Annotated in this window: 59 protein-coding genes (1 of these 59 running past the window's edge); 26 read left to right on the top strand and 33 right to left on the bottom strand. The window is 44.7% G+C overall.

Annotated features, from left to right (window positions below; genetic code table 11):
• The 15 genes from ACE1CD_RS19715 to nifB form a co-directional block, all read right to left on the bottom strand.
• Positions 1–181 carry the 5' portion of a HesB/IscA family protein gene (locus ACE1CD_RS19715; RefSeq protein WP_374793794.1) on the bottom strand. 203 nt of this gene lie to the left of the window's left edge, so the window shows 181 of its 384 coding nt (coding positions 1–181); its start codon is at positions 179–181; the stop codon falls past the left edge of the window.
• Between the two features lie 119 nt (positions 182–300).
• Entirely contained in the window at positions 301–1,047 is a 747-nt protein-coding gene (locus tag ACE1CD_RS19710) for a ThiF family adenylyltransferase (protein ID WP_374791722.1), read from the bottom strand.
• Between the two features lie 11 nt (positions 1,048–1,058).
• Positions 1,059–1,376: a nitrogenase-stabilizing/protective protein NifW gene (gene nifW, locus ACE1CD_RS19705; protein ID WP_374826056.1), complete on the bottom strand. Its 318-nt coding sequence runs from the start codon at positions 1,374–1,376 to the stop codon at positions 1,059–1,061.
• Complete coding sequence (locus ACE1CD_RS19700) at positions 1,373–1,588, bottom strand: CCE_0567 family metalloprotein (protein ID WP_374791718.1); 216 nt, start codon at positions 1,586–1,588, stop codon at positions 1,373–1,375. The genes nifW and ACE1CD_RS19700 overlap by 4 nt, the downstream gene beginning before the upstream one ends.
• Before the next feature lie 115 nt (positions 1,589–1,703).
• Positions 1,704–2,165, bottom strand: a complete 462-nt coding sequence (locus ACE1CD_RS19695) for a NifX-associated nitrogen fixation protein (RefSeq protein ID WP_374791716.1) — start codon at positions 2,163–2,165, stop codon at positions 1,704–1,706.
• Between the two features lie 179 nt (positions 2,166–2,344).
• Complete coding sequence (gene nifX / locus ACE1CD_RS19690; protein ID WP_374791714.1) at positions 2,345–2,746, bottom strand: nitrogen fixation protein NifX; 402 nt, start codon at positions 2,744–2,746, stop codon at positions 2,345–2,347.
• Between the two features lie 14 nt (positions 2,747–2,760).
• The gene (gene nifN, locus ACE1CD_RS19685; protein WP_374826055.1) at positions 2,761–4,068 is read right to left on the bottom strand and encodes a nitrogenase iron-molybdenum cofactor biosynthesis protein NifN; all 1,308 of its coding nucleotides are present in this window, start codon (positions 4,066–4,068) and stop codon (positions 2,761–2,763) included.
• A 158-nt stretch (positions 4,069–4,226) separates the two neighbouring features.
• The gene (gene nifE, locus ACE1CD_RS19680) at positions 4,227–5,597 is read right to left on the bottom strand and encodes a nitrogenase iron-molybdenum cofactor biosynthesis protein NifE (RefSeq protein ID WP_374826054.1); all 1,371 of its coding nucleotides are present in this window, start codon (positions 5,595–5,597) and stop codon (positions 4,227–4,229) included.
• Between the two features lie 160 nt (positions 5,598–5,757).
• Complete coding sequence (locus ACE1CD_RS19675) at positions 5,758–6,048, bottom strand: Mo-dependent nitrogenase C-terminal domain-containing protein (RefSeq protein WP_374791708.1); 291 nt, start codon at positions 6,046–6,048, stop codon at positions 5,758–5,760.
• Positions 6,049–6,190: 142 nt separating this feature from the next.
• Positions 6,191–7,729, bottom strand: a complete 1,539-nt coding sequence (gene nifK, locus ACE1CD_RS19670) for a nitrogenase molybdenum-iron protein subunit beta (RefSeq protein ID WP_374791706.1) — start codon at positions 7,727–7,729, stop codon at positions 6,191–6,193.
• 121 nt (positions 7,730–7,850) lie between these two features.
• Complete coding sequence (gene nifD, locus ACE1CD_RS19665) at positions 7,851–9,350, bottom strand: nitrogenase molybdenum-iron protein alpha chain (protein WP_374791704.1); 1,500 nt, start codon at positions 9,348–9,350, stop codon at positions 7,851–7,853.
• 177 nt (positions 9,351–9,527) lie between these two features.
• On the bottom strand, positions 9,528–10,424 hold the full coding sequence (gene nifH / locus ACE1CD_RS19660; RefSeq protein WP_374791702.1) for a nitrogenase iron protein: 897 nt from the start codon (positions 10,422–10,424) through the stop codon (positions 9,528–9,530).
• A gap of 209 nt (positions 10,425–10,633) precedes the next feature.
• Positions 10,634–11,563, bottom strand: coding sequence for a Fe-S cluster assembly protein NifU (gene nifU, locus ACE1CD_RS19655; RefSeq protein WP_374791700.1), 930 nt, complete (start codon positions 11,561–11,563; stop codon positions 10,634–10,636).
• A gap of 112 nt (positions 11,564–11,675) precedes the next feature.
• Positions 11,676–12,881, bottom strand: coding sequence for a cysteine desulfurase NifS (nifS, locus tag ACE1CD_RS19650; RefSeq protein ID WP_374791698.1), 1,206 nt, complete (start codon positions 12,879–12,881; stop codon positions 11,676–11,678).
• Between the two features lie 97 nt (positions 12,882–12,978).
• The gene (nifB, locus tag ACE1CD_RS19645) at positions 12,979–14,457 is read right to left on the bottom strand and encodes a nitrogenase cofactor biosynthesis protein NifB (RefSeq protein WP_374826053.1); all 1,479 of its coding nucleotides are present in this window, start codon (positions 14,455–14,457) and stop codon (positions 12,979–12,981) included.
• A 1,088-nt stretch (positions 14,458–15,545) separates the two neighbouring features.
• Between nifB and cysE the strand changes: the two genes are divergently transcribed.
• The 7 genes from cysE to nifT all read left to right on the top strand — a co-directional run bounded on the left by cysE (position 15,546) and on the right by nifT (position 19,028).
• On the top strand, positions 15,546–16,181 hold the full coding sequence (gene cysE / locus ACE1CD_RS19640) for a serine O-acetyltransferase (RefSeq protein WP_374791724.1): 636 nt from the start codon (positions 15,546–15,548) through the stop codon (positions 16,179–16,181).
• Positions 16,182–16,185: 4 nt separating this feature from the next.
• Positions 16,186–16,431: an Asr1405/Asl0597 family protein gene (locus tag ACE1CD_RS19635; RefSeq protein WP_374791695.1), complete on the top strand. Its 246-nt coding sequence runs from the start codon at positions 16,186–16,188 to the stop codon at positions 16,429–16,431.
• An 88-nt stretch (positions 16,432–16,519) separates the two neighbouring features.
• The gene (locus tag ACE1CD_RS19630; RefSeq protein ID WP_374791693.1) at positions 16,520–17,047 is read left to right on the top strand and encodes a Dps family protein; all 528 of its coding nucleotides are present in this window, start codon (positions 16,520–16,522) and stop codon (positions 17,045–17,047) included.
• Between the two features lie 83 nt (positions 17,048–17,130).
• Positions 17,131–17,268: a hypothetical protein gene (locus ACE1CD_RS19625; RefSeq protein WP_374791691.1), complete on the top strand. Its 138-nt coding sequence runs from the start codon at positions 17,131–17,133 to the stop codon at positions 17,266–17,268.
• Between the two features lie 172 nt (positions 17,269–17,440).
• On the top strand, positions 17,441–18,562 hold the full coding sequence (nifV, locus tag ACE1CD_RS19620) for a homocitrate synthase (RefSeq protein ID WP_374791689.1): 1,122 nt from the start codon (positions 17,441–17,443) through the stop codon (positions 18,560–18,562).
• Positions 18,562–18,819 carry a nitrogen fixation protein NifZ gene (locus tag ACE1CD_RS19615; protein ID WP_374791687.1) on the top strand — a complete coding sequence of 86 codons (258 nt, stop codon included), beginning with the start codon at positions 18,562–18,564 and terminating at the stop codon, positions 18,817–18,819. Before nifV ends, ACE1CD_RS19615 begins: the two co-directional genes overlap by 1 nt.
• 5 nt (positions 18,820–18,824) lie before the next feature.
• Complete coding sequence (gene nifT / locus ACE1CD_RS19610) at positions 18,825–19,028, top strand: putative nitrogen fixation protein NifT (RefSeq protein WP_374791685.1); 204 nt, start codon at positions 18,825–18,827, stop codon at positions 19,026–19,028.
• Positions 19,029–19,209: 181 nt separating this feature from the next.
• On the opposite strand, the gene ACE1CD_RS19605 is transcribed toward nifT, so the two are convergent.
• Positions 19,210–20,619, bottom strand: coding sequence for a Rieske 2Fe-2S domain-containing protein (locus ACE1CD_RS19605; protein WP_374791683.1), 1,410 nt, complete (start codon positions 20,617–20,619; stop codon positions 19,210–19,212).
• A gap of 167 nt (positions 20,620–20,786) precedes the next feature.
• Between ACE1CD_RS19605 and ACE1CD_RS19600 the strand changes: the two genes are divergently transcribed.
• Complete coding sequence (locus ACE1CD_RS19600) at positions 20,787–20,945, top strand: hypothetical protein (protein ID WP_374826052.1); 159 nt, start codon at positions 20,787–20,789, stop codon at positions 20,943–20,945.
• Positions 20,946–20,976: 31 nt separating this feature from the next.
• Entirely contained in the window at positions 20,977–21,504 is a 528-nt protein-coding gene (locus tag ACE1CD_RS19595; protein ID WP_374826051.1) for a hypothetical protein, read from the top strand.
• Positions 21,505–21,571: 67 nt separating this feature from the next.
• On the opposite strand, the gene ACE1CD_RS19590 is transcribed toward ACE1CD_RS19595, so the two are convergent.
• Positions 21,572–21,787, bottom strand: coding sequence for a hypothetical protein (locus ACE1CD_RS19590; RefSeq protein WP_374826050.1), 216 nt, complete (start codon positions 21,785–21,787; stop codon positions 21,572–21,574).
• A 90-nt stretch (positions 21,788–21,877) separates the two neighbouring features.
• Between ACE1CD_RS19590 and ACE1CD_RS19585 the strand changes: the two genes are divergently transcribed.
• From ACE1CD_RS19585 to ACE1CD_RS19575, 3 genes are all read left to right on the top strand, one after another.
• Positions 21,878–24,919, top strand: coding sequence for a poly(A) polymerase (locus tag ACE1CD_RS19585; protein WP_374826049.1), 3,042 nt, complete (start codon positions 21,878–21,880; stop codon positions 24,917–24,919).
• 101 nt (positions 24,920–25,020) lie between these two features.
• Positions 25,021–25,497 carry a GUN4 domain-containing protein gene (locus ACE1CD_RS19580; RefSeq protein WP_374791679.1) on the top strand — a complete coding sequence of 159 codons (477 nt, stop codon included), beginning with the start codon at positions 25,021–25,023 and terminating at the stop codon, positions 25,495–25,497.
• Between the two features lie 28 nt (positions 25,498–25,525).
• Positions 25,526–28,468 (top strand): filamentous hemagglutinin N-terminal domain-containing protein, encoded by a 2,943-nt coding sequence (locus ACE1CD_RS19575; protein ID WP_374826048.1) that lies wholly within the window; start codon positions 25,526–25,528, stop codon positions 28,466–28,468.
• Positions 28,469–28,893: 425 nt separating this feature from the next.
• Here ACE1CD_RS19575 and ACE1CD_RS19570 read toward each other — a convergent pair whose 3' ends face one another.
• The 6 genes from ACE1CD_RS19570 to ACE1CD_RS19545 form a co-directional block, all read right to left on the bottom strand.
• Positions 28,894–30,045: an AAA family ATPase gene (locus tag ACE1CD_RS19570; protein ID WP_374826047.1), complete on the bottom strand. Its 1,152-nt coding sequence runs from the start codon at positions 30,043–30,045 to the stop codon at positions 28,894–28,896.
• Positions 30,042–30,833 (bottom strand): RNA ligase family protein, encoded by a 792-nt coding sequence (locus ACE1CD_RS19565; RefSeq protein ID WP_374826046.1) that lies wholly within the window; start codon positions 30,831–30,833, stop codon positions 30,042–30,044. Before ACE1CD_RS19565 ends, ACE1CD_RS19570 begins: the two co-directional genes overlap by 4 nt.
• 136 nt (positions 30,834–30,969) lie before the next feature.
• Positions 30,970–31,113: a hypothetical protein gene (locus ACE1CD_RS19560; protein ID WP_374826045.1), complete on the bottom strand. Its 144-nt coding sequence runs from the start codon at positions 31,111–31,113 to the stop codon at positions 30,970–30,972.
• Between the two features lie 33 nt (positions 31,114–31,146).
• Positions 31,147–31,419 (bottom strand): cupin domain-containing protein, encoded by a 273-nt coding sequence (locus tag ACE1CD_RS19555; protein ID WP_374791670.1) that lies wholly within the window; start codon positions 31,417–31,419, stop codon positions 31,147–31,149.
• A 10-nt stretch (positions 31,420–31,429) separates the two neighbouring features.
• Entirely contained in the window at positions 31,430–31,786 is a 357-nt protein-coding gene (locus tag ACE1CD_RS19550) for a Mo-dependent nitrogenase C-terminal domain-containing protein (protein ID WP_374791668.1), read from the bottom strand.
• Positions 31,787–32,313: 527 nt separating this feature from the next.
• A complete protein-coding gene (locus ACE1CD_RS19545) occupies positions 32,314–32,928 on the bottom strand; it encodes a class I SAM-dependent methyltransferase (RefSeq protein ID WP_374826044.1) in 615 nt (204 codons plus the stop codon).
• A gap of 329 nt (positions 32,929–33,257) precedes the next feature.
• Here ACE1CD_RS19545 and ACE1CD_RS19540 point away from each other — a divergent pair, with 329 nt between their 5' ends.
• The 3 genes from ACE1CD_RS19540 (at position 33,258) to ACE1CD_RS19530 (ending at position 37,547) form a co-directional block, all read left to right on the top strand.
• Complete coding sequence (locus ACE1CD_RS19540) at positions 33,258–35,099, top strand: ABC transporter ATP-binding protein (RefSeq protein WP_374826043.1); 1,842 nt, start codon at positions 33,258–33,260, stop codon at positions 35,097–35,099.
• Between the two features lie 602 nt (positions 35,100–35,701).
• Positions 35,702–36,520: an NAD(+) diphosphatase gene (gene nudC, locus ACE1CD_RS19535; protein ID WP_374826042.1), complete on the top strand. Its 819-nt coding sequence runs from the start codon at positions 35,702–35,704 to the stop codon at positions 36,518–36,520.
• A gap of 190 nt (positions 36,521–36,710) precedes the next feature.
• Positions 36,711–37,547, top strand: a complete 837-nt coding sequence (locus ACE1CD_RS19530) for a M90 family metallopeptidase (RefSeq protein WP_374826041.1) — start codon at positions 36,711–36,713, stop codon at positions 37,545–37,547.
• A 155-nt stretch (positions 37,548–37,702) separates the two neighbouring features.
• Here ACE1CD_RS19530 and ACE1CD_RS19525 read toward each other — a convergent pair whose 3' ends face one another.
• The 7 genes from ACE1CD_RS19525 to ACE1CD_RS19495 all read right to left on the bottom strand — a co-directional run bounded on the left by ACE1CD_RS19525 (position 37,703) and on the right by ACE1CD_RS19495 (position 46,595).
• Positions 37,703–38,146 carry a COG3650 family protein gene (locus tag ACE1CD_RS19525; RefSeq protein WP_374791658.1) on the bottom strand — a complete coding sequence of 148 codons (444 nt, stop codon included), beginning with the start codon at positions 38,144–38,146 and terminating at the stop codon, positions 37,703–37,705.
• 363 nt (positions 38,147–38,509) lie between these two features.
• On the bottom strand, positions 38,510–40,966 hold the full coding sequence (locus ACE1CD_RS19520; RefSeq protein ID WP_374826040.1) for a VIT domain-containing protein: 2,457 nt from the start codon (positions 40,964–40,966) through the stop codon (positions 38,510–38,512).
• A 137-nt stretch (positions 40,967–41,103) separates the two neighbouring features.
• The gene (locus ACE1CD_RS19515) at positions 41,104–41,655 is read right to left on the bottom strand and encodes a dual specificity protein phosphatase family protein (protein WP_374791653.1); all 552 of its coding nucleotides are present in this window, start codon (positions 41,653–41,655) and stop codon (positions 41,104–41,106) included.
• A gap of 170 nt (positions 41,656–41,825) precedes the next feature.
• The gene (locus ACE1CD_RS19510; protein WP_374791651.1) at positions 41,826–42,656 is read right to left on the bottom strand and encodes a HEAT repeat domain-containing protein; all 831 of its coding nucleotides are present in this window, start codon (positions 42,654–42,656) and stop codon (positions 41,826–41,828) included.
• 154 nt (positions 42,657–42,810) lie between these two features.
• Complete coding sequence (locus ACE1CD_RS19505) at positions 42,811–44,244, bottom strand: cation:proton antiporter (RefSeq protein WP_374791649.1); 1,434 nt, start codon at positions 44,242–44,244, stop codon at positions 42,811–42,813.
• 108 nt (positions 44,245–44,352) lie between these two features.
• Positions 44,353–46,014, bottom strand: coding sequence for a SulP family inorganic anion transporter (locus ACE1CD_RS19500; protein WP_374791647.1), 1,662 nt, complete (start codon positions 46,012–46,014; stop codon positions 44,353–44,355).
• A 344-nt stretch (positions 46,015–46,358) separates the two neighbouring features.
• Complete coding sequence (locus tag ACE1CD_RS19495; protein WP_374791646.1) at positions 46,359–46,595, bottom strand: hypothetical protein; 237 nt, start codon at positions 46,593–46,595, stop codon at positions 46,359–46,361.
• Here ACE1CD_RS19495 and ACE1CD_RS19490 point away from each other — a divergent pair.
• The 3 genes from ACE1CD_RS19490 (at position 46,579) to ACE1CD_RS19480 (ending at position 47,759) form a co-directional block, all read left to right on the top strand.
• Positions 46,579–46,812, top strand: coding sequence for a hypothetical protein (locus ACE1CD_RS19490; protein WP_374791644.1), 234 nt, complete (start codon positions 46,579–46,581; stop codon positions 46,810–46,812). The genes ACE1CD_RS19495 and ACE1CD_RS19490 overlap by 17 nt on opposite strands.
• Positions 46,813–47,284: 472 nt before the next feature.
• The gene (locus ACE1CD_RS19485) at positions 47,285–47,515 is read left to right on the top strand and encodes a hypothetical protein (protein WP_374791642.1); all 231 of its coding nucleotides are present in this window, start codon (positions 47,285–47,287) and stop codon (positions 47,513–47,515) included.
• A 28-nt stretch (positions 47,516–47,543) separates the two neighbouring features.
• Positions 47,544–47,759 carry a hypothetical protein gene (locus tag ACE1CD_RS19480; protein ID WP_374791640.1) on the top strand — a complete coding sequence of 72 codons (216 nt, stop codon included), beginning with the start codon at positions 47,544–47,546 and terminating at the stop codon, positions 47,757–47,759.
• A gap of 47 nt (positions 47,760–47,806) precedes the next feature.
• Here ACE1CD_RS19480 and ACE1CD_RS19475 read toward each other — a convergent pair whose 3' ends face one another.
• Complete coding sequence (locus ACE1CD_RS19475; protein ID WP_374791638.1) at positions 47,807–48,307, bottom strand: hypothetical protein; 501 nt, start codon at positions 48,305–48,307, stop codon at positions 47,807–47,809.
• Between the two features lie 376 nt (positions 48,308–48,683).
• Positions 48,684–49,442 carry a Spy/CpxP family protein refolding chaperone gene (locus ACE1CD_RS19470; RefSeq protein ID WP_374791636.1) on the bottom strand — a complete coding sequence of 253 codons (759 nt, stop codon included), beginning with the start codon at positions 49,440–49,442 and terminating at the stop codon, positions 48,684–48,686.
• A gap of 216 nt (positions 49,443–49,658) precedes the next feature.
• Here ACE1CD_RS19470 and ACE1CD_RS19465 point away from each other — a divergent pair, with 216 nt between their 5' ends.
• Both ACE1CD_RS19465 and ACE1CD_RS19460 read left to right on the top strand, forming a co-directional pair.
• Entirely contained in the window at positions 49,659–50,906 is a 1,248-nt protein-coding gene (locus tag ACE1CD_RS19465) for a sensor histidine kinase (RefSeq protein ID WP_374791634.1), read from the top strand.
• Positions 50,903–51,568: a response regulator gene (locus ACE1CD_RS19460; RefSeq protein WP_374791632.1), complete on the top strand. Its 666-nt coding sequence runs from the start codon at positions 50,903–50,905 to the stop codon at positions 51,566–51,568. Before ACE1CD_RS19465 ends, ACE1CD_RS19460 begins: the two co-directional genes overlap by 4 nt.
• 115 nt (positions 51,569–51,683) lie before the next feature.
• Here the strand turns inward: ACE1CD_RS19460 and ACE1CD_RS19455 are convergent, their stop codons facing one another.
• The gene (locus ACE1CD_RS19455) at positions 51,684–52,316 is read right to left on the bottom strand and encodes a hypothetical protein (protein WP_374826039.1); all 633 of its coding nucleotides are present in this window, start codon (positions 52,314–52,316) and stop codon (positions 51,684–51,686) included.
• An 84-nt stretch (positions 52,317–52,400) separates the two neighbouring features.
• On the opposite strand from ACE1CD_RS19455, the gene ACE1CD_RS19450 reads away from it, so the two are divergent.
• The 6 genes from ACE1CD_RS19450 (at position 52,401) to ACE1CD_RS19425 (ending at position 57,222) form a co-directional block, all read left to right on the top strand.
• Positions 52,401–53,852 (top strand): DHA2 family efflux MFS transporter permease subunit, encoded by a 1,452-nt coding sequence (locus tag ACE1CD_RS19450; RefSeq protein ID WP_374826038.1) that lies wholly within the window; start codon positions 52,401–52,403, stop codon positions 53,850–53,852.
• 238 nt (positions 53,853–54,090) lie between these two features.
• Positions 54,091–55,020 carry a S1C family serine protease gene (locus tag ACE1CD_RS19445; protein ID WP_374826037.1) on the top strand — a complete coding sequence of 310 codons (930 nt, stop codon included), beginning with the start codon at positions 54,091–54,093 and terminating at the stop codon, positions 55,018–55,020.
• A 3-nt stretch (positions 55,021–55,023) separates the two neighbouring features.
• Positions 55,024–55,887, top strand: coding sequence for a S1C family serine protease (locus tag ACE1CD_RS19440; protein ID WP_374791624.1), 864 nt, complete (start codon positions 55,024–55,026; stop codon positions 55,885–55,887).
• Complete coding sequence (locus ACE1CD_RS19435) at positions 55,854–56,501, top strand: LuxR C-terminal-related transcriptional regulator (RefSeq protein WP_374791622.1); 648 nt, start codon at positions 55,854–55,856, stop codon at positions 56,499–56,501. The genes ACE1CD_RS19440 and ACE1CD_RS19435 overlap by 34 nt, the downstream gene beginning before the upstream one ends.
• Before the next feature lie 39 nt (positions 56,502–56,540).
• The gene (locus ACE1CD_RS19430) at positions 56,541–56,672 is read left to right on the top strand and encodes a hypothetical protein (RefSeq protein ID WP_374791620.1); all 132 of its coding nucleotides are present in this window, start codon (positions 56,541–56,543) and stop codon (positions 56,670–56,672) included.
• Between the two features lie 352 nt (positions 56,673–57,024).
• Complete coding sequence (locus tag ACE1CD_RS19425; RefSeq protein WP_374791618.1) at positions 57,025–57,222, top strand: hypothetical protein; 198 nt, start codon at positions 57,025–57,027, stop codon at positions 57,220–57,222.
• Positions 57,223–57,332 lie beyond the last annotated feature (110 nt).

The raw sequence follows: 57,332 nt of genomic DNA, 5'->3' as shown, positions 1-57,332 counted from the left end.
CATCATCTTTTGGGTGACTGGTGATATCCATTTTATATTCGTAACCGCTACAACCACCATCAGCAACTGCAAGGCGCACGCCTTTGCGTACAGGAGCTGTTTCTTGTGCAGCAGTAGCTCTCAAGAAAGTGCGAAGCCGAAATGCTGCTTTTTCAGTCATATTAATCGTCATAGTCGTCATAAAATCCTCCTATTTGGATAATAATTGTAGGTTGGGTTGAGGTAACGAAACCCAACGCTGTGTATCGGGTTGTTGGGTTTCGCAATAGCTCAACCCAACCTACAAAAGTCCCCATTCCCTTATTTGTGAGTTCCACATACGGGACAATGGGAATCTTTATAAGAACGACGTTTCGCGAAATTGAGAGTACCTAAATCCATCGTTAATAATTTAGAGGATAGAGTTTCTCCTACGCCAGTAATTACCTTAATTGCCTCCAGTGCAGTCAGACAAGCTAGCGTTCCCGAAACTGCTCCCAAAACACTAAAAGCGCGTTTATCCCATTCCGGTTTTTCGGGAAACAAACAAGATAAACAAGGAGTTTCGCCAGGGATAATTGTAGTTAGGTAAGCTTCCATTCCATTCATGGCTGCTTCGATCATCGGTTTACCCCAACGCACGCAAGCAGCATTCAACAAATCCCGTTCTTCAAAGTTATGAGCGCAGTCAAGAGCGATATCCGCTTGTAACACTAAAGAATCAACATTTGCTGCCGTAACGTATTCGGGAATCGCCTCTATTTCTACATCGGGATTGATGGAAGAAAGCGTTTCTTTAGCTTTGAAAACTCTGGGTTGACCTACCCAATCATCCGTCATTAAAATCTGACGGTTCATATCATCTAAGCGTAAATTTCCGCCCCTAACTAAAATTAATCGACCAACTCCCGCCACCGCTAAATATAGCGCAGCCGTACCGCCTAATCCCCCTACACCCGTGACTAATACAGTCGCTTGGCGGAGTTTACGTTGTGCTGATTCCCCAAAACCAGGGAGCATCATTTGGCGGTGATAACGTTCTAACTCAGTAGGTGTAAGGTTTAACACTTCTATTCTCCTTAGTCAGACTGAATTTCTGAGAGTAAAACCACATTTTTGGGTTTTTCGTTGAACACTTTGAACAGTTTCTGCTCTACGCCTGTTGAAGTTAAAAATAATTCATAAGACTTTACGAGAGCATCGCGGTACTTATCCAATTTTTCCTGCGGTTCGATATTGGGATAGTTCTCATCAATTTCACTAACGTACTGAGAGAACTTCTTCAAAATGTGCAGGCGATTAACATTCACAATCTGCGGATCGAAAGGAAGTTGAAAAAACTGGAAATATTCCTCAGCATCCACGATCTTTTTAAAGTCAGATAACGTTTGTGTCATTGGGCTGACTCCATTGCTTTTAGCTCTTTTTTCAGGTTGTCTAACTCTTTAAATAGCTCGTAAGTTCTACCAGCTACTTCCATAATGGTCTCGAAATCGGTGGGCAAACCTTCTGCTAAATCGTGAAGTTCCATTTTGAGTTGACCACCTTTGCTGTTGAGGCGCTTAATTTGAGTTTTCATTTCCTCAATGCTTAAGTTTGCTTGCACCATAAATTTGTTACCTCATCGAAAAATTTTAGATTTTGGATTTTGGATTTTAGATTTGTTTCCATTATTGGGTAAGGCATAAATCGTAAATCCAAAATCTCAAACCTAAAGTTGATAATTAAATGTCTGCTACTTCGCGATAGCGTTTAGCTAATTCAACCGCAGAATTAGTAATTTTTTCGCCTTCAGCAGCTAGTTTTTCCAGGGATTCAAAGCCAAAACGTTGGGCATCTCTTAGGGTTTTGGATACGACTAAAAGGCGACCTGAAAATACTAATGCCCAACCGAATCCTTCATGGCTTAAATTAATCACTACCTGACAGAGTAACCCGGTTTGTTGTTCTATGAGAGTAGCGATCGCACGATAAAAAGCCGTGATTCGCAATTGCGTTACCGGATCGACATCCCCTTCTACAGAGATTTTCCGTTTTTGTTCTTTACTAACAATTAATGGTTTGATAATCAATTCATCCGACCAATTGCGATAAACACCAAGGCTATCTTGGGCGCGAATTTGACGAACTATTTCTTGCAAGAAAGGTGTTTGAATTAGGGGCAAGTTAGTTTCTGTTGCAGTCATCGTAATTTTCTCTCGTCTCTTAAGGTCAATTGGTTGAACAAATCTACATTTGTAGGGGCGTAAGGGAGGGTTTAATTGCCTAGCTTGTGGAGCAATGTGATATATCATTAAACCCGCCCCTACTAACCTGTGGAGTGACATGATATATCATTAAACCCGTCCCTACTAACCTGTGGGGTTTATTCCTCTAAGGAATTTTCAAATGAATTTTCCTTTTGTTGGAGTGCTTTACGCAACCAAGGTGGAGGATTACCCTTTAATGTTCGTACTAAATTATTAAGTACATCAGTAATTAAATCCTCCTCAGTTTTTGACTTAATTGGTGTTACCCGCTTGCGAATTAATCTGGCGGCTGCACTTCCTCCGATCGCAGCGACATAAACAATCGTGCAATCAGATACAGCTTCCAGTTTGGGAACGAGTTTATCTTCGTTACCATCTTCTTTCAGGTCGCCACCAAAAGTCAGATTATCTACAAATTCATAACCTTCTGGCGACACTTCGTAAACTGCCATTTGTTTTGCCCAACCGAAATGGGCATCGATATGAATTAAGTCATTGGTAGCAAAAGCAATTTTCATGGCTTCTCTCCTTTTTAGTGTTTGGCTTTCGATTCCTCTTGTTCGAGGAGAAGATTGCCAAGATTAAATAAAAACTCAATAGTACCGCGATAACCAACAGTCGTAAAGTAACCGTTGCCTAAGCGATCGAAGATTGGCATTCCTTGCCTATAAAGAGGAATTCCTAATTTTTTGCTAACTCGTTTACCGTTAGAATTAGCAACTAATAAATCTGCACCGACTGCCAATTTCTCTAAGTCATCTAAGTCTCCAATTATAACCGATTCGAGGGGAAGAAGTTCAAGTACGGGAGATTGAGTTGTAGTTACAGCAGCTTGGATTTGCGCTCCCATTTCCTGTAAAAAAATGCTAGTTGAATACAGCAAATCGGGTTCCAGCGCCAGCGCTACTCGCTTGCGTCCGAAATAGAAATGAGTATCCAACATAGCATCTTGCAACTGGCGACGCTGACGCCGAAACTTTTCGGGAACTGGACACTCACTTAATTGCGATAATTTCATTAAAAATTCATCTACCGCTTGCAATCCAGTGAGTCGCGAAAATACTTGATATTCCGTACCAAATCGCTGTTGTAAAATCTTTGCCGCACCCCGCATACTTTCGCCAAAAGCGAGGGTAAAAGCAGATGCACCCACACGCTTCAAATCTGCTAAACTTGTTCCTCCCGTTGTTGTGGCGCTATACTCTCCATCGGATAAGTGACCGTCAAGAGATTCCGAGAGGTCGGGAACTGCGATCGCATCCAATCCAAAAGCTGTTACGATCTCCTTAATTTCCTCTACATCGCCTGGGGTAAACGCAGAACCTACTAACAGCGTAACTTGATTGGTTTGCTTTTCAGCTGCGATCGGTACTTCTTTGACAATACCTTCTACCGCCGCCGCAAAACCATCTTGCAATGCGCCTTTAAAATCAGGAGTCGAACAAAAAATAACAGGTACATTACTTAAATCTGGGTGACGTTTTTTCAGCGCTCTGAGGATACCTTCCATATCATCCCCTCGCGTTTCCGTTAACCCAGTCGTACAAAGTCCGATAATTTCCGGTTTGGCTTTTTCTAATAACGTTAAAATCGCCATTTCTATATTTTCTTCTCCCCCTAAAATCGTCGTGACTTCTGTCATCGCTGTGGTACTTAAAGGGATAGCTTCTCGGAAGTGACGTACTAGGAGAACTTTGGCAAACGCCGTACAACCTTGGGAACCATGAAACAATGGCATCGTTCCTTTTAAACCTAAGAATGCTAATGCTGCACCCAAAGGTTGAGATTGTTTAATTGGATTGATTGCAACGGATTTTTTGGGTGAGATTACAGTAGCCATTGTTCGATTTTGGATTTTGGATTTTGGATTTTGGATTATTTATTCAATTTTGGATTTTGGATTTAAGATTGTTGGAGTTGGAATTTTCGCAAATGTTAAGGAACTTGCTTTCTACGTAACTACTTCGTCCAACTAATCTAAAATCCAAAATCTAAAATCTAAAATTCCCAAGGTGCTGGTTGACGAACTTGCGACCAAACCGGACTGTACAAAGCTTCATCTAATTCTCTAGCCATTTCTACCATACCTGAATAACCTGAGTAGGGATGATGGCGTTCTTGGTTGATATCAAGGAAAGGAATTTTTGCTTTCAAAGCTGTGTATTGATTGCGTCCTCCCGCAATCAACATATCCGCTTTAGTTTTCTCAATTACTGTGAGGATTTCGGCAGCGTTGCCTTTCTCCAACATCATACCATCTTTACCCAACAATTCTTTAATTTTTGCCTTATCTTCTTCCGTACTTTTCTTCGTACTGGTGGCAACAACTTCCATACCTAAATCTTTGGCAGCGGAAATAATCGACCAACTTTTTACACCGCCAGTATATAACACGACGCGCTTACCTGTTAATCTAGCGCGATAAGGTGCTAAAGCTATGTTTAACTTTTCTGTTTCCTCTGCAATTAATTTTTCCGTGCGTTCTTGCAAGTCGGCATCGCCAATTTTTTGGGCAATGTTTCGCAAGCAGCGATTCATATCATCTACACCGTAGAAAGATTCCTCAATGTAAGGAATCCCGTATTTTTCTTCCATCTTTCTGCCCATGTTGATCAGCGCCTTCGAGCAGATCATCACGTTAAGTTTGGCGCGGTGGGCAGCGCAGACATCATCGTAACGAGCGTCACCAGTAATTTTAGCTAAAACGCGAATGCCTAACTTTTCAAATAAGGGAAGAACGCCCCACAATTCCCCAGCAATATTGTATTCGCCAATCAAATTAATGTCGTATGGTGTGCTATATTCCGGTTCCTTAGTACCGACGACATATTCTAATAAAGCTTCGCCGCCGATGCGGTTGCCGAGGTTTTTACTACCTACAAAGCCTGGGGAATTAACGGGAATAACTGGAGTTCCCGTTTTCTTAGCAGCAGCTTCGCAAACTGCATCTAAATCATCGCCAATTAAAGCTGTAACGCAGGTGGAATAAACGAATACTGCCGCAGGCTTGTAGCGTTCTTCTACTTCTAGAATAGCTTTATAAAGCTTTTTTTCTCCTCCAAAAATAACATCATTTTCACTCAGATCGGTGGTCAATCCAACTTTATAAAGATGGGAACCAGAGGAAAGACTACCGCGACTGCCCCAAGAATTACCAGCACAAGCGATCGGCCCGTGAACTAAATGAGCCACATCTGTAATTGGTACGAGGGCAATGCTTGCACCGTCAAACGCACAACCACCTTGGGCAGCACCGGGTTGAGCTTGTTGTTTGCAAGATTTGTTCTTCTTTTCACCGTCTTTTTTATGATTGTGTTCGCAAGCAGTTTCGGTGAGCAGTTCGGTAATTTTTTTCTGAGTGAGTTTCATCTTTCTAGTCCTTTGTCATTAGTCATTTGGCATTGGTTGTTTGTCCTTTGTCATTGGTCATTTATGATTTATCATTTGTCCTTTGTCATCATCAAAATTTAGTATGTATTTCACATTGAGAGCGATGACTAATGACTTATGACCAATGACTAATGACGGGTTAACAGATGTATTTCTTGACATCTTCACCGCACACATCAGTCAGGTAAGAAAGGGCGCGAAAGCGCAAACCAACAAACTCGTCGTAAAGGGGATTTAATTTGCAAAAAGGGGGAATGTGTAGCGTGCGTCCAAAGAGGGTGAGCTTTCGTTCAAAAGGGCATTGACAGGGAATGATTTGACAGACAAGATGGGCAAATTTGCGATCGTTTATTTCGATTCCATCCACCCATTGACGCAAGGGCCACAGGATATCAAACTTTTTGTTTCTATGAATGGAGGTGCTACTCATGACAGTAATCCAGTCGTGGGGAGTGGGGAGTGGGGGAGTGGGGGAGTGGGGAGTAGGTAGTGGGTAGTGGGTAGTGGGTAATTTCTATTCCCTAACCCCTAACCCCTATTCCCTAACCCCTCTCTTCCCCTAACCCCTTCCATCAGCGAATCAAGTCGTAAGAGATGTCGGTCTTAGCTGGGATAATCGTGTTGCGATCGAGTTCATCCAACAGGGTATTCACGATCCAATTGAGCAGGTTAATTGTACCTTGATAGCCATAAGTAGCATAGCGATGCAAGTGATGGCGATCGAAGATGGGATAACCAATGCGAACCAAGGGAGTGTGAGTATCGCGCCACAGATACTTACCGTAGGAATTACCGATTAACAAATCAACTGGTTCGGTAAACAGTAAAGATCTCAAGTGCCACAAGTCCTTACCGCCCCAAATCGTTGCACCAGCACCAAACGGACTAGAATCTAACAGCGCCCGCAATTCAGATTCAAACACATCATTGCTGTTAGTTACTACAATGTGAACTGGTTCTGCACCAACTTCTAGCAGGAATTGTGTCAAACCGATCACCAAATCTGGGTCGCCATACATCGCAATTTTCTTGCCATGCAACCATGCTTGGGAATCAGTTAAAGCGTCTACTGCGCGACCTCTTTCTTCTTCCAATTCTTTCGGAATTGGTTTACCAGTCAAAGCAGATAGCTTCATCAAAAACTCATCAGTGCCCCGGATACCAACCGGACGAGCAACATAAGTTTTTTGCTTCCAATCCGACTCAATGTAGTCGCGAGTCTTACTCGTCGAATAAGCTTGGAAAGAAATCGTAGCTTCTGCGTTAATCGAATCGCCAGCATCTTCCAGAGTTGTGCCACCATTATACATCCGATATTCTCCATCATTAGGAGAATCCAGATAATCAGAATTATCAGCCAACAAGGTGTAATTTACACCCATCAATTCAGCAAATCGCTTAATTTCACGCAAGTTGCCGATATAAGTTTCAAAACCGGGAATAAAGTTAATCTTACCGTTGGTTGTTTCCTTTTTCTTACCAGCAGTTAAGTTAGTCAAAATCCCCTTCATCATGTTGTCGTAACCAGTAATATGGGAGCCGACAAAGCTAGGAGTGTGAGCGTAAGGAACTGGCAGTTCTTGAGGAATAAAACCTTCGTCCTTCGAGGTTCTAATAAACGCTTGCAAGTCGTCTCCGATTACCTCTGCCATACAGGTAGTGCAGAGAGCGATCATTTTCGGCTTGTAGAGATTGAAAGAGGTAGCTAAACCTTCTTTCATGTTGTTCAAACCGCCGAACACCGCTGCATCTTCCGTCATTGAGGAGGAAACGGCAGAGAAAGGTTCTTTGAAGTGACGGGTAAAGTGCGATCGGAAATACGCTACGCAACCTTGAGAACCGTGAACGAAGGGCAATGTACCTTCAAAACCTACTGCTGCCAGAATTGCGCCGAGAGGTTGGCAAGCTTTCGCTGGGTTAACAGTTAGCGCTTCGCGGGAGAAGTTCTTCTCGCGATACTCCCAAGTCTTAGTCCATTCAGCGACGCGAGTAACTTCTTCTGGGCTATGTCCACCTTCAAACTCTTTTTTGGCTTTGAATAACTCTTGGTACTCATCTTGGTGGAATAACTCGGCGTGATCCTTGATATTATTGATATCGTTCTGAGCCATGACTTTTTTCCTCGATTAGGGATGTAGGGATTAGGGAATGGGGAAAGAGAAAGGGAAATGGGGAATGGGGAATGGGGAATAGGGAATGGGAAATTATCTATTCCCCTTCTTTCCCTAACTTCTAGTTTTTCTTCCAGGGCGCACCGATTAAGCTCCAGGTGGGGCTATTCAGTGCTAGATCCATGTCGCGAGCGAAGATGGCAAATCCGTCATAACCGTGATATGGGCCGGAGTAATCCCAAGAGTGCATTTGACGGAAAGGCAGAGCCATCTTTTGGAAGACGTACTTCTCTTTAATTCCGGAAGCAACTAAATCTGGCTTCAATTCTTTGATGAATTCTTCAAATTCGTAAGCAGAAACGTCATCGTAGATCAGCGTGCCGTTTTCAATGTAGTGAGTTGTACGTTTGTAGTCGTCGTTGTGACCGAATTCATATCCCGTACCGATCAAGCGCATACCTAGATCGTGGAACGCGGGAACGACGTGGCGAGGACGCAAACCACCAACCATCAACGCAACTGTTTTGCCTTCCAAACGCGGGAGATATTTCTCGAGTACTGCCTTAGTTTGTGCTTCGTATTTAGCGATAACTTCTTCGGCTTTTTGTTGAATTGTTTCGTCAAACTTGGAAGCAATTTCGCGCAGGGATTCAGCAATTTTGGTTGGGCCGAAGAAGTTGTATTCTAACCAAGGAATACCATAAGCTTCTTCCATGTGGCGGCTGATATAGTTCATGGAGCGATAGCAGTGAACTAAATTCAGCTTCACGGTTGGGGTCATCATCATTTCATGGAGAGTGCCATCCCCAGACCATTGAGCTACCACGCGCAAGCCAATTTCTTCTAACAGAATGCGGCTCGACCAAGCATCACCACCGATGTTGTAATCTCCGATAATGGCAACATCATAAGGAGTGCCTTCGATACCCAATTCTTTCTTTTTCTTATCTGCTTGGGGGAATACCCAGTCGCGCACGGCGTCGTTAGCAATGTGGTGACCGAGAGATTGAGAAACACCCCGGAATCCTTCGCAGCGAACCGGAACAACGGTTTTGCCAGTTTCCTTTGCCGCTTTCTTGGCAACAGCTTCGATGTCATCCCCAATTAAACCGATCGGACATTCAGATTGAATCGAAATGCCTCGGTTAAGAGGAAACAAATCTTCCAATTCATCAATCAGCTTCGCCAATTTCTTATCACCACCGAACACGATATCGCGTTCTTGGAAGTCGGAGGTGAATTGCATCGTACCAAAGGTATCAATGCCAGTCGTACCAATATAATAGTTGCGTCGTCCAGACCAGGAATAATAACCGCAACCTACAGGGCCGTGACTGATGTGGATCATGTCTTTGATCGGGCCCCAAACCACACCTTTCGATCCGGCGTAGGCGCAACCGCGAGTGGTCATCGAACCTGGAACGGATTTGATATTAGATTTTACGCCGCAGTCGGATTTGCCTTCTTCGTAAACGTTGAGGTGCTTTTCTCTCTTTTTGCGCGATTTGTCAGGATAAGCTTCCAGGACTTCTTTAATTAGTTCTTTAGTTTCGGCTATGGGTCGCTGGGCAGCCGCAGTTACTTCGTTTTCGTTTAAAGTAGCAGATTCGATCGGGGTCATAAGGTTTCTCTCTCGAATTTTAGGGATTAGGGATTAGGGATTGGGAAAGAGGAGAGTAGGGGCAGGGGAGCAGGGGAGCAGGGGAGCAGGGGAGGATTGATTTTTCCCAATTGCCCCCCCCGACCCCCCCAAGTTTGGGGGGAGTAGGGGGTGTATTCCCAATTCCCCATTCCCCATCTAGACGGCAACAGGGGCTTTTGCTTGGTCTTGAGCGATCGCTTTTTGGTATTCTTCTTCGCCGCCCAGGATGCCGAATTCCACCAACAAGTCTTCCAGTTCGTCCATCGAGATTGGAGTTGGAATGGTCAGATTCTTGTTGTCGATGATCTTCTTAGCTAATTGACGGTATTCTTCAGTTTGTTTGTGGTCGGGTGCGTACTCCAGTACGGTCATGCGGCGTAGTTCGGCGTGTTGAACAACGTTGTCGCGAGGTACGAAGTGGATCATTTGGGTGTTCAGACGCTTAGCCAAAGTTTCGATCAGTTCGAGTTCGCGGTCAACTTTACGGCTGTTACAAATCAAACCACCTAAGCGCACGCCACCGGAGTGTGCATACTTCAGAATGCCTCGTGCAATGTTGTTAGCAGCATACATTGCCATCATTTCACCGGAGGTGACGATGTAGATTTCTTGCGCTTTTCCTTCCCGGATCGGCATTGCGAAACCACCGCAAACAACGTCGCCCAATACGTCGTAGGAAACGAAATCTAGGTCTTCGTAAGCACCGTTTTCTTCCAAGAAGTTGATGGCGGTGATGATACCACGTCCGGCGCAACCTACACCGGGTTCTGGGCCACCAGACTCAACGCAACGTACATCGCGATAGCCAGTCAACAATACTTCTTCGAGTTCTAGATCTTCTACTGCGCCGCGTTCTGCTGCTAAGTGCAGAATGGTAGTTTGGGCTTTGCTGTGCAACATCAAGCGGGTAGAGTCAGCTTTCGGGTCGCATCCTACGATCATGATCCGTTGGCCCATTTCTGCCATTGCTGCGATCGTATTTTGAGAGGTGGTAGATTTACCGATACCGCCTTTGCCGTAGAACGCAATCTGTCTAATTTTTTCGTCAGTCATGATGATTCTCTCTGCTTAGTAGGTGAGTGTGTCTTGTTGGTGTTTGGGTGAGTAACGCCAACCTCGCGGAAGAAAGTGCGGGATGTGCGTTTTGGGAGAAGGAGCATCGCAGGAGGCGATCGCCCTTTCGATTCGTAAATAATCATTGTTTTAGGTATGTAGTTGCGCTTTGGCGCTAGATAGAAGAGGTTTTCAACTGAGCAATTTCTCTAAATTGCTTCTACAACTAAGGTGGGTGAAACGCGCTCTTGTAATTTGGCTTCGATCGCATATTTCAGCGTTGCTAAACTGCCAGAACAAGTACCGCAAGCTCCCTTTAATTGCACTTTCACTTTGTCGCCATCGACATCGTAGAGTTCGATATCTCCCCCATCCAGAGCTAGGAAGGGTTTGATTTCGGAATCGATAACTTGTTGAATTAGAGTAATTTTTTGCAGGTTTGTCAGCGGACGAGCAACTTGCACTTGCGTCTCTGTTTTCGTTGCTACTGCTACTGAACTTGCCGTTGAAACGCTGGCTTCTTCAACTTTAGCAGCACTTTGCGCTTTCATTTCTTGCCAAGCATCGGCAATAATATCGTCAATATCTACCAGACAAGTACCGCAACCACCGCCTGCTTTTATATAATTAGTTACTTGCTCGGCAGTGTCAAGTTTATTTTCAATTACTACTCGCTTAATTCGTCCTTCGCTAATACCGTAACACCGACATACTAGCGCACTTTCATCTTCTTCGTGAACAACAATTGGAATTCCTTTATAAGAAGATATCGCTGCTTCCAGTGCTTCTTGTCCCATCACTGAACAGTGCATTTTCTCTTCCGGCAAACCGCCTAGATATTCTGCAATCTGACGATTTGTAATCTTCATTGCTTCTTCAACTGTCATGCCAATAATCATTTCAGTTAAAGCGGAAGAAGAAGCGATCGCACTGGCACAACCGAAAGTTTGAAAGCGAGCATCTAAAATTATATTCGTGCTTTCATCAATTTTCAAGTGCAATCTTAGCGCATCTCCGCAAGCAATACTGCCAATTTCTCCGGTAACGATTTTTAATCCTGGTTCGTCAGTTGCTTCTATTACTCCCTGATGTTTGGGATTGTAGAAGAGATCCATTACTTTTTCTGTATAGTCCCACATGGCAGCCTCTCTCGATTTTGGATTTTGGATTTTGGATTTTGGATTGGGTAGTGGGTAGTAGGTAGTGGATTATTTTCTATTCCCTAATCCCGACGCCCTCGCCCCGACGCCCTTAATTCTTAGCTAGAGCAACGGCTTTTTCTTGTTCTTGCAGCCAAGATTCTTCGTCACTTTGGAACGGTGATAATGCTCGTAAACGTTCTACTATTTGCGGCATTATGGTTAGCACTCGATCGACTTCTTCGTCAGTAGTGTAACGAGAAAGCGAGAAACGAATCGAACCGTGCAACACTGAATAAGGTAAACCCAATGCTCTGAGTACGTGGGAAGGTTCTAGAGAACCAGAAGTACAAGCAGAACCAGAAGAAGCACAGATCCCGTATTGGTCGAGGGAGAGGAGAATTGCTTCACCTTCGATATATTTGAAACCGATATTGGTGGTATTAGGAAGTCTTTGGGTAAGGTGGCCGTTGACTTGGCTGTTGGGGATAGTAGAAAGCAGACCTTTTTCTAAGCGATCGCGTAACTGCTTTTCTTTTTTCACATCTGGCAAATGCGTTAAAGCTAACTCACTTGCTTTACCCAGTGCCACAATTCCGGGTACGTTTTCGGTACCAGCACGCCGTCCTCTTTCTTGATGTCCTCCTACTAATAGGGGACGGAATCGGACGCCTTTTCTCACGTACAATGCCCCAATTCCTTTAGGAGCGTGCAGTTTGTGCCCAGAGAGTGTGAGTAAATCCACTACACTATTTTTCATGTTCAAGGGAATTTTACCCACTGCTTGAACAGCATCTACATGAAATATAGCACCTTTTTCTTTGACAATCTGACCGATTTGTTCGATTGGAAAAATAACGCCTGTTTCATTATTAGCATACATGATTGACACTAAAGCAGTGCCACCTGTCAGCGAAGCTTCCAATTCATCCAGGTCTAATTGACCTTCTTTATTTACGGAAAGATAGGTAACTTTATAGCCTTGGCTTTCCAGCAGTTTGCACTGACTGAGAATAGCGGCGTGTTCGACTTCTGTAGTAACGATATGGTTTTTATTGGGCTGGATTGCTAGGGCCGATCGGATCGCCGTATTATTTCCTTCCGTGCCACAACTGGTAAATACTATTTCGGTGGCTTCTGCGCCCAATAAAGCTGCAACTTGTTCCCTTGCTTGTTTAACTTCCTTCCCAACTTGTCCGCCAAAAGTGTGCATTGAAGAAGGGTTGCCATAATATTCAGTTAAAAAAGGGAGTATTGCCTCAAGGACTAGGGGATCTACCTTGGTAGTGGCATTGTTATCTAAATAAATGACTGACATTGCTAACTGGGGAATTGGGATTGGGAAATGGTTAAGAGGGTGGGAGTGGGTAGGAAGAGAGAAGTGAATGATTTCTCTCTTCTCTAGCGCCTAGTGTTTAGCTTTCGCTCGCCAGTACGGAATCAGTACAAACTTGGATGGAAAGCCACTTTTGGTAATATTCAGAAGCTACTTTTTCGATTAAGTCGTAAGCTTCTACCGCTTCAATGCCAGCTTTCTTCAACTGTTCTTGGGGACAACTACCGATCTTGGAAACTAAAACTGCTTTGCAACCTTCCAGCATTTTCAGCATACCGTCGAGAGAATCTTCCTCTCCATAACCGCCTTGGCAATATTGCTCGACTTTGCGGTGTCCGACAAATTTGGCTTCGTTAGCATCCACTTCGTAAACCATGAATTCTCTGGCATGACCGAAGTGTTGATTGACTAATCCGCCGCCTTTGGTAGCGACTGCAACTAAAATTTTGGGAGAATTTGCAACTTTCTTTTGTGCTTTGGCAGCTTTGGCAGCTTTTTGTTCTTCTTGAACTTTATCGATCGCAGCGTGAAGTTCTTGGCGTTTTTCTAGGTTATATTCCGGTGCCATTTCCAAGAATTTTTCTTTGGTAAATTCTTGACTCCGGTCTTCACCCAATAATCCCACTGCATCGGCACGACACTGGCGACAGTGGCGCATCATCTTCATATTGCCGGAACATTTATCTTGCAGCGCTTTCAGTTCCTTGGGTGTTGGGCCGCGCTGACCTGTCAAACCAAAGTGCGTGCCGTGTTCGGGTGCGGAGATCAGGGGCATGATATTGTGCAGGAATGCACCATTCTCGCGAATTACCCGATCGACTTCTGCCAGGTGTTCGTCGTTAATGCCTGGAATCATCACGGAGTTAACTTTGCACAGGATATCGGCTTCCTTGAGGGCTTGCAATCCTTCCATCTGCCGTTCGTGCAGAATTCTTACTCCTTCAATGCCTTTGTAGCGTTTGCGCCGGTAGTGAACCCAAGGGTAAATCTTTGTGCCGACTTCCGGATCTACCATATTAATAGTGATGGTGACGTGATCGACGTTGAGTTTTTTGATGCGATCGACGTAATCTGGCAGCATTAAGCCGTTGGTTGACAAGCACAGTTTAATATCTGGGGCTTTGTCGGCAATTAACTCAAATGTGCGGAAAGTTTTTTCTGGGTTGGCTAAGGGGTCGCCAGGGCCAGCAATTCCCAACACCGTCATCTGAGGAATCTTACCCGCAATTACCAGTACCTTATGGGCGGCTTCTTCGGGAGTTAGCAGTTCGCTGACCACACCAGGTCGGCTTTCGTTGGCACAATCATATTTGCGGTTGCAGTAGTTGCACTGAATGTTGCAAGCAGGTGCAACAGCAACGTGCATTCTAGCATAGTGATGATGCGCTTCTTCACTGTAGCAAGGGTGCTTGGCGATGCGCTCTTTGATTTTTTCATCGTGGGAGATTTCAGTAGAAGAGGAACTACAGCCGCAACCACCAGATTTTTTGGGTTGGGAGAGTGCGTCGGGCTGCGCTTTCGCTTCTGTTTTTGCCAGTAGTTCTGTAGTTGGTGACATCGAAATCCGTAGGTCAAGTAAACGAACTGATTTATCGACGTAGAACACTTATGTGCAAAAGTAGCGAAGTTTGGTTTATCTTCCCTTCTGCTGAAACTTAAGTGCCTGACGTTATGAAATTTATATCAGTCGTCTTCCGGTAGTCAGAACAATTCGACCCGCTTCAGATTTATTGAATATATTAGATTTGTACTCAAAGACTCAAACCCTTCCCCAATCAGCATCGCAGCGAATCAAAAATTTTTTTTGGGATCGGGGTACTGGTATTTTTGGGTTGAGGTACAAGTATTTATGGAGCAGGGGACTATAATTCTGTGTACTCACGTCTAAATCCAGTCTAGGAGTGGCTTTGAGGGCATTTTGCATAGCCTTTTTTGAGCTTTTAAGCTGCACTCAAAAACTACTCACTAGGGCTGGAATAGTCTGAATCTGACTACTCTCCCGCTCCTATAAAATTTTTATTGTGTATCTAAAGTATCACTTTATCTAAAAACGGTATTTATGATGACAAAATTTGTTACATTCAACCCGCCAGATGGCTTTTTGGTGAACTTTGGCAAATCAAAACAGTCATAAAAAGTACTCAAGTAAAAAGGGCTCAAAGCCAGACAGAGCCTGGGTAAGGCTGAGTACAGAAAATACTAGAACCCCGATCGATAAATACTCATGCCTCTGGCGAAAAATACTAGAACCCCTACCCCCAAAAAATTTTTTTCTTGCCTATTTCAATAGGTTTGAATAAGTTGAGTACAAACTTAATAAATCTAATAAATCCAATCTTCGTGCCCTTTTTCGCTGGAATGAGAGGCATCTGATATAAGCAGGAGAACAGAAGTTAGAAACTAGGGCGTCGGGAATAGGGCGTCGGGGTTAAGGAAGAGCGAATAGGGAAAATATTAATTCTCCCGCTCTCCCGCTCCCCCACTCCCCCCCTCCCCCTCCTCATCCACTCACCCACTTCTCCGCAAATGCTACAGCCTTACACCCCTTTACGGACTGGCAATGCCTCCCCATTTGAGGAGCAATTCTTGTGCATTGGTAGATCCCTCACAGACTCGATCGCTCGGGAACGATGTCTCAAAAGCGAACTGCAAGCGATACTGGCAGATTTTCGGATTATTTTTGAACGCGACCCCGCTGCGCGTAACTGGTTAGAGGTGCTGTTGTGTTACCCGGGTTTTCACGCTTTGTGCTTGCATCGCATCGCTCATTCGTTGCACATCCGCAAAGTTAGTTTGATTCCCCGCTTAATTTCTCATATTGGGCGATTTTTGACGGGAATTGAAATCCACCCAGGTGCCACGATTGGCAAAGGGACATTCATCGACCACGGGATGGGTGTGGTGATTGGCGAAACTGCGATCGTCGGAGAGTACGCACTGATTTATCAAGGTGTCACCCTTGGCGGTACTGGTAAAGAAACCGGTAAACGCCATCCCACGCTGGGGAACAATGTCGTAGTCGGTGCAGGCGCGAAGGTACTCGGCAATATCAAAATTGGCGATAACGTTCGCATTGGTGCGGGTTCGATCGTGCTGCGAGATGTACCTGCCGATTGCACAGTCGTCGGTATTCCAGGACGAATTGTTTCTAAGCAGGGTAAAGGTTGTCCTTTGGAACATGGAAAGTTACCAGACCCCGAAGCAACTGTAATTCGCAGTCTAGTTTCTCGGATCGAGCAATTAGAAGAACAACTCAAAAACCTACAGGCAATCAATTCCTAACAGTATGTTTAAACCTCCGGATTCTGACACTTTAACGGGTCATATTCTCCAAGTTTCCCGGCGCGATCGCTGGCAAGTTCATCACCGTCTGCAAGAGTTGAAAATTCCCTGTTGGTGTCCGGCAGATGGTTCTTTGCGGGTCGAGATTAATAATAGCATCGAAGCTGTTCTCGTTCGCAGTACTGTGTTGCAATTCATCGCTTCTCGTGCTGAGTTAGTAGATTGGTTGCAGCGATGTTGGCAAGTATAGAGTTTAGCGTATTGGGAATCGTTAAGAGAACTCATTACTAGCTGTCAATTAATACATTAGCCACATCCTTATATTCTGGAGTAAATGAATGGCACAAGTAAACCTCAAACAATCTTTTGGACAAGTACAAGAAAATCCGATTGGATTGGGACAGGAAGTAACGGTTCCCGTTACGGAAGGATTGAATATTGCACTAGCGAGTTTGCAAGCGCTTTACCTACAATATCAAAAACACCATTTTGTCGTAGAAGGGGCAGAATTTTACTCGCTGCATGAGTTCTTTCAAGAAAGTTACGAAGCAGTTCAAGGTCACGTTCACAGTATAGGAGAACGCTTGAATGGTTTGGGAGGAACACCCGTAGCCAGCTTTACAAAACTAGCAGAATTATGTTGTTTTACCATAGAACCAGATGGAACGTTTCCGGCTCGTTCGATGGTCGAACATGATTTACTGGCGGAACAAGCGATCGTTAATTTAATTCGTCGTCAAGCAACTCAAGCGGAAAGTGTAGGCGATCGCGCTACCCGCTATTTGTACGAGCAGATTCTTTTGCAAACTGAAGATCGGGCTTTTCATTTGGCTCATTTTCTGGCAGAAGATAGCCTAATTAAATAAATTGATTTGTTTAATTTCTGGCCGATAACTGCATTTGTAAAAACTGCAATTTCAACTTTAGCTAACATTAGGAGGCTCCTCTCATGGTAAGTATGTTTTTTTCAGCAGGCTTGTTACTGTTGTGGGCGTTAATATATCAGCAGATGCTCAAAAAAATCATGGGCGATTTTGAAGCTCCGCTGAAGAAAGCTAAGCCTTACCACAAACTGACACGCATTTAATTTACAGTGCGTTGTGATGGCAGGCAACTAGGATAAAGAGATGGGAAATGGGGATTTTTTGGTTTTCAATAAAAAATTATGAGAACCGCAAGAATCGAAAAAACTTCCCATCTCTATGTAAAGGAATAAAAAGTATTGGATAAATTGAAAACGAACGAGAGAGAGGAACACTATGAATCGAGTTCAGATTAACGATACGACGCTGCGAGATGGCGAACAGGCTGCGGGTGTTGCTTTTAGCGCCGAAGAAAAAATCGCGATCGCACTTTTCCTAGATACGATTGGCGTGCAAGAATTAGAGATAGGTATTCCTGCGATGGGACGGGAAGAACAAAAAGCGATCGCTCGGATTCTGGACTTAGGTTTGCAAGCGCAACTCCTTGGTTGGAATCGTGCCGTTAAGAGCGATATTGAAGCATCGATCGCTTGCGGCTTAAAGCGAGTACATATCTCGATTCCCGTCTCGGATATTCAAATCGATGCTAAATTCCAAGGCGACTGGCGCGTAATGCTTTCCCAGCTAGAAAAAACCGTTAATTTTGCGCTCGATCGAGGTTTATATGTATCAGTTGGTGGCGAAGATTCTTCGAGAGCAGATGAAAATTTTCTCCTCGATGTCGCACTCTATGTGGAAGAATTAGGTGCATCGCGGTTTCGTTTCTGCGATACGGTCGGTATTCTCGATCCCTTCCGTACCTACGCGAAAGTAAGGGAACTCGTTTCCTTGTTAGAAATTCCTGTAGAAATGCACACCCATAACGACTTAGGGATGGCAACAGCAAATGCGATCGCAGGTGTTTTAGCAGGTGCCAAATCTGTAAATACAACTGTGAACGGATTGGGTGAAAGAGCAGGTAACGCCGCCTTGGAAGAAGTTGTGATGGCGCTCAAACAAATCTATAATTTAGATCTGGGAATCGATACGCGGCATTTTCACGAACTCTCCCGCATTGTCGAAAGAGCATCTGGCGGTACTGTGCCACCTTGGAAAGCAATTGTTGGCGAAAATGCCTTTGTTCACGAAGCTGGTATTCACGCTCACGGCGTACTGCAAAATCCCGTCACTTACGAACCGTTTGCACCGGAAGATGTGGGACGGCAGCGATATTTAGCGATCGGCAAACATTCCGGTCGGCATATACTTTCTAATGTATTCCAACAGCACGGTATCGAGCTTAATCCAGATGAAACCCAATCAATTTTAGAGCGGGTAAGAAATTTTTCTGTCCAAGTAAAACGCAGTTTAACTGTTCAGGAATTACTCAACTTGGCAAACGATAGGAGGAGCGCATAATGATATCGGATGAAATTGAGTTGGATGGCCCCCCGGCCTTTGAAATGTCCCAAAAAGTGCGGACTCGCAAATTAATTCGCAATGACGGGACTTTTCCCGGTCAAGAAATTGGTGCAACGCTAGCCAAAAAAGGCGAAGTAGGTTATATCGTTGGCATCGGTAGTTATTTACAAACCTCCTACATCTATGCAGTGCATTTTCTGGAAAGAGGTTTCATTGTCGGCTGTCGGAAGAAAGAATTAGAAATTGTGGAGTAAATCTAATGAAAGTGATGTTGCGCCGCCATACCAACGGACATCTGATCGTTTATGTAGCTAAGAAAGACTTAGAAGAGGAAGTTGTTGACGAAAGACCGGGAACTGCGGGAAAAATTTTGACCCTAGCTAATGGATGGGAGTTAGAAATTTCTGATTTGCAACAACCTTTAAAACTGCCGCAAACTGTGGAGGCTAAAAGAATCGCCTAAAATCAATCTCTACACACATGACTTACGCAAAGAAACCGGGTTTCTATGAAAAATCGTGGCTTTGGAGCAAAAGATAGACGCAGAAACCCGGTTTTTCGGAGCGCCAGTTGCGTAAGTCTTTATAAACATCGATCGCTACACATACATGGACGATGAGGAGTACAGAGGGGCGAGTCCCATCTTACTCCTTTTTCTTTTCTGGCAGATTTCGCATAGGTACGGGGCGTCCTTGATACAATTGTCGCTCCAGTTTGCCCAACCAAAACCATGCAGATCCGGCTGCCAAGGTCATCACAGATGAGATAATTGTCAGGAGAATGGCAGAATTGGCGAAAGTGAGGGCGAGGATAGGAAGGATTATCCAAGCGATCGCACCTGCAATTCCGATTCCCCATCTCATACGTTTAATATTGGCAAGTGCTTTGCGGCAACTGGCACATTTTATCGTGTGGGAATGGTAGCGATCGAGCAAAATTTCTGTAGATAATGGTGGCGACAAACTCTCACCCGGAAACGGGTCAGCTTCGTATTCATTCACCCACTTTCGCAATGACGACACGAAAGAATCTGCACGAGTTGGCAGATAACACGCCTTAGCATAATTAACACTGCCACCTTTCGCTTCCAGATAACGTTCTTGATAATGTAAGAAAATCTGATCGTCTTCCAGAACGTTGTTTTGTCCGATGTGGGAATACCAGCGCGGAGTTAGCTTAATAAACAATCCCGGCAACTTGGAAGAAAACTTAAACGGGAAACGCGCAAATACGCGACATTCTCCCTTGCGAATCGGGGTAGCGTAGACAACAGTCAGCGTTCTGCCAAATTGTTTCGAGGTGAGGTCGTGCCACATCAGGGTGGGGGCGATGAAGGTGGTGTCTTGCCGTCCCAGCTTGCCTTTGCGCGGCCCTTCTTCCCAAATACCTTTGAAGCCTTGTTTGCCAGATTGTACCACTTCCAGTTCCACTGGGGCGGCATTGGCGCGATTTCCCACAGAACGATGATGGGTGAAGGGGACGTGACTGGCGTCGAGGACGTTTTCCATCACAGTCAAGGCATCGTAAGGCAAATCCCGAAAGGTGTTGAGGCAAATCCACTCATCCGGCGATTCTACCATTGGTTCGACAATGGGGATTTTAACCTTGGGGGCATTTTCCGGCTTTCCGGGATAAACGAAAAGCAATCCTTGTCGTTCTGCTGTGGGTAGGGATGCTACGCAGGCGCGTTTGGACTCGTGAGCTGTGTGACCGGGAAGTTGTTGCGGAATGCGATCGCACTTGCCATCACCTTTGAAGGCCCAACCGTGATAAGGGCATTCCAACAAGCCATCTTCGGCTATTCTCCCCTCAGAAAGCGGTACGAGACGATGAGGACACCGATCCTCAAATGCCCGCCAACTCTGCGCTTCTCTGTCCCACCAAATTACCAGGTCTTGACCCAACAGCGTAAATTTGGTCGGCTTTGATTTGTCTAAATCTTCAATGTAGTGAACGGGATACCAAGCTTCTTTGCTGTCAAAGCGCGTGGGGTCAGTTCCACCCGCCGGCAGCTCGTTGGATTGAGTTATTTCGATCGGCTCTTGAGTCAGCATTCCCAAAACTTGTCTGGTTAGAGAGATGTTTCTTTATATATCTTAACAATTCTGCATAAGTCAGCGGTCAGCCTAAATATAGTCTATTGATATATTTCGCACTCGACTAACGCAATCCCAACTTTGCAAAACTTAGTATGATAGAGCCGATCGCAAAGTGACTTGTCATGGCTAAACTCTACTACCGAGGGATGGCAGAGGAAAACGGTAAACCTAAAGTGGGGCGTAGCGCTCGATTATTAGGAGTTCGACCTGGTATTGATAATGTTATTAGAGAAATACGAGGCTGCACTGGCAAATACTCAAAACGATTGGGAAAAAGTTAAATGAGTCGAGGCAATCAAAAGGAGAACAGCAATGTCATGGATATTTAGCTTATCGGCTGAATGTGGTACACAACAGACTGCTGCCGAGCAGTTTTCTCGCTATTTCGATCGAGTTTCTTGGGTTCTTTCAAATCATAACCAATCCCAATGTCACACCGGAATTTTTCAGGATATCGAGGATAATTGGTGGTGTCGAGTTTCTCCTAGCGCGATCGGTGAAGTGGGAATAGACACACCAGAAACCGCTTATATTATGACAGAAATCGGTATTCTTCTCTATCAACATTTACGGTTTGCTCCCAAGTTTCGCTATGCTTTAGTTGGTTTAGAAGTAGACGAGTTTAGAACCTATAGCGAGTTACTTGCAGAAACTTCTTTTCAATCTTTTCCGGGCTTAGTTTTAGCTGAAACAATTTGGCAGGAAATTGGATCGCTCCCCAGTTTTCGCTCTTTCAATTCGGGATATGTTTGGAAACCATACCAGGGTGAAGTTTATCAACCGCTAATGGTATCTTCAGATTTGAAAAACAAACTCAATGAATTGCTGAGAGTGGGGTAAATGCTACGGACGAAAGCCAGCTTCCCCCAGTGCAGTGTCAGCACAGATAAAAGGATATCTTTGAGCGTTACTCATTGTTTTCATTTTTGCTATCTTGCAGCACTTTGAGCATAGTATTTGCGGCTTCAAACGCATCGTAAGGCGAGCAAACAGGATAGGATTGTTCAGGTTTGATTAGATCTGTTTCTTGTTGGGCTAGTTCAGAGATCGAAACCTGCATAATGTAGAGCTTATCTGCACGGGTAAGCCCTTGGATAGTGGTAAGTAATTCCGGTGAAACCATTTATCGCTTCGGTAGGCCAGGTACATCTCTGTATTATATAGTTGTGTACATACCGATCGAGATCGGGAGCGATGACACGGAAAAAATCATATGTCGAAGCCGAACTCAGAAAAGCAAAAAATGGCTACCAGTCGCGAAGTATACCATCGGATTGTATGGGATGCGCGGTTGAATGCGAACGCTTTTACGATCGGCTATCGCGATCGCAGGTGGGAGGAGAGGATTTGGGAAAAACCCCTGGTAGAATGGCAAGCAGATGGAGATATTCCCTGGCATCGCATCCGCTACTTTCGCTGCCAAGATACGATCGTCTGGGATCGCGATCGTCATCTCGATCTTCTCTCTACAGATGAGTTACCGCCGGCGGCATGGGTAACGCCAGCACAAGCGCAAATAAATCCCGTTACGTCAGAAATAAATAACTCGGCTACTAGCAAATCTACAATATCGACATTTAAAGCGCGACCCGTTTACGAGTATATATCACTAAGTTGGCAAGCAGTCGATCGCACTACATCAACCAAATCAAATACTTTAAAAATAGTGAGTTTGAATGTTCTTTGCGATACCTACGAATCGGAGATTATTCAAACAGCAAAGCGTATTCCCGTTATCGCCGCACATCTGCGTTCTGGCGATGCAGATATTATCGCTCTCCAAGAAGTAACGCTACCACTACTGGAATTTTTGTTAACGCAAGATTGGGTACGCGATTACTTTATTTCGGAATCGCCCTCTGGCTCGACGCTTCCTTCTCATGGTATTCTAATTTTATCGAAGTTGCCATTTACCTTAGTCGAACATGAGTATTCACAGCACAAGCGAGTGCTGGTAGGAACTTGGCTGGTAAACGATGAGCAATTGCAGGTAGCGGCGGTGCATTTGACCAGCGATCGCGCACGCAATGCGATCGAAAAACGCACCCATCAAATCAGTATATTACTGGAATATCTGAAAACGCAACCGGGTGATTGCCTAATTGTGGGAGATTTTAATACCAGAAATGATGAACTGGCAGAAATATTGACGGCAAATAACTATATTGATGTTTGGCAGGAATTGCATCCAGAAGCAGCCGGTTACACTTTCGACCCGCAACAAAATCCGCTAGCAGCATTGATGAGTTTAACGGGAGAAGTGGCGCGATTAGATCGCATTCTGTTGCGGGATGAGGATAAGCGTTGGATACCGCAGTCGATCGAACTGTTTGCGAACGAAGCAATTCCGGATACGGAAGCAACTCTCTATCCCTCAGATCATTTTGGCATCAAAGCGGTATTGCGATCTTCGATCGATTTATTGTTGCAAACAATACCTCCAGTTTATCAAAGTGCGGTCGTAGTAATTCCACCTGCGGAAATTTGGTCACCAATTCAGACGATTCGCCGCCGTTTCGATCGCAGATTCGATCGTTGGATGCCTCATATTAACCTGTTGTACGGTTTTTTACCGGCGGAATATTTTGAGTCAGCCGCCAATGCGATCGCTCAAGCGCTAAAAGAGATAAAACCTTTTGCAATTACCCTAGAAAATTTCGCTACTTTTACACATCGTTCCAGCTGTACGGCTTGGTTGCGTCCCGTTGCCGAACCGCCATCAGCGCTGGATGAATTACAATCAATTTTACAACAAATATTTCCCCAGTGCAACGAGCAAAGCACCAAATCATCTGCCGGATTTACACCGCATTTAAGTGTCGGTCAGTTTCGCACAGCACAAGCAGCGATATCCCAGTTACCTGAGTGGTATCCCCTCACTTTTCCTGTGGAGTCGATCGCTTTAATTAGCCGCAAGGGTGACGAACCTTTCCAGGTGCGTTACTTGGTAGAGTTGGAGACAGGAAAAGTTGAATCTGTTTCCAATAAAGTTGTCAGCAATTTGATGCAAATTGCGAACCAACTGTCACCCGAACTTTCGCCAGAACAACAAACGCATCGAGAAAGTATTTTATCAGTATTACAACAAGCTTGTCAAGAGTGTTTGGGTTTTCCAACATCGTTACATTTATTGGGTTCCGCACGTTTGGGAGTGCAGACTTTGCATAGCGATATCGATGCGATGTGTTTAATTCCTGCCGATTTATCCGCGCAGGCATTTTTGCAAAGCGTGCAACAGAAATTGCAAGATTTGTGCGAAAAATCAATATTAGTAGAAGATGCCATCATGCCAGTGTTGAGGATGCAGATAGAAGGGGTTGGTCTGGATCTGCTTGTCGCTCGCACAACCCACGATATCGCTAAACTAAAACAATTACAAGCAGCGTTACCGTCAAAATTCGATCCGGTGAGTTGGAAAGCAGTATTAGGTTGTTTAGAAGCAGATGCGATCGTCCAAACTGTCACTCAGCGGCTACCCTTCGAGTCGTTCCAAAAACTATTGCGTGCGGTGCGAGGATGGGCCAAAGCACGGCAAATTCACGGTAACGCTTGGGGGTTTTTGGGTAACTTTACTTGGACGTTGTTAGCCGCTTGGAGTTGTCAGAATTATCCGCAGGATATGACATCTCCAGAAACAGAAAATTTGCTGGTACATTTTTTCCAAAAATTATCTCAACACGATTGGAGTCAGCCAATATCGCTAAGTGAAGCAGGCAGAAATTATCGCGTTTTGTCAAAAGATTGGTTACCAATTATCACAGCAATTGAACCATGTCAAAATAGTGCGCGAAATGTTTGCCGTTCGACCGCCAAAATATTGCAAAGCGAATTCGATCGCGCCGCCAAATTAGCCGCACAAGCGTTAGCCGATCGAATCAGTTGGTCAAACATATTTGAGATAATCGATTTACATACACAAACGCCACAATTTTTAGTGCTGACAGCAACAACTGCAAATGAAACTGATAGAGAAATCTACTCAGGCTGGCTGTTAGGACATATCATCGGATTAGTCATAGATTTAGAAAGACAACTCAACATATCAGTCAGACCTTGGCCGGAAATCATCATCAAAAATCACACCAGCAGTGCGATACTAGGTCTAGAAATTTCCGCAACATCCCAGCTTGTCGAAATTGAACAAATCGCCAAAAAGTTTATCGATCGATTTAATTACGATCGCATATCAAATCCCCATAATAAATGGGAGATAGTCGTGTGCGATCGAGAAACCCTTACCCAACAACTCAATTAAAATAAAAAAACCCAACTTTCCATTCTTCATCTGCGTTCATCTGCGTTCATCTGCATACATCTGCGGTAAAAAAATATCCTCATCCCACTTATCCACCAAACATGATATCAAACATTAACCCGGACTATACAAAATTACGCAACTTACTCATTAATAAAAGATGGCAAGAAGCAGATTTAGAAACCAGAACACTGATGTTATCAATTGCTGGTGCAGATAAACGCAAAGATTGCTTGCTGACCCAAGACGATATTAAAAAATTTCCTTGTGCAGAATTGCGTAAGATCGATCGACTGTGGATTCATTACAGCCAAGGACGTTTTGGATTCAGCATTATCAATAAAATTTACAATGAAGTTAACAAAGATTACGCGCAACTTGCCGAACGAGTAGGATGGCGGAATGGTGAAAAATGGATCGGCTACAATGAAATAACTTTCACTGATGATGCACCTGTCGGACATTTACCGATTACTTGGCTAGTTCCGACTTCTTTTTGGATGTATTGGCTGGCGCGTTTTGCTTCCGCTGGCTGGCGATTACTCCTGGAACGTGCGAGTAATTGTCAAATCGAATAACGACCTGACTTAAAATAAATTGACGGCTATGAAAAAATACGCTTTCCTGTTTTGGCCTGCATTATTTATTTCCTGGATGTATCCGTTGGCGCAACACGCAATCGGCCAAATCATCCCCGATGCAACGCTGCCGGTAAATTCCACAGTTACTCCACAGGGTAATACCAACTTCATAGAAGGAGGAACCGCAGCAGGTAGCAACTTATTTCACAGTTTTAGTGAATTTTCCGTACTCACAGGTACGGAAGTATTTTTCAACAATAAGCTGGATATCCAGAATATATTTACCAGGGTAACGGGTAACACAATATCTAATATTGATGGGTTAATTCGCGCTAACGGCGTCGCTAACTTATTTTTACTCAATCCAAATGGAATTATTTTTGGCCCTAACGCAAAGTTGAATATCGGTGGGTCGTTTTTTGCTTCTACGGCGAACAGTGTCAAATTTGCCGATCGCATAGAGTTTAGCACCACAAATACCCAAACGCCATTGCTGAGCGTCAACGTACCCGTTGGCTTGCAATATGGCGCGAATCCAGGCGAAATTCGCGTGCAAGGAAAAGGTCAGGAATTCGGTACTACTGGCACAAAAGAAAGTTTCGATCGCAGCTTAAATCCCCTAGAAGTTCGAGACGGCAATACTTTAGCATTAGTCGGCGGCAATGTAATTATTGATGGCGGCATTTTGCAGAGTGCCGGCGGTCGTGTTGAGTTGGGTGGATTGACAGGAGAAGGAACAGTAGGAGTAAATACTGATGTAAAGACAATTAATCAAACATCTCTACAATTTCCCGATAGTGGGATAGGCGTCTCGCCTGTCCCATTAGCAAATGTGTCAATTATCAATAAAACTGGTATTAATACGATCGGCGATCCTGGTGGTAGCATTGCCATCAGTGGCAGAAATATAGATATTTCCGGAAACAGTCTCTTGACTGCTGGCATAGGCAAAGGCTTGGGGACAACAGAAACAATCGCAGGAGACATATCTCTAAATGCGATCGCAGCTTTGACAATTGCTTCGAGTACAATAGAAAACAACCTCAATCCCGATGCTATCGGCAATAGCGGCAACATCAACATCAACAGTGAATCGCTGACCGTTACCGAAGGTTCCCTGCTGAGTAGCACCACATTCGGACAAGGTAACGGAGGAAGCATCACAATTATAGCGAGCGATCGCATCACCTTTAACGGTACGGGTAGCAACGGAGCGTCCAGCCAAGCCGCCAGCACAGTAAAAGACGAGGCTGTAGGTAATGCAGGTGACATCAACATCACCACCAAATCCTTAAACGTTACCGAAGGCGCTCTCCTGAATGTCAGCACATTTGGAAAAGGTAACGCCGGAAAGATAACTATAGTTGCTAGCGATACCGTCTCCTTTGACGGTCAAAATAGCGAAGGCGCGTCCAGCCAAGCCACCAGCAGCGTGGAAGAGAATGGCTTCGGTGATGGCGGTAGCATCAACATTACGACCAATTCCTTGCACCTTACCGGGGGTGCAGTACTGAATGCCAGTACTTTAGGACACGGTAAAGCAGGAGACATCACTATTATTGCCAGCGATACCGTCTCCTTTGATGGCGTCAATAGCAACGGTGGGCCCGGTGGAGTAGCCAGCACCGTGGGTACAAAGGAAAGTAACGCTGTGGGTGCTGGAGGTAACATCAACATTACCGCCAAGTCTGTCAGCGTTACGGGAGGCGCTATATTGGGTGCCAGCACGTTTGCACAGGGTAAAGCCGGAAATATAAATATTGTCGCCAGCGATAGTGTCTCCTTTGATGGTACGGGTAGCATCGACTCGGCTGGTGGAGCTTTGAGTACAGTGGAAGAGAATGCCGTGGGTGAAGGCGGTAATATCGATATCACCACCAAGTCTTTGAGTGTGAGGGGAGGCGCTACATTGGGCGTGACCACCTTTGCAAAAGGTAACGCCGGCAATGTGACGATCGTCGCGAGCGATCGGGTATCCTTGGATGGTAAGGCCAGCGACAGCTCGCCCACTACGGTAGCCAGCACAGCAGAAAATAGTGCTGTAGGTAATGGCGGTAGCATCGATATTGCGACAGGTTACCTTTCCATCACCAATGGTGCGACATTAAATAGTACCAGTTTGGGGAACGGTACGGCAGGAAACATCACAATCGCAGCGGATTCCATATATATGGAGAATCAGACAGAAATCAGCACGGAAACTGTCGGCGGCGATATTACCGCACAAAATCAAGCTAGTATCGGCCTGCGATCTTCCTCTTTAATATTGCGTCAAAATAGCAGGATAACTACCAACGCACAGGGAAATAATATCATCGGCGGCAATATTGCGATCGACACAGATACCCTCGTCGCATTAGAAAATAGCGATATCAGCGCCAATTCTCTCAATGATAGAGGCGGTACGGTCACCATCAACGCTCAAGGTATTTTTGGCGCACAATCGCGCACTACGGAAGAACTGCAAACCCTACTCAACACTAACGATACCAACCTTTTAGATCCCGCATTGCTCTCTACTAGCGACATCACCGCCACAGGTGCAGATTCGTCCTTAAGCGGTACCGTTACAGTCAACACTCCCGATGTTAATCCCAGTGCTGGTTTGATAGAATTGCCAGGAAATCTCATCGATGCGACTGCGTTAGTTGCTTCTTCTTGTCGCCGTGGGAATTCACCCAGAAGTCAATTTACCGTTATCGGTAGAGGTGGTTTACCGCCCAATCCCCTGCAAGCACTTGAGCCTCAAGGTAGTTGGATCGATCTAAGATTAACACCAGGGGAGCGGGAGAGTGGGGGAGTGGGAGAGTGGGGGAGAAAAGAAACTTCTCTTACTAATGGAATTGTCGAAGCTACTGGTTGGAGATACGATCCTGATGGTAAGGTTGTCCTCACCGCTAATGCTGCTAACGTTACACCGCACAGTCCCGCATTAACTCATCCTAATTGTCAGACATCTCAGAATTGAGAATTGCGAATAGAGAATACAAGATTTGATTAGGTACGTTGTTGCGCTTTAGCGCTAAAGCGCAACAACGTACTTTTTTGAATATTTTTTTTACCGCAGATGAAAGCAGATTAACGCAGATTAACGCAGATTAAAGGTGTACCACAAGCGATTGCTATCTGCTGTAAGTAATATCATCTTCGGGAGCAACGTTTCCCCAAAAAAATCTCTTTCTTATCTGCGTTTATCTGCGTTTATCTGTCTTCATCTGCGGTAAAAATTTAACCCCCTATCTCCCACATATAATTTTTCGGACTGCTTTTCTACTAACGATACAACCGGACTATATCTCACTTTTGACTTTTGACTTTTGACTTTTGACTTTTGACTTTTGACTTTCGCCTTTCGCCTTTTGACTTTTGACTTTTGACTTTTGACTTTTGACTTTATCCCGCATCGACAAGCCAATCTACTACATGAGCTTCGGTGATGTCTGGCACTTCCAATCGCTGCGACATTTTCCATATTACAGCTTCGGGGACGATCGCATCTCGATCGCTATTGCGTCGCAGCAATTCTTCCCAAGGAACTTCCAAGTAAACAATGCGAATTCGTGCTTGATATCCGGAAAATAAACTAATCAAACCAGAACGCAATTGGCGAGAAATATTTGTAGCATTCCAAACAAAGGATTGACCCGCTCTCAGGTATTCTTTTGCCATTGCTTTGGCTCGATCGATCACCTCACCTTGCTCGTCTCTAGGCGAGATTTTCAATATTTTTCGCAATTCATCCAGCGATATTACTTTCTTATCTGGCAGATTTTTGCGAATCCAATAATCTTTACCGGAAGCGGGTAATCCTGACATCAGAATTACCTCAAATCGGGTATCGTCAAAAGCAGCATAATCGGGATAGCCGTTTTCTTTTTGGAAATACACAAATCGACTGTGATGGGAGGGGAAATGTCGCGGTCGATCGAAACATTCATTTTCCTGACAAAATTCGCGGAAAAACTGAATGCGTTCTAGCAATTGTTCTCGATCTTCACATTCGCGACCTCTCACATCTGCTTCTGCCAATAATGCTAACAAATCACATCGAATTAATTGACTCGCTTTAATTACAGCACGTTGCGGATTGGTTTTATCCCAAAACCATAATGGCAGACTACCATATTGCACCAAAGCAACTATTGCTTCTCGTTGATGAAATGGTACGTGCAATTGCCAGAGGATTTGTCGCGCCATCTTTGCGCCTTGGCGAACGTGACCTTTTGATGTGATGCTGCCATCTTCTTCTATAATAGTAGCAGTCGGTTTGGCGATATCGTGCAGTAATGCAGCGGCAAATAAAACAGAACGTTCTGTTGCTGGTAATTCTCGCCAAGCCGATAAGGAAACTAACGCTTCGCAAACTAAGCGCGTGTGGGTGAGAACGTCGCCTTCTGCATGGTAGCGCGGGTCTTGGGGACAGTTTTGCAGAGATTGCAGCCAATCAAATTCTGCCAGAAGTGCTGACCAATCGATCGTCCAATTTGGCGATGCGGGACAGTGAGGAAATGTCCAAGATGGCGATAAAAGTTGGGTGGAATTCATAAGGCAAATAAATCTATGTCGGGACGGAGTTGATTTGGGATGATGGGACGATTTAACCAATGACCGTCTGATTGCAATATTGTGGTTAAAAAGCTGGCACGCACGTATTTATAACGGTCGGTAACTATTGCTTCTTCTTCAACTTTGATGTATAATCCCTCCATGAGAGTACTGGCATCGGTTTGGTTGAGCGATCGCTCTACATCCAATCCTTTTTCCTGACAGCATAGCCGCAGTCTTTCTAAGTGTCCGGGTTGAATAAAATGAGAGTTGTTCAGCAATCCGGTCATTTGCTTGTAAGATTGAATTGTACCCGTGAATAAAACTGGTACTGAAACTAGCGGCAATCCGGAAAGTAATTGTTTGCGACTCTGAGTGCTGAGAAATTGATTTTCTGCGATATCTAGCACATCATACTCTAGAAAATAGTGGGGTAAGTAATCGTAAAAAACAGTGTGTTTGGCATATAGCCATTCGCCATATAAAATATAGCGATCGCCCAGTACTTCCCAAAAAGCTGCCGCGTGACTGTAAGCCCATTGTTTGAATAAATTAAAATGTTTTTCTCGCTCTCCTCCTGTGAGATAATGTCCTCGACTTTGCAATCGCATTTGACCGTCGTCAGTAAAACTAATGGCAGCATTTGCGCCATCTACTTTTTCTTCAATCACAACATACTTGTTAGCGATCGCACGAAAAGGTACGCTATCTAAATCTTCATCTCCAGGTTGCGATCGCGAACCTTCAATGTGGTGAGTGCGCGGATATTTGTGAATCTGCTTTTCCATCAGAAAACTACCTTATTATGCTATAATTAAATATCTTATTAACCCTTATTATCAAAACAATAGCCGCTCGCTTAAACCATAATACTACATAATAATACAAAATAATTATGTTCGCTGGCAATCTCTATGCAAAACTTCATCTACAAACATTTTCTCCCCCACTCCCCCACTCCCCCACTCCCCCACTCTCCCACTCCCCCACTCCTTCTAATTCAACAAAGTCAATCGCTTCTTTGAGGAATTCCGCAAAGTTGCTAGATGATAATGGTTGATTGTTCATTGCTATTAACCGCAAACCACGAACAATTACCAATTACCCAAACATATAATGCTTTCTGACATCTTTCTTGATGTTCCAAGTGCAAGACATTCCCGCTGGAAACGTCACTAAGTCACCTTTACCTACTTGCACCGACTGTCCGCCAACGGGAGTTACCACCACATCACCTTCCAGGAAATAACAAGTTTCCGCCTCGTCGTAAGTCCAGGGAAATTCCGATACTTCTTTAGTCCAAATCGGCCATTTCAATACTCCCAATCGGTTGAGATATTCTTGACTGGGTTGGCGTTCAATTTTGATGTCCATTCTACTTCGCTCAGGAGTAAGACATTATATCAATACCACATCGATCGACTAAATAACAAAGGGCGCGAAAACGCAAACCTACTAATTGATCGTAAAGCGGATTGAGCTTGCACAAGGGCGGAATGTGGGCTACCTTGTGACCGAAGAGTATGATATCGCGTTCAAACGGACACTGAGCGGGAATAACTTTGTAGAGCAATTTAGCAAATTTGGCGTCCCGAACCTCGATTTGGTCAAGCCACTGACGCACAGGTTGCAGCAAATCGAATTGGGGTTTGGTGAATTTGGCAGCTTGTAGACTTTGTTGAGAACAGGTGCTTGCAGCAGGTAGAATAGCATCCCGATTGTCTGTCAACATCATATTCATAAGTTAAACTTGTTGCTTTGTTTCGTAATTAACAGGTTTGCTTATTGCTATTTCCACTATACAAAGGTAAAGCACTTATTAGGTAAAGGAATAAATAAAAAGTTTTAATGTTTTGGTGAAGTTGTGCTTAACGGTGATAAAGGGTTGAGCGGCGATCGCGCCTCAACCGCTTGATATAAAGAATGATTATCTGAAAATTAAGCGGTTTGTATATTAAACGAGTTATGGCCAAAATGGTTCGCACTTATGAGGTATGGGTCGAGATCGGAAAATTCTTTGCACAGACGATCGATCTAATCCTGCTGACAGCGTTCTAAATAGATTTTCGCCACGCGATCGCCTTTACTCTGGCGCAAACACTCTGCAAACACTCACGCCGCATCAGGAAACTTTCCTTCATCGTAAAGTGACAAACTTTCTTTAAATATTTGCAGCGTAGCTAACTTCCCCTCTTTGATTTCATTTTCAGTAAAAATAAAACTTATGCACGCGCCAAATCTGCAATCTGCGATTTTTTTGTGCGTGCTTTATTTAGCAAAAATCGTCAACAGAACTGGCCCTAACAAATAGTAGTGACCCAAACAATTTAATCCTACCTCTCTCCCTAACCCTTCCCGTGCCTTTGGACTATAAAATCGGATATTATTAGGCAAAAAAGCTCTATACTCATATTCCGAATCGAATTTTCTCCAAGTTGTTATATCAACTAGATAAAAGCATCCTTGGGGATGTAACACCCGACTTACTTCTTGAAAAACTTGTTCGGGTACGGGGTAGTGGAGAAAACTTAGAGTATTAAAAACCGCATCAAACTCATTATCTGCAAAAGGAAGAGCAACGGCATTTCCTTTTATATAAATCAGACGAGGACGATGACAATTTTTCAGACGAGCAATATGTATCATTTGGGAGGATAAATCCAGCCCAATACCGCGTAAATCGGAAAAGTTAGCTGCTAAACGATTGAGTAGCTTTCCCGTACCGCAGCCAAGATCCAGAATGTGAGATTGTGGCGGTAAATTGATATATTCTAGTAGCCTAACGTGGATAGCTTGGTAAAAAACTGATGTAAAAAGCCAATCGTAGTTAGGTGCCCACAAATCAAAAAGTTGCTCTTTTTTGTTCGGGATATTGTCGGTCATTTCGGGTTTCTCAGATTTATAGAATAAAGTATTCATTAAGGTTACAGTTGAGTGCGATGCTGGGTTACGGTACGGGGAACTAAATTATTGGTTAAAAACGCTGAAATTATCGCCATTGCCGTCCCCCACCCTACGATTAGATAAATCTCTATTATCACCACAAAAACACGAAAGCCAGTTTTTTGTTTAAAGTATAGGTGAGAGCGACTTCTACCCAGTCGCCTCTACTCTACCATAATACAAGCATTCATCACCATCTTAAAAGATAGCGAGAGCAATTATCCGAATATAGATGAGATAGTACAACCTATAGACGGCATATAAAAAACATGATTCGTCGTAAAAAAGCCAATGCTGCAAGACTAATTTGGCAACGCCTACGCCAATACTTGGGGCTATTCCAGTACAACGCTCGCGCTATAATCTTAGTCTGGAAGACAAACCGCATCCTCACAATCGTTCTTGCCATCCTCACCCTAATTGCTGGTTTGCTACCCGGGGTAGTAGCTTACATCGGCAAGTTAATTGTAGATGCAGTAGTCCATACTTCTGGGGAAGCACAAACAAATTATCGCACCATTGCTTTAAGTTATGTTGGACTGGAGGCTCTCTTAGTTATCTTATTAACAGGTACGCAAAGAAGTCTCTCCCTCTGCCAATCTTTACTGCGAGTTCAATTAGGGCAAAAAGTTAACGTCCTCATCTTAGAAAAAGCGCTCACCCTCGACCTTTCCTACTTCGAGGATTCCGAATTTTATGACAAAATGAATACGGCGCGGCGAGAAGCATCAAGTCGTCCTTTGAGTTTAGTAAACCGAACTTTCAAGTTAGTTCAAGATGGACTTTCCCTGGTCGCTTACGGCGGTTTGTTGCTGCAATTTTCAGTATGGACAGTACCGATACTCGCTTTTTCTGCCGTACCTGCCTTCGTTGCCGAAACTCGCTTTGCGTTGGAAGCATTTCGCCTGTTTCGGTGGCGTTCTCCGGAAACGAGACAGCAAACTTACTTGGAAACTTTAATTGCTAGAGAAGACTACGCCAAAGAGGTTAAACTGTACCAGTTGGGGCCAATGTTGCTACAACGCTATCGGGATATTTTTCAGCGACTCTACGGCGAAGACCGGGATTTGACTGTGCGCCGGGGATTTTGGGGTTTCTTGTTGGGATTGCTGAGTATAGGAGCTTTTTATCTTGCTTATGCTTGGATTGTACTAGAAGCGATCGCAAATCGCATCACCCTTGGAGATATGACCATGTACCTGATGGTATTTCGTCAAGGACAGTCTACTTTTTCCTCCATTCTTACCTCCATCGGTGGGATGTACGAAGATAACTTATATCTATCCAACTTATATGAATTTCTAGAACAAGAAATCCCCAAATCTAATGGTCAAGCTACCTTTGGTTTAATTCCCAACGATGGGGTTCGCTTCGAGGATGTCTATTTCACTTATCCGGGAAAATTCCAACCAGCTTTAAAAGGAATCTCCCTACATCTGAAACCTGGAGAAAAACTGGCCATAGTCGGTGAAAATGGCTCTGGAAAAACTACTTTAATTAAGCTTTTAACGAGATTGTACGTACCTTCTAGAGGACGCATTCTGCTGGATGGTTTGGATTTGCAGTCCTGGGACATATCGGTACTGCACCGACGCATGAGCGTTATTTTTCAGGATTTTGTTCGTTACCAATTTACAATAGGAGAAAATGTCGGTGTTGGCGATGTGGAAAATTTAGAAGATTTAGAATGTTGGCAGATTGCTTCTGAAAAGAGTCAGGCTAAAGCTTTTATCGAATCTATGCCTAAAGGGTTTTTTACTCAGTTGGGGCGATGGTTTAAAGGAGGAACGGAACTTTCTGGCGGACAGTGGCAAAAAATAGCTCTCGCACGCGCATTTATGCGAACTGAAGCAGATATTTTGGTGTTGGACGAACCGACGGCAGCAATGGATGCGATGGCAGAAGCAGAGATTTTTGAACGTTTATCGCAACTTACTAAAAATCAAATGGTTGTGCTGATTTCTCACCGCTTTTCTACTGTGCGTATAGCCGATAAAATTGTGGTGCTATCGGAAGGAACTGTCTTAGAAGAAGGCACTCACGCCGAATTGTTAAAGGCACAGGGACTTTACCAAAAGCTTTTTTCAATTCAGGCAGCGGGATATCAGTAGAATATCTGCTGATGACCGAACAAAGGGGATTCAAGCCTCCCATTTCAAGGGTAATCAGCAAAAAATTATTCCGAATTTCAAGTTTGTTCCTTTTAAGGCGGAATCAATCCAAAATCCAAAATCCAAAATCGGGTGACTCAGTTGCTTGTCAAACAATACTTATTGAGAGAAGAAGCCAGCCAACAGAAGGGGCAAAAGTATAAGGGCAGATATAATCAACACAAGAGTTCCTGCATCTATCTTGAGGATATTATTTTTGGAATCGGGCATTTGCGCTCCTCTCGGAAAATAACGAAATAAAATCAGCCTAAATGATATTGGCTCGTTTTTGCAAGCCTAATCTGGGTTTTATTTGAATTCCTCGTTTTTTCCCTCTGCCCGTCTGCCCCGCTACGGTTTTAATGGTTCAGATTCCTACAGGAATTGCCCGACAACTGAAAAGCCCTTGGGCGTCTGTCCGTGTTTCGACTCCAAGGGCTTTTCGTTTCAGTTCACTTTTCACTCCTCACAGCTATAATCATCCAGCCGATCGCAGAATTTGGCGATTGACCTTAAGACAGATTTTCAACTGTCCCAATACCAGATGCCACTTTCAATCTAGAATGAATCGAATCTTCATCCCTGCTATCACTCCCCCTGAAACACAGTCAGAACCTGCTTGGTGGTTCGCCTTTGCGGAAAATAAGTTGTTGGTTCACCGCAAAGGAACACTCAGCCAAATACCTCACGCCATCGATCTCACAGAGATCGGTTTGGTGCCGATCCGGACACAATTTCTGGGCACTCTGGACGATCGCCCTTGTTACTCGGCCCAACTTCCCAAGGATGCTCTCGCCCCTGATGGCATGACCTGGTGCGGGCTGCGTGAATTGTATGGGAGTTTAGACGACGACTTGTTTGCCCTCAGCGGTCGTGCGATTCAAATCGTGGAGTGGGATCGCACACATCAATACTGCGGTCATTGTGCCACTTCCACAACCCAATTGCCCCATGAACGTGCCAAGCGTTGTCCCAAGTGTGGATTAGTCAATTATCCTCGCCTGTCTCCAGCGGCGATCGTGCTGATTTCTCGTGGTGACGAACTACTCTTGGCACGCGCCCCCCGCTTTCCAGTGGGAATGTACAGTTTGATCGCTGGATTTGTGGAACCGGGAGAATCACTGGAAGAAGCGATCGCACGGGAAGTTCGTGAGGAAGTTGGGATTGCGATCGAAGATATTCGCTATTTCGGTTCCCAACCTTGGCCATTTCCAAACTCGCTGATGATTGGATTTACAGCTACCTATGCCGGTGGCGATATCGTACTCGAACCGCAAGAGCTGGTAGATGCTGCCTGGTTCACCAAACACAACCTTCCACAGCTTCCGTCTAAACTGAGCATTGCCCGCAAAATGATCGACTGGTTTGTCTCGACTCACTGAGTCATCCCGACGTGCAGTGCGATCGCACAAAGCAGATTGCTGCCGAGTCGATCGCCTCACATTAGACATCTCCTCCAAAAGAATCTCAAAGGGCAGGCAGGATGCCTACCCCACAAGAATTTTTGGAAATGTCTAATTTAGAGGTAGAGATGGCTCTTACCCCTCAAAATGCGATCGCGCTTAAAATATAATGCTTAAAACAATTATAGTTTTTCTCATCATTGGACTAATCCTTACTGGGATTTTTGGCTATCCAATCCTTAGAAAACGACGACGAAATAGTTTAAAGAATCGTCCTTTTCCACCTATTTGGAATGCTATTATTGAAAATAATCTGCCTATTTACACCAGACTTTATCCAGGCGAACGCAGACGACTTCAGGGGCATATTCAAGTATTCTTATCAGAAAAACAATTCATCGGTTGTGGCGGATTACAGGTGACGGAAGAAATGAAGATTACCATTGCTGCTGTCGCTTGTTTGCTCCTGCTCAACGAGCGAGAAAGCTACTTTCCCAAACTTGCTTCGATTCTGGTTTATCCCAGCACTTATTTGGCTAAAGAAACAACTTCTACTGGAAATTATATTGTTGAGGAAAGACTTGTAGCAAGACTGGGAGAATCCTGGACAAATGACCAGATAGTACTATCTTGGGAGCAGGTGAAACAAGACACTTCCAACTGGAGGGATGGGCATAATGTCGTGCTTCATGAATTCGCTCACCAGTTAGATGGAGAGGATGGTAAAGTTGACGGAGTTCCTGTTTTGCAGCAAAACTCAGATTATCTCATTTGGGCTGATGTGATGACGAAAGAATATCAGCGCCTTTGTGATGATGTTCAACTAGATAGAAAGACAGTAATCGATAGCTATGGTGCAACAAACACCGCCGAATTTTTTGCCGTAGTTACTGAGACTTTCTTTGAAAAACCGCACCAATTGCACAATCAGCATCCGGCACTTTATCAGCTACTGCAACGCTACTATCAACTCGCTCCTGTGCAATGGGATATAACTAGGGGCTAGGGAAAGTCAAAAGTCAAAAGTCAAAAGTCAAAAGTCAAAAGTCAAAAGTCAAAAGTCAAAAGTCAAAAAGAAAAGGGAAAATATTTATTCTTTCGCTCCCCTGCCCCCCCGCTCCCCCGCTCCCCCACTCTCCCTCTCCCGTTGCGGTGTCTAGATTACCTTCTTTGGGCACAACCTTCCAGCACTTGATTACCTAAGATTAGAGTTGCATCGTAGGGGTAAACATTATCTGACATTCCATCGCTACAAGAATCAACTTTTTTAATCACCAGTACGCCGCTAGGTTGACCGTTGAGTCGATACACTCGTACTAAATCCGCAGGACGACCCATTGCTGTTAAGGGTGCGGTGTATGGATATCGTCGATTTCTGACATCTGGTGTTGAATAGACAATGCCACGGCGATTAACGGTAACATTCCAAAATGGTTCAGTACCTCTGGCGATGAATTCTTCAGCATTGGGGGTAGTTTGAGAAATAACATTGGTGTCACTGCTGGGAGAACTAGAGTTTCCGATCTTGCTCGCAAGCGATGCACTCATTCCCAAACCAACAGATACAAAACCAAGCACAATAGCCAATAAAGGTAAAGACTTCATTTAATATAGTCTCCTGCTAGATTGTCGCCCTAATTTTTGTGTTGCTAATTGGATATACAACAGACGATCGACTATTTCTGCAAAGCATGAAATAATAAGCGATCGCATAAATTCAGGCAAGTCTGTTGCAGCTAACTTGGCTGATGTTCCTTCCTTGCCGATTGTTCCCCGATAGACTATTCAGATCCTGTCCGGCGACATCGCTTTCTTATCTGCGTTTATCTGCGTTTATCTGCCTACTGCGGTAAAAATTTAACCCTCGATTTCCACAGACAATTGTTCGTATCGATCGTGATGCAACCGGAAACGATATCGCCGCAAAAAAAACCGGGGTTTTACCCGGTTTCGATCGCATCGTCGCAATTATGGTTGAATTCGTAGTGTTACAACAACGGTACTCGTAATCGTTGGCATTGGTCGCCAAATCAGCAGCGCTCGCCGAATTGCCTCAATTACCGTTTGTTCTTGCACAGAAGATGCTTGCTCATCCAAAACAACCTGTCTCACCCGTCCCTTACTCACCTGTAACTCAAAGACTAAATCGCCACTGATACCCGCCGCCAGTTGGATCGATTGTAGATGTTGGGTGAGAAGTGCGATCGCACTGAGAAGTGAGATCGGACTGTTATCGAGTCCCGTGGCGCTGATAACCTGTAGGCGAGAGACAGAAGGCATTCCAGGGGAACGACGGGCAGGAGGTATTCCAGGGCGTTGGAGTTTGGGTGCTTCCAACGGTTCATCGTCTTCAAACATCAAGTCTGGATTTATTAACGTGATATCGAACTCATCAGATGACTCCATTGCAGAAGTCGGACTGGGAGGAGACATACGTGCTGGAGATGGTGCATTAGAATAGTTGACTTTTCGGCGTTGCAAAAAATCAGGTGGATCGGATGCAGCGCGAGCTATTGCGGGAGCAGAATTGTAAGCAATGTTGCCAAAAATACCTTCATAACTAACACCTTCCGGCATTTCTACAGGTACTTGCACAGATACAGAAGCCTCTGTTGGATTGACTCGCACATCATCGCTGACTGCAACAAAAGCCGTATATTGCGATAACAATTGATAGGTAAGAGCAGTATCTGTTACCGCTTCCACACCTGCCTTTGTATCTCCGCTGACCATCCGATTCATCAAATCTTTGATGCGGGAACGTCCCCAAAGTTGTGCGATCGCAGGATTTCCCATTTCTTGAAAGTTCAAATTAAAAGTTTGCTGATAGCGAGTACCACCGGCTGCAATTCCGGTAACGTGCAACTTTCCAGCACGACAATCTTGTTTGCGCCCGAACAAAACTAATGGTTGTTCTGCAAATAAATCTGGTGGTGTGGAGGGATAAATTACGGGAGATTCGCCATCGCCTTCCCATTGCAAGTTAATGTTAGCGAGAACGGGATTGTTGATTTGCCGGAAGAATTTATCGACTACTTCATCAGTCGGTTCATCGTGTCGAATAATTCGAGAAATACCCCGACCTATTTCGGCAATGCGGTTGAGCAAGAAACGATTCACGGAACTACCCGCACCAAAACTATAGAGGCGATTTCCAGATTTCAGATGTCGTTGCACTTCTGTCAAAATTTGATTTTCGTTACCGATATAACCGTCGGTCAACAACACAATACTCCGCAACCGTCCCGGATCTGTGACTGGGAAATTCAAAACGGCGCGAATACCGCGCAGCAATTCCGTTCCGCCGCCTGCATTTAACTTGTTGATGTATTGAATTGCTAGCGATCGATTTTGCGGTGTATTGGGTAGAGGAACGGGGGAGAGTTGCTGGGTTGTATTGGCAAAATCAATGATGCTGAAGGTATCGTCGGGATTTAATCCGTTGATAAAGCGGCGCATCAATTCCTGACATTGCATTAGCGGCGCACCAGCTTGAGATCCAGATGTGTCGATGAGAAAGACGACATCTTTACCAATCTTTTGATTCGGTTGATATGCTATTGCGGGAATCAGGTAAACTGCGAAGTGTCCGCCTTTTTCGTCAGCTTGAGTTAAGACGGTGGTTTGTGTGCGATCGCCTGTCACTTGATAGCGTAAAATTAAGTCTTTGTTGGGAATTGTATCTCCACCCGCCAGTTTTACTCGCACGCTCTGTCCTTCGTGAGTAACCTGGATTTGATGAGATGGCGATCGCACATCCCGAATTGCCACACCCGCATCAATTTCGACAGTTACATTAATATCGTGTCGGGAGCGAGTTCCTGATGGTAGAATGGGAGCATTCAAGCGGGAAGCATCCGGCACTAAATCGGTATCTTGATTTAAAGTCATCGGTGCAGCAGCAGAGCCACCCCCTGTTGTATTTCCCTCAATTGTTGTGCCTGGAATGTAACGCGGGCCAACTACCATTGGAAACACAAATTCATAATTCCCCGCCTCGAATTTCAGGCTATCGGAATAGCGAATAATTACATCAATTTGTTCCCCAGGCTTGATGTTAGCAAGAGATTGAGTAAAAATGTTATCGCGTTCTTGTTCTAGGAGTCCGGCGGTGCGTCCTTGCTGTTTGGCTTGCTCGTAAATTTGTTGCGCTTCTTGACGTTTTTTGATGCTACCTTTAATAGTGCGATCGCCTATGCGAATCAGCATATCATCGACGGCTGCTTCATCGGGTAACGGAAAGATGTAGACGGCTTCCAGCGTTGTGGTGAAAGGATTTTCAAAGGTTTGGGTAACTTCGACTCGCGAGATATTTCCCGCAACTTTGGCTTGTACTTCCGTGTGTTTGAGGGGAAAGGCGATTTTTTGTCGATCGGGAGTTTGAATGTATAAGCCACCTGGTTGGTGTTCGATAGTCTGAGTCATAGGAACAACCTCTTGATGCGATTTTCTTATGTCTCCAGCGTAACGGCGTTGATTGGGGAGAAATGCTCAGTTTTGTGTTCAGTAGATGCTCAGTGATTGGCTCAGCAGTATGGCGGTAGTTGCGATCGCGTTTTAAACTACTTTTTAGGATCGCGACAATCATTGAGCAGTGCGTTGAGTTCCGCAGCAACTTTCCAAGGATTTCGACCTTTGAGGGGAGCGACTATCGCCGCCTCATAGGGATTCTTCCCCGTTCGCCTCACTGCTGCGATCGCATCTTGATTGGAGAAGCCTCGCGCACTCACTAACCAAGCTGCTAAAATGTGTCCTGTGCGTCCAATTCCACCAGAACAATGCACGACAACTTTCTCATTTTGTTGGTTTGCTATGTCTAAAAAAGGCAGAATTTCCTCAATTAAGGTTTGACGATCGCTCAATTGAAAATCCTCAATAGGTGCCCAACAAATCCGATCTAAACCAAATATATTTCGATACGTTACCAGCAAATCTGTGTAGCGAATTAGCTGAGTCTGAGTCAGCAAGCAACAAACGCGCTTAATGTTTTGTTGCTGCATAAATTCAATCCACCGATCGACCTGTATATTCTTGTATCCAGGTCTAGCAGCACCATATACGATCGATTCGTCCTCTGAAGCGGCAGCAAACTTATACATTTTGTTTTGATTCATTTTTAAAAAAAATTTAAGATTTACACATTACTTATGTGATAATTAATACTTTATTCATACTCAACTTTTCGCCCATTCTGTTCCTGCACCACCCGCCGATCACCTACCAAATCGAGAGTGTAATCGAAACTGGAAATTATTATGTCGTCAAATAAATACTTGATTTGCTCTCATTTGGTTGTTAATTGAAGTTCTACTTCTTTTAATTGAACAATAACCCGTTCAGCGTAATTTCGGTGAATAGGACAAGACTGTGCAATTGCAGTCAAAATTTGACGAATCTGCGGCGCATCAAGAGCAAGGGTTAGGGGGACTTTACGTTCTGCTAAGTCTCGTAGAATGTTAAGAATGACACCTACCAAATGCTCATCAGCACTTTGAAGTAATTTTAGCAGCTTAGTTAAATCATCGCGAATACCCAATCGGTATCTGGCAGCTAAGATTTCGGCTTTTGTGTTTAGGTACTCTTCTGATGAGAAGTACACTTCAAGTTTGGGCAGAATCTCTTGTGTTCCTAAAAGTCCAATAGCGCAAGCTGAATAAGATCGAACCGGCCCAATGGGATCGTCTAGGGCTAACTCAAGCTCTGCCAAAACCTCTGAGTCTCCTACTTCAGCTAAATCACCTAATGCTTCTGCTGCTGAAGCTCTCACAACCCAATCAGAGTCACTACGAAGGAGAGACTTGATTGGTTCGATCGCTGGTATGTAGTCCAGTGTGGCGAGCGCATCCACTGCATCGGATCTAACGAGATCTTCTGGGTCGGCTAACATCCTCACAAGCGCAGGGCCAACAGTCTCAATTTCTTCGTCTCCCAGCCATCCCAGCGCCGTCACAGCAAGCCCCCGAATATTTTGTTCGGGGGAAGTGAGTAAATCAACTAAGGTTGGGACAGCTTCATAAGCTTCCTTTTCTTGTAGCTTCATAATTGCTGGTGTTTGTCTAGAAGGATTGCCTGAACGACAGTCTTCCAGTAAAGACTCTATATTAGAGTGACTCATAAGCACCCCTTTCTCAAAACTTATGGATTGGATTATTTTTGTCTAAAGTATGAAAGTATTTTGATGTTCAAAGATAGTTAGTGAACTACTCCAACTATACCTTTAGGTTAGTTGGAGCTTCTGACTGTGGTGTTTGAGATCGCTCGCAGCAACCTCACGGTGTAGGCTGAGATTCACCTGCTAAAATTGGTTGTTCGCTTCCAGGTTCTCCTGTGCTTGGGGGTTCCACTGGCTGACCGAAGGCGAAGCGCAGAAAGGGCGGTGCCAGAAATGTGGTCAGAATCACCATGATAATAATCGATACCTCCAACGGCTTACTGAGAACGCCACTGGCAGAACCGATGCCGGCAAACACTAATCCGACTTCACCTCTCGGAATCATACCAACGCCGATCGCTAATCGATTAATTCCGGGTTGACCGAACACCGCCCAACCTGTCACTATCTTGCCGAGAATCGCAACTACCATCAAAAATACAGCGATCCACAATCCAGCCCGATTTTCTGGTACAGTCGGATTCAAAACGCCCAGATCTGCTCTAGCTCCTACAGTTACAAAAAAGATGGGCACTAGCAAATCGGCGACCGGCTTCACCAGTTCATCTAACTCGTTGCGAGCATCGCTTTCATCTAGAACTAAACCAGCAGCAAACGCACCCAAAATCGCTTCTAGGTGAATTGCATTGCCCAGAAATGCCATAAAATAGGCAAAGATAAATGCTGGGATGACAATATTGCCACGAGTTTTAAGTTGCTCGACGATCCGCTCAAAGGTCTTATTGAAGATGCCACCCAACAGAATGGAACCGATTAGAAAAGCGGTTGCACTGACAATCAAATAGATGACATTAGTAACATCAATCTCACCCGTTTTCGCTAAACTGGCGACAACAGCCAGGACGATAATTCCCAGCACATCATCAATGACAGCAGCACCAACAATGATTTGACCTTCTTTGGATTTAAGCTGTCCTAATTCAGACAATACTTTGGATGTAATCCCAATGCTAGTTGCCGTCAAAGCAGCCCCTGCAAAAATAGCTGGAATTGCGGGAACGTGGAATAACATCATCAAGCCCACAGTCCCTGCTGCAAAAGGAACTGCCACTCCCACACAAGCTACAATTGTGGCTTGATATCCAACTTCTTTTAATTGTCGCAAATCGGATTCCAGACCGATTTCAAATAGCAGAATAATTACGCCTAATTCTGCCAGCACGGAAATGACTTCACTCTGCGATTCAAATATACTTGTGACAGCTGCGGGGGAGAGACGATCGATCCATTGCAGAATCGTCATCACCACTGAATCAGAGGCAGATAGTCCGCTTTCGGGAAAGACAATCAGGTGTAATGCAGATACCCCGACGATTACACCCGCCACCAATTCCCCCAGAACTGGCGGAAAATCTAACCGTTTGGCTATTTCTGCGCCAATTTTGCTGGCTAGGTAAATTATCACCAAACTCAGCAGAACTCCGGTGAGAACGATCGGTGAATTTTCTGCCTCGACAGTTGCCAACAAGGGCGAAGGGACAAGCGGGTATGCCATCCCAGTGAAAGCTGTAATTGTATGGTTCAAAAACATGAGTTACGCGGTAAAGACGATGTGAACCTGATTTGAATCGGAGGTAACCGATTTTTAGTTTCCTGACGCATCAGGTTACCTCGATTCGTCGAACTTGTCATACTCTTTTTAGGCGACTGCCTCTTTGTTGTAAACCAGGTCAACAGCTTGACGCAGGGCGACCGTGCGATCGCTCAAGATATGTTCTGAGGTAATTAGATCGAACAGTCCCAGACGTTGCAAGCGGCGCTGAATTTTCTCGCTTGCACCGACGATATAGATCTGTAAACCCTTATCGTAAGCATCGCGAATCGCATTTTCGATCGCCAGCGAAGCAGTCACCCCCAGCAAAGGCACATCGCTGAGATCCATTACTAACGCATCTGCATCTTTCATCGCATTGTGTTCGCGTGCGATCGCTTTCGATAAGCCAAAAATCATCGGGCCACTCAGGTAAAATAACAACACACGCCCTTTGCCTTTATCCAGTAGGAACTTCTCCTCTTCGGTCAATCGTGCATCGTCATCTGTATCGGCAATCAGCTTAACTTCCTGAGATTGCAAACTACTCAACCGTTCGATAGTAAGAATATTGGCGATAAACACACCTACGCCTACCGCTACAATCAAATCCACAAATACGGTTAAGAGCAATACCCCGTACATGATCAGGGAACCCTTGATAGAAACCTTGTGCGATCGCTTCAGGAAACTCCAGTCAAGAATATCAATCCCTACTTTAAGCGCAATCCCTGCTAACACTGCCATCGGAATCGGTTGGGTCAGCTTGGCAGCGCCCAAAACCACCACCAGCAGCACCAACGCCCTTGTTAAACCAGATACCGCTGTGGTTGCACCCGTTTGGATGTTGACAACTGTTCCCATCGTCGCACCTGCACCCGGTAAGCCACCGCACAGACCGGAAACAATATTGCCGATGCCTTGACCGATCAATTCCTTATCGGATTTATGTTCAGTTCGGGTGAGACTATCTGCGATCACTGCTGTCAGCAAGGTATCGATACAACCCAGCATCCCCAACATTACCCCATCCACTAACATCACGGTCACTTGACCGGGTGTAAAAGTTGGGAATTGCAATGGGGGAAGTCCCACTGGAATTTCACCAATGCGGCGAATTTCCATACCTTGAAATACCGTCAAGGAAATTACAGTTCCAATAATCAACGCCACCAGTTGGGGAGGCACAAAACGCTTCAGCTTTTTGGGCATGAGGAAAATTATCCCCACCGTCAAGAGACCTAGAATTGCCTCCGGTGGATTCACATTGGCAATCAATTGCGGAATCGTCGTTACGGTGCCCAGAACACCCCCTTTCGGCGCTGGTTGGCCTAAAAAGGGTGCAATTTGTAGAATAACCAGAATCACGCCAATCCCCGACATAAAGCCGGAGATGACGCTATAGGGCATGAGGGTAATGTATTTCCCTAATTTGAAAATGCCAAATACGATCTGAAACAGCCCCGCCAACATGACAACGGTAAATGCCATCGCCAAACCATTATCCGGATTGCTGGCGGTGAGGGAGGCGACGATCGCCGTCATCACCACGGTCATTGGGCCAGTCGGTTCGGAAATCAGCGTGGGAGTACCGCCGAATAACGCGGCAAAGAAACCAACGCAAATAGCACCATACAGACCGCCGATCGGCCCGACTCCAGAGGCAACACCGAAAGCTAGGGCAAGCGGTAAAGATACGATGGCGGCAGTGACACCCCCGAAGATGTCGCCCCGCAGGTTGTTAAAACGAATCAGGTTGGTAATTGACATGAATCGTGATGAGTAAAAGGGCAATACCGACTTTGAAAAATTAAGCAATTGGAAGACAACCGTTTTGCCTTCGAGACAGGAATCAGCGATAGCAGAAATTAGGCAGACGCAAGCAAAGCTCTGCCTCCCCGCCTGAGAGATTCCTAATTTGGAGATGATTTAGTTCTTCAATATTTTTTAATGTACGTTATAATGGCAATTAATATTCATCTTTTCACCAAAATAGAAGTTAAGCTTCCATAGAAAATTCTTAGCTTTACCATAGATAAGTTCCAGAGGCCCTCAGTTGATGATTCGCTGTGCAATCTGGCGCTCTGTGTATTGGGGCCGAGCGTAAAGTCTCATCAATCATTCTGAGACGCTTTACCATCATCCTTGTAGCTTGGGTTGAAGTACGAAACCCAACTCATTAAATCTCTATCTAAGAGCATCGACAGGATGACTGGCGATCGCAAACAGAACGTGAAAGGCAGTTTCCCTGACGTGACGATGTAATTATTCTGAACTGGCCTACCAGCCTTGGCATAATCTGTGAAAATGCAATCTTCAGCAGACAAGTAGGCGATGAATATATATACCATCTTGAGCCAAGCCAAGTGCCAACGGGTGACTGATGGAGCAGTTTTACCGATATTGAGCGGTTGCGAGTCCTCACCTCGACAACTGGTACTGCTATTGCCACAATTGGGAGATTTCGACAGCCTTGAATATGCTTGGTGGTTGCGGCGGGATGCGGACAAACTTCAAGCACAAGAGATTGCGCTGCGAGCGGTGGGTATTGGCGATCCTCTGGGGTAAGCTAAGTTAGGCTTGTTCATTGGTTCTATTGAACAGTGAAAGAGTTTAAGAATTGCCAGTAATGGATAGTTGATTTTAAGGTTTGTCGCTGAAAGAGGAAACTTCAAGAGTAATCTTGGCAATCACCGCACTTCTTCTGCGGTGAGGATGTCAATCTACGAGCATCGCGATCGCGCCATCCTTGGTTTTGCTCCCAATATGAGCAATCGTCTATCGTTTCTCTCACCTTTTGGTATGCGATCTGCTTGTTCAGATCGAGGGTGAGGTTTACAAGCTCTCACCCGCCCCTACGGAAAATGTATTCGATCGAGTCGTTTTGCCGCTATAACGCCTCGATCGTTCCATCGGTCAGAGAAATTTGAAATTTGTCAATCTCTTTATGCAGATATAGGCATAAAGTTACAAAAGACACAGTTCTCTTGAGAGTTTTAGGAGTTAATAATTCTTATCCCTTCTTCCGACTCTCTCACTTATGTTTGACTTAACTGCTGCCGACTACTCCCTCTTGTCCTGGATTCAACAGTCTGGGGTTCCCGCCCACTCCCTATCGCTGCGCTTCCATCCGGGATGTTTAATGGTACAGTGTCAAACAATTGACGATGCAACCAAGTTGTGGGAACGACGCTCCATTCTCAAGCTTTCTGGTATCGAGTTGTGCTTTCGAGTCAATGGCGTTTTTTATCTGGCTACCGCTATCAAATAATTGCAAAATTAGTCAAACCCAACCCAGGATGAGCCAAAGGCTTTATCCCCCAAGTTCCTATTCAATCACGGGGCGATTGTTACCATTTGCGATCGAGACGATCGTTGTCGGCAAAAGCGCATCTCATTTCGATGATATTTTTAGTGTTGGGGAAAAATGGTCAATCTTTCTCTCCATCTCCCATCTCCCATCTCCCATCTCCCCATCAGCCTCAAGAGCGAAATTAAATGCTCCCGCAACTTAGCGCTTGGCCCATCACTGACAAACAAAACCCGTATTCGGTGAAGAAGGCTACTGAGCGTTGTCTAGTTGAGTCTTAATAGTTTGCCAAACGGATAATACTCCATCGATCCATCCTTGAGCAAAGCTAATCCGACTTTGGGGATCGACTTGCAGTAAGTAGGCAAAGTCCGCATCGTTCAAACGAGCTTGCTCTGGATAGTCTTTCAGATTCAGGAATGTCCAGAGGTAGTCCAGCACATCTTCATCAAGCGCAACCGCCAGCGGCTGGACTCGTTCAAAATGGCGGAAATCTTTGTACGATAACTTGGCACTGGAACGAATACCTAATTCAAACCCTTCTTGGCGGACTTTGTTGAGGAGAACTTTCTTTTCCGTCTGAAGGCGTTCTACCCAATTGTCTTGTTCGGTAATTTGGACTTTGAGTTCTTCGTAAGTAATAGCCATTTTTAAAGCCTCCTGGCAAATAGCGGAAATATTAAATTGATGCTTGACGGGCTGAAGTCGGGCAAACAGCGATTCAGTCACCGCAATGGTGACTCTTTGACTCACAACTCCCTCCCGCGTTTTGTGTACTCTTATACAGTAACGCCATTAATTGCATAATGGATTGGAAAAACACAAATTGTTACATAAGATACAAATTGGCCAGGGAAAGTATGCAATACCACTCCCAGATGGGAGTGGCGCTAAAATCCTCAAGCTTGAGGGAATCTGGAGGGTTTGCTGTGGTAGCTGTTGACAGGGCCAGGTCTGCTGGGCCAGGTCTTCTCTGGAATTGCAATAATTCTTCTGGGGGGACATGGAGCGAATTTCCTAATTTGACCTAGTACCAAAGTCCTAATTAGGGAAAAAGGTAAAATATAAAAAAGTCATTTTACCTTTTTCACAGAGCTTATTTACCGAGTCGATCGGCAATTCAATTATTCTATTGCGGTGGTTCTAATCCTTCTGGGGGAACAGGAGAAAATGGAGGATTTTGCTGCATTTGCTGACGCTGTTCAGGGGTCAGAATAGCATCCATTTGCTCTTTCGTCGTGCGCCGTAATTCTTCTATTTTAGATTTCTGGTCGTCAGTCAGATTGAGCGATTCAAACACCTGGCGCGGATTTTCTCGATTTTGTCTGGCAGTTTCCAAGCGAGCTTTTTGTTCGGCATTTAAAATATTATCCATCCGTTGCCGCTCAGCTTGTCTAACTTGCTCCATTTTAGCTTGCTGTTCGGAGGTCAAATTCAGCCAATTGGGAGGAAAACCCGGAGGATGTTGCTGCATTTGCTGACGCTGTTCAGGGGTCAGAATTGCATCCATTTGCTCTTTCGTCGTGCGCCGTAATTCTTGAATTTTTGCTTTTTGTTCGTCAGTCAAATTCAGCGATTCAAATACCCGATGTGGAGCTTCGCGATTTTGTCTGGCAGTTTCCAGGCGAGCTTTTTGTTCGGCAGTTAAAATATTATCCATTTGTTGCCGCTCAGCTTGCCGGATTTGCTGCATTTTTGCCTGTTGTTCGGAGGTCAAGTTGAGCCCATTTGGAGGCTGTTGTGGTGGAGCAGGCGGATTATTAGATTGGGCCAACACGACGGGAATAATTGCTGCTGATAGTGCTAGAGAAATCGTACCTGCCAATAGGGACAAGTATTTAACTTTTGAGATTTGATTTCTGAGATGGAGAGCAAAATTAGACTTCATAGTGCTTCGTAGATTTAAGGAGCGAATGTTTGTGATATTCGATATTTAAAGATTAGCAAGTCCGCTCACAGTTCGACATGGATCGAAATTCCCAATTTCTCTAGTACCAAAGTCCTAATTGATTTAGGATTTCGGTCACATTTTTTTTAAAGATAATCCTGAAAATTTAGTTCCTCCCTACAATAGAGTAAAAAAAATCATTTCTATTTTCTGACTATGCAAACTCTTTTGCCTTCGCGGTGGTTTCGTCGATCGCCCTTTTCTAACCATTCTTTCCGCCCGATCCTCTATTTGGAATGGATTTTACTGGGAATAACAGTTCTGGGCCAAATCCGGCCAGAGCCACATCGCATCGATAATGGGACGCTTCCATTCTCGTTTCTCACCCTGATTGCCTTTGGTTTAATGGGTTTGAAGCTACCGACTGGGAAAGCTGTTGACAAATGGCTTTATACAGGGTTGGGATTGGCATTGTTATGTTTAACTTTCCTACTAGATAGACGAACAATATTTTTCCCATTGCTGGGTTTGATCGTAGTGCTTCGCAGTTGTTTGATTTTTCAAGAAGTCGGTCGTTTAGTGGTCGCAGGATTGGTGTTTATTAGTTTCCTACTGATGATATTTCAGCAAGTACCTGGGCCACCTCCTCCCCCCAGACACCTACTTCCGCCAGAGTCTTTCAGCCATACCATTCTAACTCTGAGACTAAATACGGCGATAACTTATGGGTTGACTCTTATGTTTATTTTGCTATTAGTTAATGCTTTATTAGCGGAACGTCAAAGTCGCGAGAAATTGCTAATTGCCAACGATCGATTACGCGAGTATGCTTTGCGAATAGAAGATCGAGCAACGCTACAAGAGCGAAATCGAATTGCTCGCGAAATTCACGATTCGTTGGGTCACGCTTTAACTGCTCAAAGTATTCAGTTAGAAAATGCGCTTTTGTTTCTACCTGCGGATGCTGAGAAAACGGCATCTTTTTTGCGAGAAGCGAAACAGTTAGGCTCTAGGGCCTTGCAGGAGGTAAGGAGGTCAATTTCTACCTTGCGATCCGACCCTTTGCAAGGACAATCTCTAGCAAATGCGATCGCAAAAGCAGTGACAGAGTTTCGTCAGAGTACTGGGATTGTACCAAGCTGTACGATTGAATTATCCCAGCCTATTCCCACCGACATTAGTACAGCACTCTACCGCATTATCCAAGAGTCGTTAACTAATATTTACAAGCATAGCGGAGCAACCCAAGTTACGATCGATCTGCGGGAGAATCGCGAAGCAATTCGGCTTCAGATTGAGGATAATGGACGAGGGTTCAATCCAGAAGGAAACACAACTGGATTTGGACTTCAGGGAATGCGGGAACGAACTGCTGCGCTGGGTGGACAGTTCTTTCTCACAAGTCAACTGCAACAAGGTTGTCGGATTACTATATTAATTCCGTTACCAAGGCTGACACTATGACCGCTCCTAAAATTCGCTTATTGCTAGTTGACGATCAGATGATTATTCGTCAAGGTTTGAGAAGTTTGCTGTCAGCTAAACCGGATTTAGAAGTGGTGGGAGAAGCGGAAAATGGACAACAAGCGATCGCGCAAGCGGAAGCTTTGCAGCCGGATGTGGTTTTAATGGATGTGAGAATGCCTATTATGGATGGCGTTGCTGCCACTCGCGTAATTTGTCAGCAATTTAGCACGACCAAAGTGTTAGTTTTGACGACTTTTGATGATGATGATTACGTTTCGCAAGCGATGCGATTGGGTGCTAAAGGATATTTACTAAAAGATACTCATTCTGATGATTTAGCAGCGGCAATTCGAGCCATTCATAAAGGTTACACGCAAATGGGGCCTGGATTGATGGAAAAAGCGATCGCTCCCTCACCTCCCTCAATTCCAACTCAGCCTACTCGCCTTCCCCCAGAACTGGCGGGACTTACGCCAAGAGAGCGTGAGGTATTATGTTTGATTGTCAAAGGCGCGAGTAACCGAGAGATTGGGGAAGTGCTGTATATTTCAGAACGAACTGTCAAAAATCATATTACCAGTATTTTGAGTCAGTTAAATTTGCGCGATCGCACTCAAGCTGCCATGTTCGCCAGTCCCTTCTTATCCTTGCTAACCTGAGTTCGATGTCACAGAAAAGTCATTGATTATTACCCAAAGTATGGCAAATTGGGTAATAATCAAAGGTTTGGTCAAAAAAGGTGATGGTGTAGCATCAGGCCAAACTAGATTAGCTTCAATTAACCAGAGTAATTCTGGCTGAGTAGAGATGCCACCTCCGTTGCTCTGGAGTCGAGCCAGGAACATCATTAATCCGTTTTAGAGTATAATTACCCGTGAAGCGTTGAGTTGTGCCATTAACGTTTGTAGCAGTAACAGTCACAGGAATTGCCACATATAAAGAGCCTACTGCTCCATTTATACTATCGGGTTTTCCAATGTTTACCTTAACTGATGCAGTATTGGCAAAACCTCTCCTGAATTGCTCAAATGATTTTCCGCTAGCAGAGCCTTCTCCTGCCCAATCTGCATAAGCGCTTCTGTAGTCTTTGCGGTTAATCGCGTCGTAATAGTGGCGAATAACTTGAGCCGCTTTTTGTTGTTCTAATGTTTCCCTATCTCGAACATTTTGAGCCAGGGTTTTTTGAGAAAATGACGATACACCTGGAATCAAGTTGGCGGATATTCCCAACAAAATCACCAAACTGCTGACGCTCAATAAAATTAAATTGATTTTGTTAAATTTTGGGGCAATCATATTCTGACACTGAAAGATTTTGAGGAAAGATTTTGAGGAAAGATTTTGAGCTAAGTTAATTTCCCAATTCAGTAACACTTCCTTGCGGCTTAGGTGGATAGTTAACTCCACAGCCAGAGCGTTTTATGGGATTGAGCGGATACTCTTAACTATAGTAACATTTCAATTCTAACTATTATCAGCAAAATCGAACATATGAGTTATAATCCACCTCCTGATTTTTCCTCATCGCCCAAGCCAACCTCAGCCAAATGGTGGGTTATGTTAGGTGTTGGTTTGGGCGTTTTAATGTTCACTCTGGACACCAGTATTGTGAATATTGCCCTACCAACCTTAGTCGAGGTATTTCAAACCACCTTTGCGACTATTCAATGGGTGGTATTGAGCTACCTGCTAGTAGTGACAGCACTGGTGTTAGGGGCAGCGCGACTGGGAGATACGATCGGCAAGAAACGCCTTTACCTGGGCGGGTTGATTGTGTTTACCATCAGTTCGCTGCTGTGTGGATTATCTCCTGGGGTAGGCTGGCTGATTGGCTTCCGGGCACTTCAGGGTATGGGAGCAGTAATGATTTCGGCATTGGGAGCGGCGTTGGTGACGGAAGCATTTCCCAGTTCTGAGCGGGGACGGGCATTGGGTATTATTGGCGCGATCGTATCATTAGGCATCGCTCTAGGCCCAACAGTGGGTGGACTGTTGATTGGGCTGTCTGACTGGCGGATGATTTTTTTGGTTAATGTTCCCATTGGTATTTTTGCTAGTTTTGTTGTTGCCCGTAGTGTACCGCCAAATCAGTATCGAGCCACCCGACAACGGTTTGATTGGTTTGGGATGGTGGTAATGACGATCGCCCTGACTGCCTTTGCTTTGGGTATGACGCACGGACAGGATGCAGGTTTTACCAATCCGATGACACTGGGGTTGTTGGCAATCGCCCTCGTCGGTCTGGTAATCTTTCTCTGGCAGGAATCCCGGAATACTTCTCCTCTAGTAGATTTGTCTCTATTTCACAACCGTCAGTTTAGCCTCAGTTTGCTGACTGGAATTCTTGTATTTATTGTGATTGCCGGCACCATTTTCATTATTCCTTTCTTTCTGGAACTGGTATTGCACTATCCCACTCCGCACGTGGGATTATTGCTGGCTGTATCTCCTGTACTAGGAGGGATTGTCGCTCCCTTTTCGGGCAACTTATCTGACCGTTTTGGCACCCGGATGATTAGCTTGATCGGTTTGGGGTTGATGGTGATGGGATGCTTGAGTATCAGTACCTTCCACGCTCAGATGACGGATATCGATTACATAGTCCGCGTTGCGCCTTTTGGGATTGGTTTGGGAATGTTCCAATCCCCCAATAACAGCGCTATTTTGGGTTCTGTGCCACCAGAACGGCTCGGTATTGCCTCTGGTTTGCTATCCCTGACTCGCACACTAGGTCAAACTACGGGAGTTCCCTTATTAGGAGCGATTTTTGCGGCGATAGTGTTGATGCAATCTTCCTCCGCGAATGTGACGAATGCGCCCCCGGATGCCCTTGTGTTCGGGGTGCAGTCCACCTTCAAAATTGCTGCTGCGATGTTGGCGATCGCTGCATCTATTATGTTTATTCTGTGGCGATCGCAACCCCGAAAGACAGTATCGCGCTGAGTTGAAATCAGAGAAAGATGGCTTTTTTGATGATGCAATATTTATCGCTTGGTTAATTCGATCGAGCAAAGTGTTGGAGAGTTTTTATCTACCTAGCCATTTTTCTAGGATATACCTGCCCATTTATCCGATGTCATAGAAGCTGGTAATACAGCATCTTAAAAAGAAATAGGTCGGATTGAACCAGAAACCATCGGTTTCCAAACAATCCATCTTACATCCATGTTTGAAAAAGCACATGACTAATTCTGCATCGCATAATGGCAAAATATTAGAGGCATTTTCCGGCAACTTAGCCGATATAGTAGAACAAGCCTCAAAAGCGATCGTGCAAATCAACGGTAGGCGACGCACATCTTCGAGTGGCGTTCACTGGAGACCGGGAATTATCGTCACTACCGATCGCTCCATCAACCGCGACGAAGAAATTAGGGTTACCCTACCAGAAGGGCAAACCATTTCTGCGACGTTAGAAGGAAGAGACGAAACTAGGGATCTAGCCATACTGAAAATACCAGAAACAGCACTAGGTACAGCAAATCTGGGAGATGCGGCTACTCTGAAAGTAGGTCATCTAGTATTAGCGATCGCCCGTTGCCAAGAAAATAGTATCAGCGCTAGTTTGGGCATCATCAGTAGTTTGGGAGAAAGTTGGCGCACTTGGGGAGGTTTTTCCATTGACCGATCGATTCGTCCCTCCCTGATACTATACCCAGGTTTCTCCGGTGGGCCATTAGTAGATACTCAAGGAAAGGTCGTTGGGATTAATACTATAGTACCCCGTCATACTGCACTCACCATTCCCAACACTATCGTGAATCGCATAGTTGACCAACTGCTAGAAACTGGCAACATTAGATACGGTTATCTAGGATTGGGAATGCAACCAGTTCAACTACCTCTTGTTCTGCAAAAATCGCTTAATTTACCTGACAATGGCGGCGTAATAGTAGTTAGCGTCGAACCATCATCACCAGCAGATAAAGCAGGAGTGTTGATCGGCGATATTTTAGTAGAGCTTTCCGGTACATCCATCAACGATATCAGCGATGTTCATTCCATGTTAGGCCCCGAACGAGTTAATCGACCCATTCAGGCCAAAATTGTCCGGGGTGGAAATTCGATCGAACTAACGATCGCGGTCGGTGTTAGACCGCAAAGGGGGTAACTAATGGATAGCTTCAGCTTAGTTGAGGAATTAAACGCTGTAACCGAATCCCTACGCCGTTCTACAGTGAAAATCCAAGGACGCAGAAACGGAATAGGATCGGGCGTGATTTGGAATAGCGATGGGATAATTATTACCAATGCCCACGTTATAAGTCACTCAAAAATATCGGTGGAATTATCAGACGGACGAGTTCTGGCGGCGACTGCGATCGCGAAAAATCGTCAGCGGGACTTAGCAGCATTGAAAGTAGATGCTTCTAACTTAAACGCTGCCAAAATTGTTAATTGCGATCGCTTGCGAGTGGGAGAATTAGTAGTAGCGGTAGGCAATCCAAACGGCTCGACGGGAGCAGTAACCGTGGGAATCATTCACAATCTCACTAGCATTAATGCCAATCGTCCTAATTGGATACAAACAGATGTGCAATTAGCACCCGGTAATTCTGGCGGCCCTTTGGCTAACGTGCAAGGGGAAGTAATTGGAATTAATACGATGATCGTACAAGGGAAAGGGTTTGCCATTCCCACTCATGTGGTGCAACGCTTTTTGGAAAGAGGTAACGAACGTCCTTATTTGGGGGTGAATCTTCGCGAGGTAATCGTACCATTACAAGGCAAAGCGAGTTATGGATTGTTAATTACCGATGTGGAATCTAGCAGTCCAGCAGATATCGCTGGGCTAATCTTGGGAGATGTGTTGGTGGGAGTGAGAGGTATTGCTTTCCTTTCGCCAAATGAACTATTTCACATTTTGGAAAACTCTTATGAAGGTGATGGACTGCCATTAAATGTGCTGCGTGGGGATAAGCTTGTGCAGTTGGATGTGGTGCTATGGAACAAAGACTCCTCAGCACGAGCGGCATAACCAGGGTTTTGCTGGTAGCTAATTCTACCATTATGCGGGCTGGTTTATCGGCTTTAATGGCAAATAATTCGAGTTTGGAGGTGGTGGGTAGCGTTACAAATGGGGAAATGCTTTTGAAAAACGAACAGTTACAACCGGATGTGGTGCTGTTGGTATGGGATGGGGAAGAATTGATTTTTGATGGTGAATTTCAGGTGTCTGGAATGGTGGTTTTGGCAGAAGATTGGCAAGAGGTGTCAATCGGTAATTGGTTGCGAAATGGGGTGCAGGGTATTCTTCCTTTACAGGCTACTGGCGATGAGATTGTGGGAGCAATTTCAGCAGTAGCTTTGGGTTTAAATGTACTGCATCCGGATGTGATGGAGTCTTTGCTTTCGCCATTACCCGCAACTGCCAAGGAGCGGGATAATGGCAAGGGAATTCTCACCAGTCGGGAGGTTGAGGTGTTGGGGATGCTGGCTTCCGGTCAGGGCAATAAAGCGATCGCTCGTCGATTGCACATTTCCGAGCATACCGTAAAATTTCACATCGCTTCTATCTTTAGCAAGCTGGAAGTTTCCAGTCGCACGGAAGCGGTAATCAAGGGTGCTAAAGATGGGTTAATTTTGTTGTGAACCTAGCAATGACGATGATTAATCTTAAAGGCAGGCAGGATGCCTATACCACAAGAATTTTTGGAGATGTCTAATATTCAAGGCCCAGCCAATCAAAAATCAAAAATCCTGGCATCGGATGACCCTTGCCATTTGTTCTACCAGTACCTACGTCCCCACAAATTTGGCTAATCACAAAACCTATCCGCTCAAAGCAGATAGGTTTAATGGCTTTGGTAAGTATGTTAGTTATATAGGTTAGATATTGCTTTATCCTGCTCCTATTATGCAAATTCATAAAGATGAGTCTGCTACCTCAATCGGCTGATTTCCTTATCCTCAAAAGGCAGAGATTGGATAGGTTTTGGGAAAGCTTTACCTACTCGATTGATACAGATGTTCTTTACTCTAACTTTAGGTATATTTCTTGATGAATAATGTTTCTGCATCTACTACCCTTACAAGAGATAGAGCTAATGGATTACCGAACTTCGCGGCGATCGCTGTAAAGCTCCAGCAAACCAGAAATTGAAGAGAGTAGTAGATGGTTCAAGAAGTAGAAACCGCTAAATTTACAGCAGCAGAACTAGATCGGTTGGCAACAGAACTGAATCGGGACGGAATTTGCGTGATTCGCGGACTTTTCGATCGACATCTGATTGAGGAATGGGCAGAAGCTTTTGATGCTTTATCTGGATGGAGCAATAAGACTCCCGTTATAGCGCAGCTTAACGGGAGATGAATTGCGACCAGCTAATTAATTGAGCGTAGCGAATCGTTTTGTGAAACAATGCTATCATAAATTCGGTGATTAGGTCGATTAACCATGATAGTCTACGAGTTCAAGCTAAA

Source organism: Aerosakkonema sp. BLCC-F183, from assembly GCF_041929145.1.
Classification (GTDB): domain Bacteria; phylum Cyanobacteriota; class Cyanobacteriia; order Cyanobacteriales; family Aerosakkonemataceae; genus Aerosakkonema.
Note: the sequence above shows the minus strand (reverse complement) of the source record. Positions and strands in the feature narration are given on the sequence as shown.

Coding starts and splice junctions, on each gene's coding strand:
- nifW (WP_374826056.1), bottom strand. CDS start 1,376: ATGACACAAACGTTATCTGACTTTAAAAAGATCGTGGATGCTGAGGAA.
- ACE1CD_RS19700 (WP_374791718.1), bottom strand. CDS start 1,588: ATGGTGCAAGCAAACTTAAGCATTGAGGAAATGAAAACTCAAATTAAG.
- ACE1CD_RS19695 (WP_374791716.1), bottom strand. CDS start 2,165: ATGACTGCAACAGAAACTAACTTGCCCCTAATTCAAACACCTTTCTTG.
- nifX (WP_374791714.1), bottom strand. CDS start 2,746: ATGAAAATTGCTTTTGCTACCAATGACTTAATTCATATCGATGCCCAT.
- nifN (WP_374826055.1), bottom strand. CDS start 4,068: ATGGCTACTGTAATCTCACCCAAAAAATCCGTTGCAATCAATCCAATT.
- nifE (WP_374826054.1), bottom strand. CDS start 5,597: ATGAAACTCACTCAGAAAAAAATTACCGAACTGCTCACCGAAACTGCT.
- ACE1CD_RS19675 (WP_374791708.1), bottom strand. CDS start 6,048: ATGAGTAGCACCTCCATTCATAGAAACAAAAAGTTTGATATCCTGTGG.
- nifK (WP_374791706.1), bottom strand. CDS start 7,729: ATGGCTCAGAACGATATCAATAATATCAAGGATCACGCCGAGTTATTC.
- nifD (WP_374791704.1), bottom strand. CDS start 9,350: ATGACCCCGATCGAATCTGCTACTTTAAACGAAAACGAAGTAACTGCG.
- nifH (WP_374791702.1), bottom strand. CDS start 10,424: ATGACTGACGAAAAAATTAGACAGATTGCGTTCTACGGCAAAGGCGGT.
- nifU (WP_374791700.1), bottom strand. CDS start 11,563: ATGTGGGACTATACAGAAAAAGTAATGGATCTCTTCTACAATCCCAAA.
- nifS (WP_374791698.1), bottom strand. CDS start 12,881: ATGTCAGTCATTTATTTAGATAACAATGCCACTACCAAGGTAGATCCC.
- nifB (WP_374826053.1), bottom strand. CDS start 14,457: ATGTCACCAACTACAGAACTACTGGCAAAAACAGAAGCGAAAGCGCAG.
- ACE1CD_RS19635 (WP_374791695.1), top strand. CDS start 16,186: ATGTTTAAACCTCCGGATTCTGACACTTTAACGGGTCATATTCTCCAA.
- ACE1CD_RS19630 (WP_374791693.1), top strand. CDS start 16,520: ATGGCACAAGTAAACCTCAAACAATCTTTTGGACAAGTACAAGAAAAT.
- ACE1CD_RS19625 (WP_374791691.1), top strand. CDS start 17,131: ATGGTAAGTATGTTTTTTTCAGCAGGCTTGTTACTGTTGTGGGCGTTA.
- nifV (WP_374791689.1), top strand. CDS start 17,441: ATGAATCGAGTTCAGATTAACGATACGACGCTGCGAGATGGCGAACAG.
- ACE1CD_RS19615 (WP_374791687.1), top strand. CDS start 18,562: ATGATATCGGATGAAATTGAGTTGGATGGCCCCCCGGCCTTTGAAATG.
- nifT (WP_374791685.1), top strand. CDS start 18,825: ATGAAAGTGATGTTGCGCCGCCATACCAACGGACATCTGATCGTTTAT.
- ACE1CD_RS19605 (WP_374791683.1), bottom strand. CDS start 20,619: ATGCTGACTCAAGAGCCGATCGAAATAACTCAATCCAACGAGCTGCCG.
- ACE1CD_RS19600 (WP_374826052.1), top strand. CDS start 20,787: ATGGCTAAACTCTACTACCGAGGGATGGCAGAGGAAAACGGTAAACCT.
- ACE1CD_RS19595 (WP_374826051.1), top strand. CDS start 20,977: ATGTCATGGATATTTAGCTTATCGGCTGAATGTGGTACACAACAGACT.
- ACE1CD_RS19590 (WP_374826050.1), bottom strand. CDS start 21,787: ATGGTTTCACCGGAATTACTTACCACTATCCAAGGGCTTACCCGTGCA.
- ACE1CD_RS19585 (WP_374826049.1), top strand. CDS start 21,878: ATGTCGAAGCCGAACTCAGAAAAGCAAAAAATGGCTACCAGTCGCGAA.
- ACE1CD_RS19580 (WP_374791679.1), top strand. CDS start 25,021: ATGATATCAAACATTAACCCGGACTATACAAAATTACGCAACTTACTC.
- ACE1CD_RS19575 (WP_374826048.1), top strand. CDS start 25,526: ATGAAAAAATACGCTTTCCTGTTTTGGCCTGCATTATTTATTTCCTGG.
- ACE1CD_RS19570 (WP_374826047.1), bottom strand. CDS start 30,045: ATGAATTCCACCCAACTTTTATCGCCATCTTGGACATTTCCTCACTGT.
- ACE1CD_RS19565 (WP_374826046.1), bottom strand. CDS start 30,833: ATGGAAAAGCAGATTCACAAATATCCGCGCACTCACCACATTGAAGGT.
- ACE1CD_RS19560 (WP_374826045.1), bottom strand. CDS start 31,113: ATGAACAATCAACCATTATCATCTAGCAACTTTGCGGAATTCCTCAAA.
- ACE1CD_RS19555 (WP_374791670.1), bottom strand. CDS start 31,419: ATGGACATCAAAATTGAACGCCAACCCAGTCAAGAATATCTCAACCGA.
- ACE1CD_RS19550 (WP_374791668.1), bottom strand. CDS start 31,786: ATGAATATGATGTTGACAGACAATCGGGATGCTATTCTACCTGCTGCA.
- ACE1CD_RS19545 (WP_374826044.1), bottom strand. CDS start 32,928: ATGACCGACAATATCCCGAACAAAAAAGAGCAACTTTTTGATTTGTGG.
- ACE1CD_RS19540 (WP_374826043.1), top strand. CDS start 33,258: ATGATTCGTCGTAAAAAAGCCAATGCTGCAAGACTAATTTGGCAACGC.
- nudC (WP_374826042.1), top strand. CDS start 35,702: ATGAATCGAATCTTCATCCCTGCTATCACTCCCCCTGAAACACAGTCA.
- ACE1CD_RS19530 (WP_374826041.1), top strand. CDS start 36,711: ATGCTTAAAACAATTATAGTTTTTCTCATCATTGGACTAATCCTTACT.
- ACE1CD_RS19525 (WP_374791658.1), bottom strand. CDS start 38,146: ATGAAGTCTTTACCTTTATTGGCTATTGTGCTTGGTTTTGTATCTGTT.
- ACE1CD_RS19520 (WP_374826040.1), bottom strand. CDS start 40,966: ATGACTCAGACTATCGAACACCAACCAGGTGGCTTATACATTCAAACT.
- ACE1CD_RS19515 (WP_374791653.1), bottom strand. CDS start 41,655: ATGAATCAAAACAAAATGTATAAGTTTGCTGCCGCTTCAGAGGACGAA.
- ACE1CD_RS19510 (WP_374791651.1), bottom strand. CDS start 42,656: ATGAGTCACTCTAATATAGAGTCTTTACTGGAAGACTGTCGTTCAGGC.
- ACE1CD_RS19505 (WP_374791649.1), bottom strand. CDS start 44,244: ATGTTTTTGAACCATACAATTACAGCTTTCACTGGGATGGCATACCCG.
- ACE1CD_RS19500 (WP_374791647.1), bottom strand. CDS start 46,014: ATGTCAATTACCAACCTGATTCGTTTTAACAACCTGCGGGGCGACATC.
- ACE1CD_RS19490 (WP_374791644.1), top strand. CDS start 46,579: ATGAATATATATACCATCTTGAGCCAAGCCAAGTGCCAACGGGTGACT.
- ACE1CD_RS19495 (WP_374791646.1), bottom strand. CDS start 46,595: ATGGTATATATATTCATCGCCTACTTGTCTGCTGAAGATTGCATTTTC.
- ACE1CD_RS19485 (WP_374791642.1), top strand. CDS start 47,285: ATGTTTGACTTAACTGCTGCCGACTACTCCCTCTTGTCCTGGATTCAA.
- ACE1CD_RS19480 (WP_374791640.1), top strand. CDS start 47,544: ATGAGCCAAAGGCTTTATCCCCCAAGTTCCTATTCAATCACGGGGCGA.
- ACE1CD_RS19470 (WP_374791636.1), bottom strand. CDS start 49,442: ATGAAGTCTAATTTTGCTCTCCATCTCAGAAATCAAATCTCAAAAGTT.
- ACE1CD_RS19465 (WP_374791634.1), top strand. CDS start 49,659: ATGCAAACTCTTTTGCCTTCGCGGTGGTTTCGTCGATCGCCCTTTTCT.
- ACE1CD_RS19460 (WP_374791632.1), top strand. CDS start 50,903: ATGACCGCTCCTAAAATTCGCTTATTGCTAGTTGACGATCAGATGATT.
- ACE1CD_RS19450 (WP_374826038.1), top strand. CDS start 52,401: ATGAGTTATAATCCACCTCCTGATTTTTCCTCATCGCCCAAGCCAACC.
- ACE1CD_RS19445 (WP_374826037.1), top strand. CDS start 54,091: ATGACTAATTCTGCATCGCATAATGGCAAAATATTAGAGGCATTTTCC.
- ACE1CD_RS19440 (WP_374791624.1), top strand. CDS start 55,024: ATGGATAGCTTCAGCTTAGTTGAGGAATTAAACGCTGTAACCGAATCC.
- ACE1CD_RS19435 (WP_374791622.1), top strand. CDS start 55,854: ATGGAACAAAGACTCCTCAGCACGAGCGGCATAACCAGGGTTTTGCTG.
- ACE1CD_RS19430 (WP_374791620.1), top strand. CDS start 56,541: ATGCCTATACCACAAGAATTTTTGGAGATGTCTAATATTCAAGGCCCA.
- ACE1CD_RS19425 (WP_374791618.1), top strand. CDS start 57,025: ATGGTTCAAGAAGTAGAAACCGCTAAATTTACAGCAGCAGAACTAGAT.